Genomic DNA, 57671 nt, shown 5'->3' on the forward strand with positions numbered 1-57671 from the left:
GGTGCCGCCGCCGAACGTGACGACCTCCGCCGGGTTCCTCAGGCTCAGGTAGGCCACCGCCGAACGTCCGCCCACGTTCGCGAAACTGAAGGTGACCACGTCGCCGTCGACGTCCGTGACGCTTCCCCCGCTGCGGCCGGACCACAGTTTCTTCACCGGGCCGCCCGCGAGGGGCCTGGCCAGGACCTCCACACCGCCGGGGCCGTACGCCTGCCAGACCACCGTCTTGCCGTCGGTGGCGGGATTGACGTGGTACCGGCCGTCGTTGGGGCTCATCAGTTTGGGCTGGGACCTGCCGTCCGCGCGTCCGGCCCACACGGAGTAGGCCTCGCTGCCGTCCTCGTTGGACTTGGCGGCCGTCCACCAGCCGCCGCCGGCGCCCAGGCCGGTGCCGGTGGTGTTGATCCGGTCGAGGAGCGGCTCGGCGTCCGCGCCGAGCGCCGGTTCCCAGCCGGGCACGATGCCGTGGGCCGTGAAGGCGCGGCGCAGTGTTCTGAGTTCGGTCGCCGTGGCGCCCAGATCCTTGGCGGCGGCGAGGACGGCGGCCCGGCCCTCGGTGAAGCCGTCGAGCGGGGTGAGGTACTCGGTCAGCGCCCGGTAGACGATCCGGTCGGCGAGATCGGCGCCCAGACCTTCCCTCGCGTCCCAGAGGGCGCCGCCGAAGATCGTCGCGTTGTAATGGACGCCGCCGTTGTCGTTGAGGAAGTCCAGGCCGAGGAACGAGCCGGTGGTGGTGCGCCCGTCCCCGAGGTCGCGCACGGCGCAGTCCCGGGGGCTTCTGGTCCGGCACAGGCGTTCGCCGACCAGGCCGGAGTCCGGGTCGTCGGCGGGGAGGCCGTACACGTCCGCCTCGATGGCATTGCCGAAGTAGTCGGCGATCGCCTCGTTCATCGCCCCGGACTGGCCGGCGTAGACCAGGTTCGCCGAGTGCTCGATGACCCCGTGCGTCATCTCGTGCCCGACGACGTCCAGGGCGGCGGACAGCGGCAGGTACTCCTCGTCGCCACCGCCGTAGACCATCTTCTGCCCGTCCCAGAAGGCGTTGACGTACGGCTGCCCGTACTGGGTGACGCCTACCAGCGAGTCGATGCTCATGCCGCGGCCGTCGAGGCTGTTCCTGTCGTGCCGGTCCCGGTAGTAGTCGAAGACCCGCGCGGCTGCCCAGTGCGCGTCGACGCCACCGCTCTCGGTGACCTCGGCACCGAACTCCTTCGCGGGGGAGGAGAATTCCGCCAGTCCCTGCGGCCACTGGCCGCTCACGTCGCCGACCGTCAGGTCCCGTGCGTCGTAGGTCGCGAGGAAGCGGGCGGTGTATTCCTCGTCGGGAATGCGGTCGTCGTCGCGGAGCAGGTAGAGGCCGCGTTCCTCGTCACGGACGACGCCCAGGCCGACCGTCGTTCCGTCGAGCCTGACCCCGCTGCCCTGTTCCCCGCCGGACGGGGCCGACGGCCCGGCCGGGCCCGCCGCCGCGGCGTCCCGGGCGGGGGGCCGCGGCGCGAGCCGGTCCGGGGCACCGAACGTCTTGATACCGCCGTACTGCAGGACCGGATAGCCCGCCCGGGCGTCCACGTACACCTCCTGCAGCACGGGGGTTCCGTCGGCGGGGTCGGTGCCCTGGACGGTGACGTGCCGGGCGAGCACGCCGGTGCCCCTGGGGACGACGACCAGTCCGTGGTCGGTGCCGCGCAGCGGGGACTCCTCCTCCTCGCCCTCGCGCGGCGCCTTGGCGAGACGCCGGCCGTCGAGGTCGTCGAGGACCCGGGAGACGGCCCGTTCGACGGCGAGTTCCCCGTCGATCGCGGCCGTCGTCCCGGTGGTCAGGCCGGTGAAGTACTTGCCCGAGGTGCCGGTGACGACCCGTTCGCCGTTCCGCCGTTCCATCCGGACGACGTACTGGCCGCCCAGCACCGGCACGCCGCGGTGACGCTGCTGGAGCCGGACGGTCTCCCGCCCCCGCGACGTGGTGACGTCCCCGGGCACCAGGTCGCGCGCCGCGTGGGATATCCGGTACCGCTCGCGCTTGCCGTCCAGGTAGGCGCGGGCGGCGTCCGCGGCGCCGCCCGTGGCGGGTGCCGGCTCCCGGATGCCCTGCACCAGGGCCGGGGTGTCCGTGTCCGGTGCGGGGACCACCTGCTGCGGCGCCCGCGGGGGCGCCGTCCCGGTCACGGCGACGGCGGGCACCGCCGCGACGACGAGTGCGGCGACGCCCGTCAGCGCCGCCGCACCGGTCATGCCCCTCAGCCGCGCTCCGCGGCCACCCCTGCGGTCTCTTCGCCCTGCTCTGCTCTCCGCTCCCGCGTTGTGACGCACCGTTTCCAACCCCCCACTCGTCGGTGGCGCCGGGAGCGCGACGCCCCCGGCAGTACGTCATCGAAACGGGGACGGGACGGGACGGCAATGAGGACGGGGCCGCGGACGTCGAGATCCGGCCGACGACCGGAAGGAGCCCGGACGGCGCCGGACCGTACCGGGTGCCTCTCGGGCAGGCCCGCCGCCGGCGCGACCACCCGCCGCCGCCCGGGCCGCGCGGCACCGGCCGATCCGCCACCGAGGCCGGGGCGCCACGCCCGGTCGGGCACGCGATGACCACGCCTGCACGAGGGCCGGTCCGGGTATGCGTGGCTGTGAGGTGTTCCGGGGCAGGGGCGCGTCCATCGGGGCCAAGGTGCCGCACATGGCGCGAGGAAGGACGGCAGATGACGTTCCAGATCATCGACCAGGACGCGAATCTGTCCGTCGTGGCCCTTCCCGACGTGGTCGATCTCTTCACCAGTGCGGGCGTCCGCGCGGCGGGTGAGGCGCTCGTGGACAGCGGCTGCCGCTACCTCGTCCTCGACACCGCACCCGTCACCTGCATCGACTCCACGGGCATCACGGTCCTCGTGGCCTTCTGGCAGCGCCTCGCCGGCACGGGCGGCGCCCTGGTCCTCACCGTGCCCGACAAGCACCTGCGCGGGCGCCTGGACGTTCTCGGCCTGGATTCGGTCTTCACCATCACGACGACGCTCGAAGAAGCCGTCGCCCAGGCTCGTCGGCTACGCGCCCACCGCGGCCGGCACCATCCGCACACCGGAACAGGAATGGAGATCGCCTGACCTGTCGGCCGCCCGGGGATCCGACGGCACCGCTCCCGGCCGGGCACTGGGCCGGCCGGCGCCCGCGCGTCGGTCCGGGCGGTCGCTGTCCGGGCGCGCGGTGATGCCGATGGCGGTGTTCAGTGCCCTGCGGGTCGGCAGGCGGTGGACCCGGCTGTCGACGCCTGAGAGGGCCGCACGGGTGCGTCCAGCGTCAAGTGGGGGCAGTCATCATCGATGATCCGGTCGACCACGGCGCGCGGGGCGGGTACGCAGTGCGGGTCGAAGGCTTCGGGGAGGACGACGGTGACGCGGTCGCCGGTGCGTCGGACGACGGGGAGCACCGCTCTGCCTTCCGCAGCACCGGCCGGGGTGGCGCGCGAATCGCCGAGCCGGATGGTCAGGTTACCGGTGCGGATATGCCGAATGCGGCGTTTATCCAGGGCTTTCCCGGCAAGGTTGCGACGACCGGGGTCGATGAGGGACGGTTGCCGGAGGACATCTATTTCCCTGTGGCAGGAAGGTGGTGAGGTGCGCACGGCGCGTGCCCTCCGATTGTGTCTGCTTCCCGCGGTTCTGCCGCCCGGCCCCCCGACGCCGATCCGACGATCGGTGTGACGTGGGCCGATGCTCCCTGCCCCGTGCTCATCGCCGATCGGCACGGCGGCCTGGTACGGATGAACGAGGCCGCTCGGCTGCTGCTGGGCGACGCCGAGGACGGCGACCGGCTGTACGAACGGGTGCCGTCCTGGCTCTCGGACGCCCACCAGCGGCTGTCCGACGGCGTACCCCGCACCGGCGGGGCCGGTCCACTGACGGGCTCCGTCAACGGCCGGTTCTTCGAGGCGCATCCGACCACGGCGGGGGAGGGCCACGTGGTGTGGTGGCTGATCGACGGCACCGACCGCCGACTGGCCGAGACGGCGTTGAGCGATGCGCAGGCCCGCTCCGAGGTTCTCGCGGAGGTATCCGACGCGTTGCTGTCCACGCTCAATGTGCCGCGCTGCATGGAAGTCGCCTCCTCCCTGGCCGCACGGCACCTCGCCGAGGCCGCGGTGGTCATCGCCCCGCCCCGGGGCAACCAGCATGTGCTGACCCATGCCTGCCGGGGCGGTTCCGTCGACCAGACCACGCGGGCGATCGACGTGTCGGATGTGCCCGGGCTCGGCGAGGCGTTGCAGGGCTTCCCGCCCGCGCCGGCCCGGTGGATAGACCCTGCCGGCCTGCCGGGCTGGGTGGTGCCGGACGGTTTCGCCGGCGCCGTCGGTTCGGTGATCGTCACCCCCCTGCCCGGCCATGGAGTACCCGCGGGCGCGCTGATCCTGCTGCGGTCCGGCACGGAGCGCGCCTTCACGGACGGTGAGGAGGTCTTCGCCCGCTTGTTCGCCGCCCGGGCCGGGGCCGCCCTGTCCGCGGCTCGCCTGTACGCCGAGCAGGCGGCCATCACCACCACGCTGATGAACGATCTGCTCCCGCCGGCGCTGACCACCGTGCACGGCGTGGACTACGCCGGCGGCTACCGGGCCGCGGAAGACCATGAGCGGGTCGGCGGCGACTTCTACGACGTGCACCCCGGCGCCGACCCGTCGCAGGAGACACTGGTCGTGCTCGGCGACGTCGCCGGCAAGGGCCTGGAGGCCGCGGTCCTCACCGGCAAGATCCGCAACACCCTGCACGCCCTGGTCCCCCTGGCCGAAGACCACCAGCGCGTTCTCAACCTGCTCAACGGCGCTCTGCTGTCCTCCCACCACACGCGTTTCGCCACGCTCGTCCTCGCCTCCGTCCGCCGCCGGGGCAGCCGGGCGCGGCTGCGCCTGACCAGTGCGGGGCACCTGCCGCCGCTGATCGTCCGGGCCGACGGCACGGTCGAGGAAGCCGCCACCCGTGGCACCCTGATCGGCGCGCTGCCGATCGTCACCGCCCGGACGATCACCACCGTGCTCGGCCCCGGGGAGACGTGCCTGCTGTACACCGACGGCATCACGGAGGCCCGCGGCGGCCCGCTGGGCGACGATCTCTTCGGCGAGGCCCGCCTCGAACGCGCGCTCGCCGAGTGCGCGGGACTGCCGGCGGAGGCGGTCGTGGAGCGGGTGCGGATGCTGGCCGCCCAGTGGCTGGGCGGCACGGGACACGACGACATGGCCGTCGTCGCCATAAGCGCCCCCAGACACGGCCCCTTGGCCATCGTCGACGACCACGCCGACGGCACGGACACCAGGAGGATGCAGCGGTGAGTCATGCCGGTGCGGCAGCCGATTGCGCCGAGCGGCTGTGGCAGGCCGTGGCCGACGGAGACGAGCGCGCGGCCGCCGAGGTCGTCCACGCCGCCCTGACCGATGGCGTGGGGGAGGAGAGCCTGCTCCTCGACGTGGTCGCACCGGTGCAGGAGAGAGTCGGCGCCGAATGGGCCGCCGACCGCATCACCGTCGCCCAGGAGCACGCCGCCACCGCCATCAACGAGCGGATCGTCGCCTCGCTCGCCCACCGGCGCGACGGGCGCGGCACGCCTCACCGGGGCCGGGTGACCGTCGCCTGCGTCGACGGCGAGTGGCACGCCTTCCCCGCCAGGCTCGTCGCCGAGGTCCTGTCCCTGCACGGCTGGCGGATCGACTACCTCGGCGCTCAGACGCCCACGCCGCATCTGGTCGCCCATCTGCACCGCACCAACCCCGGCGCCGTCCTGCTCTCCGGCTCCCTCCCGACCCATCTGCCGGCCGCTCACGCCGCCATCACCGCCTGCCAGGCCATCGGCATCCCCGTCCTGGCCGGTGGCCGCGCCTTCGGCCGGGACGGCCGCTACGCCCACCTACTGGGCGCCGACCGGTGGGCGCCCGACGCACGGGGCGCGGTGGCCATCCTGGCCGAGGGACCCACGCGGCCGGACCCCTCGGCGATCCGGCAGGCGGTGGACGACCTGCCGCACCTGGCCGATCAGGAATACACCATGGTCGTCCGGTTCCGGCACCAGCTCGTCAGACAGACCCTGCGCGACCTGGAGCATCGATTCCCCCCTGCGCGCGGATACAGCGACGCCCAGCGCGAACGCACCGCGGAGGACCTCGCCCACATCATCGACTTCCTCTCCACCTCCCTTTACCTCGACGACCCCGACCTGTTCACCGCGTTCCTCACCTGGACCGCCGACATCCTCACCGCTCGGCACGTCCCCGCCGGCTCCCTCGTGGCGGGACTGGACCTCCTGGCCGGTCAGCTGCGCGACTTTCCCCGCGCCACCCGACTGATCCGCCAGGGCACCACGGCCCTGCACCGACACTCCGCCCGCCCGGTCCCCGGCCCCGAAGCCCGCGCATGACCCATCCGCCCATCGAATCCGTCGCCGGCCTGAACGAACAGCGGGGACACGGGTGCATTCTGGGAACCCGGTGGTCGTGAGTAAAACTGCACTGCTGGTCATCGACATGATCAACACCTACGACCACAAGGACGCCGACCTGCTGCTTCCCTCGGCCCGGACGGTGGTTCCGGCCGTTGCGGACCTCTTGCGGCGTGCGCGGGACCTCTCGGTACCGGTGATCTATGTGAACGACAACTTCGGCGAGTGGCGATCACATCACGGTGAGTTGCTGGAGGAGGCTCTGAACGGTCCGCACGGCTGCCTGGTGGACCCCTTGAGGCCCGACGGGGACTCCCTCTTCGTCCTCAAGGCCCGCCATTCCGTCTTCTTCGAGACCCCCCTCGAGTACCTGCTGCGGGAACAGGACATCGAGCGACTGGTACTCACCGGGCAGGTGACCGAGCAGTGCGTGCTCTACTCGGCGCTCGACGCCCACATCCGCCACTTCGACGTGGTCGTTCCCAAGGACGCCGTGGCGCACATTCACGAGGACCTCGCTCAGGCCGCGCTGCGGATGATGGAGCGCAACATGGGCGCACGGGTGTGCACGAGCGAGGACCTGTGGAGGCGACCGGCCCCGTGACCGCTCCGGGTGGCCGGGCGGGGGCGCCGGGCCCCGGGTGAGCGCTGAACCCACGTGGCGAAGCCGGGGGATATCCCCGGCGCGGCACCCCGGGGCAACCCCCGGAACAAGTCGGTGGAGCGCCCCAGCGCGGTCCGGGCCACCGTCCACGAAGATCATTCCAGCGGCTCGGGAAGCCGCCGCACACAAGGAGTGATCGGGATGCAGGTGTACACGAAGACGACCGGCCGGCGACGGCTCCTGGCGCTCACGGCGATCCTCGCCGCCACGGCACTGGCCGCGCCGGTGGCCGCCGCGGCGCCGGCCGCACCCGCCGGCCGCTCCGCGGAGGCGGACCGGGAAGCGGCCGTCGTACGTTCCCTCGAACGGACGGCCCACCCGCTGCGCTCCACCGATCCCGACCGCGGGCCCTCGGATCTGCGGGCGCTGGGCTCCATGATCGGGGAGGCGAAGGTGGTGGGGCTCGGCGAAGCCACGCACGGTTCGCACGAGTTCTTCGCCATGAAGGAACGCGTCTTCCGGTACCTCGTCGAGGAGCGCGGCTTCACCACCTTCGCCCTGGAGATGAGCTGGTCGGCGGGGCTCAGGATCGACGAGTACCTCCAGGGCGGTCCCGGCGATCCGCGGAGCATCGCGCGGGAGACGCTGGCCGGATCCCCCTGGGAGCGCGAGGAATTCGTCAGCCTGATCGGCTGGATGCGCGAGCACAACCGCCGTCACCCCGGCCACCGGGTCCACTTCATGGGGGACGACCTCGGCGCGCCGAAGCTCGGCGACCACGTCTTCGAGCGCGTGCTGACGTCCGTCCGCGAGTCCCGGCCGGAGGTACTGCCGAGGCTCACCGAGCTGTACGCCGGGCTGCGCCCCTTCGACGACGTCTTCGCCTACCTGCGCATGCCGGTGGCGGAGCGCGAGGCGAACGCCGCACGCGCCCAGGAGGCACTCGACCTGGTGGCCGGGCGGCAGCAGACCGGCGGCGACTACGCGTGGACGGTGCAGCACGCCCGGAACATCGCGCAGACCTTCGCCTTCGCCACCGTCGACCTCGCCGACCCGGCCTCGGTCACCGCCGCCGAGAGCCTGCGCGACCAGGCCATGGCCGACAATGTGCTGTGGTGGCGACGCCACACCGGCCACAAGATGCTGCTGTCGGCTCACAACGGGCACATCGGATACGCGTCCACCCACCCGGACATGTACCCCCGGACGCAGGGCGCGGCGCTCCGCGACCGCCTGGGCCGCGATTACGCCGCGATCGGCTTCAGCTTCGCCGGCGGCTCCTTCCTCACCAAGGACGCCTCCCTCGACGGCGACTGGAAGGCGGTCACCGTGCCGGCGGCACGCCCGGGCATGAACGAGCACGTCCTGGACCGGGTGGGGTACCGGGACTTCTACCTCGACCTGCGGACCGCGCCCGCCCCGGCCCGCGCCTGGCTCGACCGGCCCCGCCCGGTCTACGACGCCGGCTCGACCTTCACGCCCGACCCTCTGCCGGCCCTCGCTCTCGGGCGGGCCTACGACGTCCTCGTCCATCTCCACCGGGTCCGCGCGGCCGACGAACTCTGAACCGCGCACGCCCGGCCGGCCTCACGTGCGGTGCCGCCGCGGTCGAGGCCGCGCAGAACGTCTCCGCCGGCCTGTGCCTGCTCGGCGTCACCGGCGTGTAGGCACAGGCCGGACCTACCACGGGAGACGCCGAGGAAGCGGCGATGGAGCGGGCCCTGTCCGCGCACGCCCGGACACCCACATCCCCGCCTCCTCCGAGGAGATCGGCACGCCCTCGCGGTTCCGCGTCCTGCCCTGGGAGGAGGCCAGCGGACTGATCACCGACGCGGATCCCCGCGACACGGACATCGAGCGGCTCGAAGTGCTCGGCGTAGACGTCCCGGCAGCCGGCTGACGGCCCGACTGGGGCGCAGTCCGGCGTGAACACGGTGGAGTGTCACCGGCCGCGCCGCACCGGAGCCCGCCCGGTACGCGCCCGGCGGCCCGCCGCCCACTCCGCCGGTGGCTCCGTTGCCGGGTCGGGCCTCGCCCCACGGGGGAGCGACGCCCTCGGACCCCTCGCCGGACGCTGACCCGCCGTCTGCGCTAAACGCCCACGTCAGAGGGCTTGTGGGGTGACACCACCCCCGGCGGTCCTGGGGAAATCCCCCGTCCCGATGCGGTGCCTGGCTGGCTGTCCCGCGCAGGCGGGCTCGCCGAGACTCGACGGTATGACGATTTCCCCGCAGATCGCGGATCCGACCACCACACCCGCCGGTCCTTCCCTTCTCCCCGGAGCCGGAAGCGACTTCGCCCGGCTGTCCCGGCGCATCACCGAGGCGGGACTGATGCGGCGCCGCCCCGGCTACTACGCGGCACGGCTCGGGCTCGTCGTCGCACTGACGGCGGCCGGCTGGGGCGCCTTCCTCGCGCTCGGGGACACCTGGTGGCAGCTGACGGTAGCCGCCTTCCTCGCCCTGATGTACGGCCAGACCGCCCTCGTCGCGCACGACTTGGCGCACCGTCAGGTGTTCCGGCGCGGCCGGCCGAGCCAGACGTGGGGCCGGCTCTTCGGCAACCTGGGGATCGGCATGAGCTACGGCTGGTGGATGAACAAGCACACCCGCCACCACGCCAACCCCAACCACGAGGAACTGGACCCGGACGTCGCCCCGGACATCCTGGTGTGGTCCACCGCCCAGGCCCGCGACAGCCGGGGCCCGGCCCGTCTCATCGGCGGCCACCAGGCATGGCTGTTCTTCCCGCTGCTGACGCTGGAGGGCTTCAACCTGCACGTCGCGAGCGTGCGGGCGCTGCGCTCACCGTCCATGAAGCACCGCGGGCTGGAGGCCGGACTGCTCCTCCTGCACCTCGCGGCCTATGTCTCGGCGCTGTTCCTGGTGCTGCCGCCCGGCAAGGCGGTCGCGTTCCTCGCCGTGCACCAGTGCCTCTTCGGCGTCTACCTGGGCTGCACCTTCGCCCCGAACCACAAGGGCATGCCCACGTTCAGCGGCGACGAGCGGCCCGACTTCCTGCGCCGCCAGGTCCTCACCTCCCGCAACGTCCGCGGTGGCCGGCTCGTCGATGTGCTGCTCGGCGGGCTCAACTACCAGATCGAGCACCACCTCTTCCCGAGCATGCCCACCCCGCATCTGCGCCGGGCCCAGGTCGTCGTGCGCGCGTACTGCGCCGAGATCGGTGTGCCGTACCACGAGACCGGCCTGATCCGCTCCTATCGCGAGGCCCTGGCACACCTGCACCGCGTGGGAGAACCGATCAGGCGGCAGCGCCGGACGGCCGTCTGACCGCGGCACGTCCGGGGCGGGGCCTGTTCGCTGACGCGCAACACCTGTGGCACTGCCGGCACACTCCGCCCCGGCGCCGTTCCCTACCGTTCGGTTCACCTGCCTCGACGGAAAGGGACGGCGATGAAGCGCAAGGCGATGGCATGGGTGCTGCCCGCGTTACTGGTGGCACTGAGCGTGGTGGGTTCCGGGGCGCCGTCCTCGGCCCGGACCGAGCGGGCAGCCGCGGTCTCGACCACGGCGGTCGGTCCGCAGTACGACACCACGCACGTCTATGTCACCCCGGGCGACGTGGACAGGTTCGTCGCGAGCTGGGTCGCGACCTTCGGCGGCACCCACACCGCGAAGGTCGTCACGACCGTCACCCCCACGCCCAGCAGTACCGAGTCCGAGCTGGTCCTCTCGCCCGTCGGCACCCTGTCCGTCTTCGACTTCAAGACGCCCGTGCCGTACCCGTTCGGCACCGAGCGGACGGGCTGGCTCGTGCGCGACCTCGACCTGGGCGTCCGGCAGGCCCGCGAGAGCGGGGCGCACGTCGTCGTGGCGCCCTTCGACGATCCCATCGGGCGGGACGCGGTCGTGCAGTTCCCCGGCGGCGTCAACGCCCAGCTGTACTGGCACACCCAAGCCCCGTCGTACGCGCGGTTGGAGACCGTGCCGGACCATCGCGTCTACCTGACGCCCGACTCGCTGGACGGGTTCCTCGGCTCCTACCTCCGGTTCACCGGGGGCCGGATCGTCTCCGACCGGCGGTCGGCGGACGCCGGTGACATCGGGCTGCCCGGGCGGACGTACCGGCGCATCGCCCTGCGCTCCCCGTTCGGCAACACCGTCGTCAGCGTCACCGACGGCCACCTTCCCTACCCGTTCGGCCGGGAGACCACCGGCTACGCGGTGCACGACCTCGCGGCCACGCTGCGCAAGGCCGAGGCGGCGGGAGCGAAGGTGCTGTGGGGGCCGTACTCCGCCGAGGGCCGCTCCACCGCGACGGTGCGGTTCCCGGGCGGATACGTCGCCGAACTGCACGCGACCCGCTGACACCGGCCCGCCGCCACGCGACAGCGGCGCCGGCCGATCAGCGGCCGGCGTCCGGGTGGTGGACGCCGAGATCGCCGTAGGCCGACAGTAGGCGGGGCAGGTCACCGGGTGTGTGCCGCAGGGTGGTGTCCAGGAAGACGAGCGTGGTCGCGGCGACGACACGGGGGCTTCCGGTGCGGCCCAGGGAGCCGGTTATCGACGGCACGGGCGGCAGGTACAGGGGGCCGTCCATGAAGGTGAGGTGTGCGGCACCGGGGATGGTGAGCCGGTAGCTCGTCGCGGTGCCGGACTCGAGTGCCTTGCCGAGCCGGGGCAGGTAACGCGGGTCGGTCTCGGGGGTGAGGGCCGCGGTGAGCGCCAGCGTCGGCCGGCGGAGGGAGGGGGAGAGGGGGCCGTGGGGGTAGCCGTCCAGATCGATGACGGCGTCGAACCGGCGGTCCTGCCGGGCTGCCTGGAGAGCGGCGGCACCCCCCATGGAGTGGCCGGTGACCGCGACCCGACCGGTGTCCAGGCGCCCGGTCAGCGGCCCGGCGCTCTCCCCCCGGCCCAGACGCTCCAGCCGGGTGAGGACGAACCGGAGGTCGGCGGCCCGGACAGCCGTCCAGCCGACCGCCAGCTTGTCGTCCAGGTCCCGGTCCCCGGTGGAGGAGGTCCTGGAGCGGACCGTCCGGCCGTCGGCGAGGACGACGGCGGCGGAGTCGTACGGGTGGTCGAGGGCGGCGACCACATAGCCGTGGCTGGCCAGTTCCTCCGCCCACGCGGTGTTCTGGGTGCGCACCCCGCCCGACCCGGGAGAGAACAGCACGACCGGGAACCGTCCGCCCCCATCGGCGACCGGGGCGTTGAAGACCGCATGAGTGCGGGCACGCGGCACGCCGTCGACCAGGAAGCCGGGCAGACCGACCGTGCGGGCGAGGGCACCGGCGACGGTGCGCGCCTCGTGTTCCGTGCGGCCGAGGTACTGGGCCCGCCGCGCACCCGCGGGGCTCTTCCGCGCGGGATACCAGAGCTGGACCACGACCGTGCGCCGGTCGTGCGGATCGGCGGTGAAGCTGTCGGGGCGGTGCGGGTCGGTCCACTGCACCACGCGGGTGCCGACCGCGAAGCGGCCCGACGGTTCGGGGAACACGGGCACGGGAAAGGCCCAGGCGGCCACCGCACCCGTGGCGATCAGTCCGGCGCAGGCCACCGACCCGGGCAGCGCCAGCCACCACCGGGCCCGCCGCGCCGGCCGGCCGGTACGGCGCCGCAGGAGAGGAGAGAGCGCGAACGGCAACGCGACGGCGCCGCCCGCCAACACCGGGAGCATCTGCCAGCGGATCCCCACCGTGCCCAGCCCGATCGCGGACAGCACGAGCAACCCCCCCGCCGCGATCGTGACGCGCGGGCGGGCGCCGGGGGGAAGCCAGCGTGCCATCACCAGCGCGACGGCGCCCAGCGAGGCGAGGATTTCCAGAGGGGACACGTACAGCCCCGCGATGATCTCGGTCACCCGGCCATCCTCGGGGCGGGGTACGCGACACCGCATCGGCCCTAGGTCGCCTCCACATCCGACCGGAGTCGCAATCCGGGGCATGCCCTCTGTACGACCGGAGTCGCATCCGGGCGGTTCGCCGGTGCGACCGGAGTCGCAACCGGGCGCGTCGGGTGAACGGCCGCTCAGCGCGCGGACGGTGGCGGCGGGGACTCCTCGCGGGGCGCGGGGGCGGCCCCGGGCGAGGGCGGCACGCCTCGGCGGCGTCCTTGCGAGCGGTTCTCCCGGCCCCTTGTCAGTAAGTGCGCCCGTGTCTACCTTGGTGCAGCGAGTCCTTGGCCAGGGGGCCCACCGGCCCACGTCGGTCATTGCCTGCTCCCGAGCGCACGACACATCATGGAGGCGCCACATGCCCACAGCCGTGCAAGCCGACGGAATACGCGACGCGGGCCCACTGGAGATCGACGACGAGGCGATCGTGTTCGAGGACGACGACCGCGACCACCTCGAGCCCACGGCGTGTCTCTCCGACCCCTGGGTGACCGCCACCACCCGCTTCTCCTGTGACCTGAACTCGTAGCGGTGGCCGTTTCCGTCGCCGGCCGCGGCGGTTGGTCCGACGACACCTGGTCGTACCTGAACGATCCGCGCATGCCGGCGACGGAACACGGCTGGAAGCTGCACGTCTCGGCGCGTCCCGGCGACCTCGAAGCCGTGATCCGGCTCGTCCTGCCGGTGCTGTCCCGGCATGTCTGCCACGTGAAGTTCGCCCGGGACCCGGATACGCTGCGCCGCCTCAACTCCGGGGAGGTGGGCGCCGGAGCCGTCGGCAAGGCGATCACCGTCTACCCCGCGGCCGGCACCGTGGTCGAGGTCGCCCGGGAACTCGCCGCCGTACTGCGTGACCGGGAGGGCCCGCGGGTGGTCAGCGACCGGCGGGCCGATCCGAGGGCACCGGTCTACTACCGTTACGGCCCCTTCACGGGCGACTACCGGACCGGCCGGAGCGGGCGGCTCGAATCCGTCATGACCGGACCGGACGGCCAGATCTTCGACGGCCTGGCCGTCGGCCGCTACCGATGCCCGCCCTGGGCCGAGGACCCCTTCGCGGTCCGCTCCGGACAGGGTGACGAGCCGTCCGCGCCCGGCTTCGGCGGCGGACGCTACACGATCACCGCGGGCATCGCGCGCACACCCCGGGGCAACGTCTACCGCGCGGTCGACCGCACATGCGGGCGGCCGGTGGTGGTCAAACAGGCGAGGGCCTTCGTGGGCGAGGACGAGTCCGGTACGGACGCCCGCCACCGGCTGCGCAACGAACGTACGGTCCTCACCGCCCTCGACGGCGTCACGGGCGTGCCCCGCGCACTGGACTACTTCGCTCACCAGACGGACGAGTACCTGGTGATGACCGGCTGCGGCGACCGGAATCTGCGCGGGGACGTCCTGCGGAACGGCCCCTACCGGGACGACGGCACCCGGCCGGCGCACGCCCTGTCCGTCCTCGCCGCCCGGCTCTTGCGCGTCCTGGACGCGATCCACGGCCGGCACGTCGTCGTCCGCGACCTCAAACCCGACAACGTCGTGCTCGACGACTCCGGCCCCGGCCACTGCCACGTCATCGACTTCGGGATCAGCGAATGGAACGGCACCGGCCCGGGAGGGGCGACCCCCGGATACGGCGAGCCGGTGCTGCGCGCGACCGGGCCGGCCGCTCCCGCCGACGACTACTACGCCCTCGGGGCGACCCTCTTCTTCGCCGCCACCGGCATGGACCCGGTGATCGTCGACGCCGACCGCGGGACCAACCGGGACCGGACCCTGGCCTGCCTGGCGCGGGCGCTGCCCGGACGCGCCCACCGGAGGATCCGGTCGTCGGTCACGGGCCTCCTGAGCTTCGACCCGGCCGTACGGACCGCCGCCGCCCACCGCCTGCGCACCGGCACGGCCGGAACCGCGCACCGGATCGCACGCCCACGGATCGACAACGACCTGCTGGACGAGATCATCGAGCACACGACCGCGTTCTGCGTCGGTGAGGCGCACGCGATCGCGGACCCGGTACGGGCCGCGCGGCTGAACGTCCCCACCTCGATCGACGTCTACGGCGGCAGTTCGGGACTCGGACTGGAACTCCTCCACCATGCGCACCGCCCCCCGGTGCGTTCGGCCGTCACCGCGTTGGCGCGGTGGACGGCGGAACAGTCCAGGAACCTGCCCCCCGGCTTCTACACGGGGCGCACCGGCGTCGAACTCTTCCTCACGGAGGCGGGGCTGACGACGGACGCGGACTCGGACGCGTGGTCCGGCGACTGTGGCCTGCCGGACCGCGCACCGGACGGCGGACCGCCGGAGGCGGAGCTGATCGCGGGCGCCGCCGGAATCGGCCTCGGCCGGTTGCTGCTCGCCCGGCACGCCCTTCGGGCCGGTCACCGGCACGCGGCGGACCGGCACCTCGCCGTCGCCGCCGGCTGTGACCGGATGCTGGCGTCGGGCACCGCCCGGCTGACCCCGGCCGGTTCGGACAGGGCCGGCGATGCCGCACTCCGCGAGGGCATCGCGCACGGCGAGGCGGGTCTCGCCTGCTTCTTGCTCGAATACGGCGGCGTGACCGGGGACCCGGACGCGATCAGCCGCTCCGAGAAGGCCGCCGCGCGCCTGGCGGCCGTGACACCGGACATCATCGCGGCGGCCGCCGAGCCGGGGGCGACACGCCGCTACGGCTCGTGGTGCCGGGGCCTCGCCGGTATCGGGACCGTACTCGTCCGGGCCGCCGAACGTCTCGACGAACCCGGGTACCTCGACCTCGCCCAGCGGGCCGCCCGCGCCTGCGCGACACTGGCACCGCGGATGCCGCTGGTCACGCAGTGCTGCGGACTGGCCGGAGTGGGCGAGCTGATGGTGGACGTCGCGGAGGCGAGCGGGGCCGGGGAGTTCCGGGACGCGGCCGAGACCGTCGCCCTGCTCATCCTGGACCGCAGCGGCGGCACCTGGTCCCGGCCCGTGTTCCCGGACACGACTCTCGCCCGGTCGAGTGCCGCCTGGGCGGGCGGCTCCGCGGGCGTGCTGGCCTTCTTCAGACGACTGCGCGACCGGGGCGGTCCGCGGCTCGGCCTCGCCGCCTGACCGCTGCCACCGCCCGCACGGCCGACGGCCGCTCGCCCACCGGCCCACGGGCGTCGTGCTCACGGCACCGGGACGAGGCGCGGTCCGGCCGCGCGGGCCGCCTCGCTGCCGTAGGCCCGGTCGATGCGGGCGACCAGCTCGGACGGGATCAGCTTGTACTCCTGGGTGCCGACCGACTCGAGCACGGTGGTGGCCAGGGCGCAGCCGAGCCGGGCGGCCTGCTCCCGCGGCCACCGCCACGCCGTGCCGGCGAGGAATCCGCAGCGGAAGGCGTCTCCCGCCCCCGTGGGATCGGCGATGTGCTGCGTGGCCACGGCCGGTATCCGCACGGCCGGGGCTCCCGCCCCGGCCAGGGACACGCCGTCCAGGGTGGTGAACCAGGTGCCGACCCGGCCGAGCAACTCCTGCTCGGTCCAGCCGGTACGTTCCTGGAGCAGGGCGGCCTCGTACTCGTTGGTGAACAGCCAACGCGCACCGTGACGAGCCGGCGCGCCTGTTCTGCGTCGAGGCGCGCCAGCTGCTGCGAGGGGTCGGCGGCGACCGGGATGCCGAGCCGGTGCGCCGTGGCGGTGTGCCGGAGCATGGCTTCGGGATCGTCGGCGCCGACCAGGACCGGGTCGGGCAGACCGGCGCGTTCGGCGACGGCGGCGAGGTCGATCGGGCGGCGGTGGTCACCTCGCCGGCGATGTGTACCTGGCCGGCCGTGATCAGCGTCTCGACGGCGACGCGCGAGGCGGGGTCCGCGCGCAGCAGCGCGTCGAGGATGGTGTCGCTGATCTGGTCGGCGATCTTGTCGGGGTGTCCTTCGGTCACGGACTCCGAGGTGAACAGGGTGCGGGACATGGCACTCCAGGACTGGGTGGGTGGGCGCGCGGCGGGCGTGCCGTGACGGAGCGGGGCGTCCTTCGGGCGGAGCGGGTGCGGCGTGCCGGGCGGGGCGTGTCCGGCGGCGGGTGCGCCCCGCCCGTGGGGTGCCGGGCCGGCGGCCTCGTCAGCGCGCCGTCGTGCGGAAGACCCAGTAGTCGGCGGGCTCTTCGGCGATGTAGTGGGCGTTCGCCAGCCGGAAGTCCAGGCGGGCCCGTTCCCGGATCCCGGGGGACAGGGCGAACTCCGCGAAGCCCGTCTCCTCGGCGTAACTGGCGCGGGTGGTGACCACGATCAGCCCGCCGGGCCGGGCGGCCGCCGTGGCACGACTGGCGACGGCCGGTCAGCGCCTGAGCCCGTGGGACGACGCGCCCGCCGGCCTGGCGCGCTGCGCCGGACGCCGCCCCGTCCTCGGACTCGGCAACGCCGCCCGGACGGCGTTGCCGCGTCTCAACGCCCACGCCGGACTGCGCTGGCACCAGGTCCTGTCCGCCGAGGACGCCCGCGCCTACAAGCCCGCGCCGGACGTGTACCGGCTCGCGCCCGACGCGGCGGGCTGCCCGCCCGAACAGGTGCTGATGGTCGCCGCCCACGCCTGGGACCTGCGCGGGGCCCAGGCGGTGGGCATGCGGACCGCCTATGTGCGCCGTCCGGTGGGGGATCCGCCCGCCGACGGCGACACCTTCGACCTGCGGGTGGAGAGCCTGGCGGAACTGGCCGACGCGCTCCCGGTGCCCCGGTCCTGACCGACCGTGACCCGGAGGCTGCCCCGGGTGCATCATGAGGGGCGTTCCCGGTTCCGGCGCATCCGCTCGCGGGGTGGCATGATGACCGGCGACAGGGCGACGGCGGAACGAGGAAGCCGGTGCGAATCCGGCGCGGTCCCGCCACTGTGATCGGTGAGTGACTCCCGTACGGCCACTGCCCCACGACGGGTGGGAAGGCCGGGACGAACCGCGACCCGAGAGCCAGGAGACTCACGTCGTCGCCTCCTCGAAGGACCCCGGGGCGGATCTCCCCGGAGAGAGGGGTGTGGGGCGTGCCCGGGACAACGGACGGTGAGGTGTCCGGCGCGGAGGTGACCGCGCGACCGGCCGGTGGCGCGCCGTGCCGGGTCGTCGTGTGCCGGGACTGCTGCTGCGGCAGTCCGAAGGTGACCGGAATCGACCACGCCGCGCGCCTGCGTGCCGAGGCGCCCGTACGCGTCTCCGCCTGTCTCGACGTGTGCGACCAGGCCAACGTGGTCGTCGTGCAGCCCTCCGCCGCCGGTCGGGCGGCCGGAGCCCGGCCGGTGTGGCTGGGGCTGGTCAACGACCCGGCCGCGACGGAGGACATCGCCGCCTGGATACGGGCGGGCGGCCCCGGCATCGCCCCCCGGCCGGAGATCCTCGACCTGTACGCCTTCACCCCACGGCGCCGCCGCACGGCTCCCTGAGCGGTGGGACCACCACGGCCGGGGAGGCGGCGGGGGGAGGGCCGACGGTGCGGGCGCGGCGGAGCCGTGTGCGAACCTCGCCGAAGCGGCGCCGCAGGGTCAGTCGGACTCTGTCCTGGGGCCGCGGAGCAGCTCCTCGGTGGTGACGTCCCAGTCCACTGCGGCGAACTCGCCGCCGGCGGGAACGAGTGCGTAGGTGTGCTCCAGCCACTCCGCGAGCGGCGGTACGGGCAGTTCGAACAGCGCGGCCATGTCACCGGAGGCCAGTTGGAGCCATGCGGTGTCCCGTTCCCCCGGATGCGACGGCCACATCCGGACGTCACCGACGCCGCTCATCGAGTACAGCCCCTGGTGCAGCAGATCCCGCCCGATCCGCCACACGGCACGTGAGCCGCCCCCCTCGATGAGGAACTCCACGCACACGATCAGGGGCAGTTCGGGGTCGTACCGGAATGCGGCCCTGACCGTCTGCCGGGCCGAGAGGTCCAGCACGCGCTCGATGTCCAAGGTCAGCTCAGGACGACGGCGCGGTGCCGTTCGGCCGGCGTCCACACCTGGCTGGTAGCCGCTCATGACGGAGGGATCCTTCCCTGTGGCGGAAGCTGACACGACCTACTCTTGCTCTTCGGTGCTCGCCGTACATAAGTAACTTGACCGTCGGACACCACCTGCCGCGACGGTGCTCGCCCTGGTCGGGGTTCCGCCGGTGTATCAGGAGGCCCCGAGGCCGTTGAGCAGGGTGTCGACGACAACGTCCGCCGCCTGCCCGGGACTCAGCTCGGGCAGTTGCCGGGACACCAGGTGCATGAGCTGGGGCAGCAGCGCGCTCGCCCACCCCCGCGGCGGGCCGGGGCGCAACAGGCCCTCCTCGACGGCGCGTTCGAGGAAGGCGTCGACCTCGCGGACGGACGCGTCACGGCGTGCGCGGACGGCCTCGTCGGCGAGCATGCGGGCCAGGTCGACAGGCCAGGTCCGGTTGACGGTGATGATGTTCTCGACGTAGCGGTGCAGGGCGACGGCGACGGGTGCCTCGCGCAGCCGGGCGTCCTCGATGGCCTCTTCGATGGCTGACAGCCGGCATGCGTAGATGGCGGCGAGGAGTTCCTCCCGGCCGGCGAAGCGCCGGTAGACGGTGCGCCGGTCCACGCCCGCCTCGGCCGCGATGCTCGCGATGCTCGCGCCGGGGTCGGCGGCGAGCATGCGCGCTCCGGTGGTCAGGACGGCTTCCAGGTTGCGTGCTGCGTCGGCTCTCACCGCACCGAGTCTAGCGGACCGACTGTGCAAGCTAAGAGACGTTCCGTCTCTTCGAAGAGTAGGAAATACGGTCAACTGCCACATCTGAGAGGCATATACGCCTCGTGGCGGCTCTGGCCGGGTGATCGTCCCGGCCGCATGGTTCCGGCCGCGCACGGCCCTCTCACGGGGCGCTCTCGGAGAGCCGCCTGAGCCGCGCGACCCACAAGGTGGTCAGGTGCCGAGCCCACAGGGGACACGAGGCGTTCAGGGCCCGGGCGGCGGGACCGCGGGCGACGTTCGCGGTCACCACATGGGTGCCGCCCGCGACAGCGGTGAACAGCCATGCCTGGTACGACTGCACACCGGTGCCGACGCCCGACCAGCCGAGCCGGCGGGGCGGGATGTGCTCTCCCATGAAGATCTCGAACCGCTGCCCGAAGAACAGTACTTCGAAGGCCCTCGTGACCGGCGCGGCCCGCGCCTCGGTGATGCCCGGCACCCACCGCGGCCACCGCGCCACATCGGTGAGCAGAGCGAACACCGTGCCGGGCGTGGCCTGTACGACGGTCTGCGCCTGGCAGAAACTGTGGGCCTGGTCGGGCGAGAAGCCCGACGGCCAGTGCATGTCCGGATGGCTGTCCGAGGCACCGCGCATCCGGCTCCCCTCTCGGTGGCACCGGCGCCTTCACGTACGGCCGCCGGGGGAGCAGGCCCCGCCACGGCCGTTCCCGCGTCCACTGTGCGCGGGGCTCCGCGGCCCCGCATACGTCAAATGACTGAGCGGACGGTGCCGGTGGCCGGCCTGTGCCGACCCGCTCAGCCGTCCCGGTCGAGGCCGAGCCCGGACAGTGCTTCCCTCAGCGCGGTACGCGAAGCGATGCCCAGCTTCGGATAGATCTGGTAGAGGTGCGTGCCGATGGTGCGATGGGACAGGAAGAGCCGCTCGGCGATCTGCTTGTTGGTCAGCCCCGTCGCCGCGAGCCGGGCGATCTGCAGTTCCTGAGCGGTCAGTGTCACACTCCCGGGCCCGGCGGCGGTCGGCGCGGACAGGCCGCTCGCGCGCAGCTCGGCCGTCGTACGCGCCGTCCAGGGTGCGGCGCCCAGCCGCTGGAAGACCTCCAGCGCGAGGGTCAGCTGCTCCCTGGCCTGTGTCGTGGCACGCAGGCGTCTGAGGCGTTCACCGTGGAAGAGGCGCACACGCGCGGTGTCGAAGGGCCAGCGTTCCGCTACGGGCAGGGACAGGGCCCGGTCGAACAGGGCGACGGATTCCTCGCCGGGCGTGGTCAGTGCCTCGCAGGCCAGGACCAGCAGCTTCAGCCGGGGCGACAGCTCGGCCATCGCCGACGCGCGCATCGCCGCCGAGTGGGCCGCGGCCTCCTCCTCCCGGCCGGTTCGCATGGCCGCCTCGACCAGGTCCATCGTGCCCCACATGGCGATCGGCACGTAGGGGGCCACGGTTCCGGGCGGGCTGAGCGTGCGGGCGTGCCGGTAGGCGGTCTCGAAGTCGCCGGCGCCGAGGGCGGCCAGCGCTCTCGCGTGGCAGGCGAAGAACCGTGCGCCGTGGGCCCCGCGGGGCGTTGCCCACCGGACGATCTCCTCGGTCAGCGCGGCAGCGGTTTCCGCGTCGCCCCGCGCCGCGGCCACGGCCGCCCGCACGTACTGGAAGTACCAGGCGAAGAAGCGGTAGTCGTGGTTGGCGCACAGGAGGAGCCCCTCGGCGGCCAGCTCCGCCGCGTCGTCCCAGCGGCCCAGGTGGTAGTAGTCCAGGCCCAGGTGCATCAGCGCCCCCAGGTGCCGGCGGACGGGCGCGGCCCCGGCGCGGCCCTGCTCGATCAGCCGACGCGTCGCGCCCCGGAACTCCCCGAGCAGATCGGGGAACACCGAGGCGGTGCCGACGCGTACCACGCGGGTGGGGTCCTCTCCCACGGTGGAGATCAGCTTCGTCAGGCGGGGCAGCGCCGACGGACCGGTGCGCGCCGGGTCGGCGAAGGTCCGGGCGACGACCCACAGCAGCTCGGGAGGTTCGGGGGTCAGCCGGTCCAGGAACGCGAACAGCGGCTGCCACAGCTCGGGGGCGCCGCCGTACCAGCACAGCAGCACCAAGAGGTGCAGGGCCTCGACGAGGGCGGCGTCGGAAGCGTCGTAGCCGTGCTCCCCGGCTTCGATCGCCCCGACCAGCAGCCGGTACGCGGTCTGGATGTCACCGTCCCTGTTGATCAGCAGGAACGCGGACGCCGCCGCGGCGTGCAGTGAGTGCCGCCCGGTGCCGGGATGGACGAGCCGGGCCCCGGCGAGGAGCCGCGAGGCGTCCTCCAGCTCACCGCCGGAGTCCACGCCGACGTAGGCCGCCTCGGCCAGCCGACGGCTTTCGTCGGCCGCGGCCGGGCTGAGCCCGGCGGCCCGGGTCAGCGCCGTCACCGCGCCGAGCGCGTCCCCGCGCCGCAGCCGACGACGCGCGGCCTCCTCCAGAAGGGCCGCGACGGTCTCGTCCGGACCCACGGCAGCCTCACCCAGGTGCCAGGCGCGGCGCTCCAACTCGTCGCCGAGCACGCCGGCGAGCGCCTGGTGGGCCCTTCTGCGTTCCGCGGCGGTCGCCGGCTCCACCACCGCGGAGCCGATCAGCGGGTGCCGGAAGGCCAGCCGCCGGTTGTCCGCCGAGATCGTCACCAGCCGGGCGCGTTCGGCGGGGGCGAGGTCGTCGATGGTGGCCCGGCCGGCCGCCGCCGCCGTGATCGATGCCAGGTCTCCGGTGCCGTCGAGGGCGGCGATCAGAAGGAGCTCCCGGCTGCGGTCGGGCAGCTCGGCCACGCGCGAGGCGAACAACCCCTGCAGACGCTCCGTCAGGGGCAGCACGGTGGGTACCGCCGCCAGGGTCGCGCGCTGCTCGCTGGAGAGCGCCACCGGCAACTCCACCAGCGCCAGCGGGTTGCCGCGCGCCTCGGCACTGATGCGGCGTCGCACCGCGGGCGAGACGTCGGGGTGGGCCAAGGCCAGCAACTCCGCCGACGACGCGTCGTCCAGCGGCTTGAGCCGGTACTCGGTCAGGCCGCTCGACTCGAAGAAGCTCTCGGAGCCCTCACGGAAGGCCGCCAGGAAGCCGATACGGCTGCCGACCAGCCGCCGGGCCACGAAACCGAGCACGGCGTTGGTCGCCCGGTCCAGCCACGGCAGGTCGTCGACGACGAGCAGGACAGGCCGTTCGACGGATATCCGGCGCAGCAGCAGCAGTACCGCGGTGGAGGTCAGCAGGCGGTCGGGAGCCGGCCCGCCGCCGATGCCCACCGCCACCCGCAGGGCGTCGCGGTGCGGGTTGTCCAAGGCGTCGAAGTCGTCGAAAAGGGGGACGAGGAGCTGGTTGAGACCCGCGTAGCCGATATCCGCCTCGAACTGCACGCCGGCCGCGCGCAGGACGCGGACGCCGTTGTCCACGGCGCCCTTCGCCACCGCGTCGAGCAGCGCGCTCTTGCCCACTCCGGCCTCGCCCGACAGCAGCAGAGCCGCTCCGTGGACCTCGTGGTTGCCGAAGAAGGACTCGATGAACGAGAGCTCCGCGTCGCGTCCGACCAGACGTGCCGAGGCCGGGTGGACGGTCGAGACCAGGTCTTTCATCGGGCTGCCTCCAACGGCCGACGTCCGGATGCCCGGTGTTCCCTGTTGATGCGGTGGTGCCTGACCCCGGTTCCGTGCGACCCATGCGATCACCGCAGTCTAAAGGACGTGCCCGGGCGGCAGTTGTCGAGAACGTCCGCCCGGACGCGCGGTCCGGACAGCGCGCCCGGCCGCGACACCGGGGCAGGGGTGAACCCGGCTGACGGCCTGCCGCACAGCGGAGGGTACGGGGCCGAGTGGCGCGAGGGCCGAGGGCCTCCCCCCGGTCTTCCGGAGCGTAGGGGCCGTGGTGTCCCCGCGCCCGCGCCCGCGTCCGCGCACTTGCGCGCCTGACGGAACGAAAGGGGGAAGGTTCTTTCCCAGGCAGAAACCTGCCTCTTCCGCCGTCGCGCGACTCGGCGGAGTGTGGTGGTGTGCCCGGCGGGACACGGCCTTCCAGGACCGGCCGTCCGGTGTGGCACGCCACCTCGTTCGACCCGTCTTGGCAGGAGCGCCCCCATGGCCCGGACCACCGTGACCTTCGACAGCGCCGGTATCGAGATCGCCGCCCACCTCCACACTCCCGACGCCCCGGCACCGGTTCCGGGTCCGGCACTGGTGGTCGGTCACCCGGGGACGGGGGTGAAGGAGCAGACGGCCGGCACCTACGCGCGGCGGATGGCCGAACGCGGCTTCGTCACCCTCGCCTTCGACGCCGCCCACCAGGGCGCTTCCGGTGGTCTGCCGCGTGGTCTGGAGGATCCCGCGCAGCGCGTGGAGGATTTCAAGGCCGCCGTCTCCTACCTGACCACCCGGGAGGAGGCCGACCCCGGACGGATCGGTCTGCTCGGCATCTGCGCCTCCGGCGGTTACTCACTGGCCGCCACCGGCGGCGACCCGCGGGTCAGGGCCGTGGCCACCGTGTGCACGGCCGACCCCTCCCGCCAGTTCCGCCTCGGCGCCGACGGCACCCAGGACCCCGCCGTGTTCCGGACGCTGCTGGACGCCGCCGCCCGGGCCCGCACCGCCGCCGCTCGCGGCCAGGACCCCGGCGTGATGACCATGTTCCCGCGGACGGCCGAGCAGGCGGCAGCGCTCGGTGGCGAACACGGCGCCGAGGGCTACGCGTACTACTGCACCCCGCGCGGGGAACATGAGCGTTCCGCGAAGTTCCTCGCCTGGCAGAGCATCGACAAGCTCGCCTCGTACGACGCGTTCTTCGCCGTCCCCCTCATCGGCCCCCGCCCGATGCTCCAGATAATCGGCGAACGCGCCGTCACCGCCTGGATGGCCGTCGAGGCGCACCAGCGCGCCACCGGCCCCAGGGAACTGCACCGCGTCAAGGGCGCCAGCCACGTCGACCTCTACGACAAGAAGGAATACGTCGACCCCGCCGTCGACAAACTCACCGACTTCTTCACCACCCACCTGCGGTGATCCGGCGGGATCGAGCGGCGGCCGGGAACACATGTGTCTGCAACGGTCGCCTTCCGGTCTTGCATACGTGTCGAAACATATGATTGCCTCGAACGAGGCGAGGTCGTTGAGCCGGTACGGCTCCGACCGCCCCACGAGGAGGACACACGATGATCAACCGACGTCTGCTGCTCCGCACGAGCGGCGCCGCCGCGGCCGGAACGCTCGGTGCCGCGCCCCTGTCGTCCGCCGCCGCGGCGGAGTCCGCCGGGCGTGCTCCCGTCCACCGCCCGGTGGATCCCGATCCCACCACGGGCGTCACGCGCACCCTGCTCCAGGAGAACCCCTCGCCCGCCGCGGGCTGGGAAGCCGTGCAGACGCTGGTGCGGATCCCGCGGCACAGGGAATCGGGCCGGCACAGCCATCCCGGCATCGAGGTCGGCTACATCGTCCGCGGCGACGTACTGATGGAGTTCGACGACAGGCCGCCCCTCCGGCTGCGCACGGGGGATCCGTTCTTCATCCCGAACGGTGTCATCCACAACGCACGCAATGTCGGCACGGTGACGACGATGATGCTCTCCACATACGTCGTCGACGAGACGAAGCCCCTCGTGACCACCTACTGAACACTCGCTCACGTCGCTCCGGCTCGGTCCTGCGCGTCGTCCGTTTCCCTCGACCGCGGGTCCCGTGCTCTTCCCCCGGCACGGGGCCCGCTTCCCGGCCACGCCGCGCACCGCCGGTCACACGTAGGTGTCAGCCCGCGTCGCCCGTCGTGTCCGGCGTCGCCTTCGCAAGGGTGTACATGACGGAGCGCTGCTGCTTGTGCCGTCGGATGCGCCCCTTGGCGACCAGCGCCTCGAGGGTGTTCCGCACCACCTGCGGTGTGGGGTCGCGGTCCGGGAACTTCTCCAGGAGTTCGTCCCGCAGCTCCCTCGCCAGGCGCGGTTCGTCGTGCCGGGCGAGCAGATCCGCCAGCAGGTCGCCGAGCAGAGGCCGACGCGACTTCCCCTTCGCGCCGCCCTTCGCGGCGGAACCGGCCGGTGCCGCACGCCGGGAGACGGATCCGGAAGCCGCCTTCGTCTTCCCCGCGACGGGTTCCTCCTGCAACTGCTCGGGCAGACGCGACGGATCCGCGAAGCCTTCGTACCGCTCGGCGAGGCTCAGGATGTCCGCCAGGAGGGCCTCCTCCTGCTTCAGCACCCTGAGCTCCTCCTCCAGCTCCTGCTGTCGCCGACGGTTCTCCGCCAAGTCCGACGCGGCTTGTTCCATGTACCGCGACCGGAGCGTTGCGGCTGATTGGCTGGTCACAACCGTTCACTCCCTCGATATGAATGATGTCGCGCATGCTACCCACGCCGAGGGCCCCCGTGCAGACAAGTGTCGACGCCTGACCGTTCGCCGAGCATGTTCACGCTACGGCGGGTGCCTCCCGCCGACGCATGTGAGAACGCGGTTTCCCGCCGCGACATCCGGCATGTGACCATGACCCACACGGGGCTCCCTGCGTGACGGTGGGGGGTGTGCGGCCACCGAAGTGACATCGTGCCGCGGGGCGAGCCCCTCACCCACGTGCACGGCGGCCCGGTAGCCGGCACCGACAAGGCCGGTGACGGCTACCGGGAGGAACGCGGTCAGGTGATCGACGGCCGGCTCCGCCCGGTGGCTCGTACAGCGGGGGCTGGTTCCCGTCCGGGATCATGGAGGTCCACGCGACACGGCGGATGTCCCCGGACCGGGTGCCCGGGCGGTCGTCGGTCAGGTCCCCGTCCGGTTCGCGCCGGGCTCCGCGGGCGTCCGGGAGGTGAGGACGCGCAGGGCGTCGTGGGAGGGGGTGCCCGGTTCGGCGGTCAGCACCATCAGGCGTTGTCCGGAGCCTTCGGGGTCGGCCCACGTGTCGCAGTCGAGGGTGAGATCGCCGACCACGGGGTGGTGGTAGCGCTTGGTTCCGGAGCTCGCGTTGGTGACGTGGTGTTCGGCCCACCAGGTGCGGAAGTCCGCATCCCGGGAGGACAGTTCCCCCACGAGGCGGGTGAGTGCGGGGTCGTCGTCCGGGCCGGCCGCGGCCTCCATGCGCAGGGCGGCGACGGCGTCACGGGCGTCGTGTCTCCACTCCCGGTGCATCTCCCGGATCCGGGGGGCGGTGAACAGCAGACGGACGTAGTTGCGCCGGTCGGCCGGGACGGCACCGAAGTCGATGTAGAGCGCGACGGCGGCCGGGTTCCAGGCGAGGATGTCCAGGCGCTTGCCGAGGACGAGGGCGGGGGTGTGCACGAGCTGGTCGAGCAGGCGGCGCATGGCGGGACGCGGGCGCTGGGCGGCCCGGCGGCGCGGTCGGTCGTCGCCGCGGCCGGCCAGCTCGTAGAGGTAGTGCTGCTGGTCGTCGTCGAGACGCAGGGCGCCTGACAGGGTGGCGAGCGCGGCGGCCGAGGCCCGCACGCGGCCCTGTTCGAGACGGGTGTAGTAGTCGACGCTGATCGAGGCGAGCCGGGCGACCTCCTCGCGGCGCAGCCCCGTGACCCGGCGCGCGGAGCCCGACCCGGGCAGGCCGCATTCCCGTGGCGTCAGCTGCGCCCGGCGGGCCCTGAGGAAGTCTCCCAGTGTGCGCGGGCCGAAGTGGGCGGCCATGTCGTCCCTTCGTCGGTCGGATACGCGGATACCGCGGGGTTCTCGCCTCGTCGGCGATGCCGCCCCGGCTTTCCCGGCGGGGGCCGCGGCGCGGCACGCGGTCCCTCCCGCCCCTTGCCCCGTGTCGGTGGATCGCGTTCCGGGCTTCGTCGGTCCCAGGGAGGCGGCCACCCCGGTGGTGTGGTCGCGGGCGCGGTCGGCCGTATGGCGCGGGTTCGGCGACTGGGACGTCGAGTCCTGGGGGTGGTGCGCGCGCCGCGCCCGCGGCTCAGAGGTGGTCGGCGTCGACGACGGCCTGGGCGAAGACCGTGGGTGCCTCCTGCGGCAGGTTGTGGCCGATGTCCGCGATGGTGCGGTGCTCGTACCTGCCGGTGAAGTGGTCACGGTAGCCGGTGCCGTCGCCGGCCGGGGTGAAGGGATCGAGGGCCGGGTCGAGGGTGATGGTGGGGACGTGGATGGGCGGCTGGTCGGCGAGCAGCCTCTCGTAACGGTCGTAGCGGGGAGCGCCCTTGACGAGGCCGATGCGCCACCGGTAGTTGTACAGGACGATGGCCGCGTAGTCCGGGTTGAGGAAGGCCTGGGCGGTGCGCTCGAAGGTGGCGTCGTCGAAGTTCCAGTTGGGGGAGACGAGGGTCCACACGTAGCGGCACAGGGCGAGGCGCTCCTCGGGCTTCTCCATGGCCTGCTTGCCGCGGTCGGTGGCGAAGTACCACTGGTACCACCAGTTGTGCTCGACGGCCGGGGCCGCGGGCGTGAGCTGTGCCTTCAGGTTGGTGATCACGTAGCCGGTGGTGGAGACCAGGGCTTTGACGCGTTCGGGCCAGAGTGCGGCGATGATGTCGGCGGTGCGCGAGCCCCAGTCGAAGCCCGCCAGAAGGGCCTTGCGGATCTTCAGAGCGTCCATCAGGGCGATGATGTCGAGGGCGATCGCGGACTGCTCGGCGGTGCGGGGGGTGTGGCGGGACAGGAAACGTGTGCTCCCGTGGCCGCGCAGGTAGGGAACGATGACCCGGTAGCCCAGGTCGGCGAGGAGCGGGGCGACGTCGGCGTAGCTGTGGATGTCGTAGGGCCAGCCGTGCAACAGGATGACCACCGGGCCGTGGGCGGGGCCCGCCTCGGCGTACCCGGTGTCGAGTACGCCCGCCTTGATCTGCCTGACCGTCCGGAAACCGGTGTGGGTGCCGGGGGAGAGCGCGGGCACGGTGGGCGGGGCCGCGTCGCTCGGCAGGTGTGAGGCGGTCGCGGCGGACGCCTGGGTCCGGAGGACGGGCAGGGAGATGGCGGCGGCGCCGGTGCCCACGCCGACGGCCTTGCCGAACGTGCGTCTGTCGATCATCTGGAATCCTCCGTCGTGCGTCTCCGGTGGTCCCGCCCGTACCTGGGAACCGTTCACTCACATCGGTGGCACGGGATCACCGAGGTTTTCGGTGCGATGACCTTCACATACGGTGCGTCACCTGTCAAACGGGTGACGCTAGTTCGCTCGCCGGAAGGCGGGCGGGGAAGGAGCGCCCTCCGTCCCGGCCGGCCCGCCGGCGGATGTGCAGTCTCGTCCGCGGCGAACGGCGGACGCATCGGTCACCCGTCTCGTTTCGCGGTCCGGGAACGTCGCGGGCTTGAGTAATTCGACTGAGGTCCGGATGCGTTGGCGTGCGCCGGCCCAGGTCTCGAGTGAACACCTGGAACGATTAAGTGCTACATTAATGTGACACTTAAGAGTCGTCGAAGGACCCGGCATCGAAAGAGGGACAGCGCGTGATCACGTACGACCGGCTCTTCATCGGTGGTTCCTGGCTGGCGCCGAGCGCCCCTGAGCTGCTGGACATCGCCTCACCGCACGACCAGTCCCTGATCGGCCGCGCGGCCCAGGCACGGCCGGCGGACATCGACCGCGCCGTGGCCGCGGCCCGTGCGTCGTTCGAGGAGGGAGCATGGCGCCTGACCCCGCCGGCGGAGCGGATCGCGGCCCTGCGCCGCTTCAACGCCCTGCGGGAAGAGCACGCGGAGGAGATCGCCCGCCTGATCTCGCTGGAGAACGGTTCGGCGAGATGGTTCACCCGGGCCGGACAGCCCGGCCTGACCCGGCAGGCCAACGCCTACCTGAGGGCGGCGGAGGAGTTCGCCTGGGAGGAGACTCCGCTGCCCTCCGACCCGGCATCCCCGGTGCGCAGCGTGGTGCGCCGGGAGGCGGTCGGCGTCGTGGCCGCGGTGATCCCGTGGAACTCGCCGTTCTCCTCGGCCACCTCCAAGATCATCCCCGCTCTGGTGGCCGGCAACTCCGTGGTGCTCAAGGTGTCCCCGGAGAACTCGCTGAGCATGGGCTTCCTGGCCGGACTGCTGGAGCGGACAGGCCTGCCCCGTGGGGTGATCAGCGTCCTGCCCGCCGACCGGGAGACCAGCGAGCACCTCGTGTCGCACGAGGAGGTCGACAAGATCGCCTTCACCGGTTCGACGCGGGCCGGCCGCCGCATCGCCTCCCTCGCGGGCGAACAGCTCAAGCGGGTCAGCCTGGAGCTGGGCGGCAAGTCCGCCGCCGTCATCCTGCCGGACGCCGACCTCCCAAAGGCGGTCGCCGGCCTCAAGTTCGCCTCCTTGCTCAACAACGGCGAGTCCTGCATCGCCCAGACGCGCATCCTGGCCCCGCGCAGCCGGTACGAGGAGGTGGTGGCCGCGCTGAAGGAACTGGTGGAGTCACTGAAAGTGGGCGACCCGGGCGACCCCGACACCTTCATCGGCCCGATGATCCGCCCCGACCAGCAGGAGCGGGTACGCACCTACATCCAGCTCGGTATCGACGAGGGCGCCCGCCTGGTCACCGGCGGTCCGCAGATCCCCGAGGGCCTGGAGCAGGGCAACTACGTCACGCCCACCGTGTTCGCCGACGTCGACACCTCCATGCGCGTCGCACAGGAGGAGATCTTCGGCCCCGTCCTGGTCGTCATCGCCTACGACGACGAGAACGACGCCGTGCGGATCGCCAACGACTCCGAGTACGGCCTCTCGGGCGGCGTCTGGTCCGCCGACGAGGCCCGTGCCCTGGCCGTCGCCCGCCGCATCCGCACCGGCACCGTCACGGTCAACGGCGCTCCCGTCGGCTTCGACGGCCCGTTCGGCGGATTCAAGGCCAGTGGTATCGGCCGCGAGTACGGCGCGGTCGGCCTCGGCACCTACACGGAGTACAAGACCATCACCGTGTGACCCCGTCCTACGGTGGAGAGCGCGGCGGACATGCCTACAGCGGCGGAGCGTCCGGCTGTCCGCCGCCGTGCACCGGCGTGCCCCGCGCGTTGCTGCTCCCCGGCCTCTTCGATCGGGTCGGGTTCGTCGGGGAGATGTCGCGGACCGGGGTGAGGAGCGCGGCCAGTTCCGGCGGGCGGCGCGGGCGAGAGACGTCTCGTACCGGAAGGGCGACCCGGTACGCACCGAGTTCCCCGGGGTGAAGAGCCTGTCCGCGGTCCCGCGCCGTTCGCCGGGATGAACCTGCCGTACGCGGCTCGCGTCCTACGGTGCTGCGCGACCGCCCGGCCCGCGATTCCGGGCATATGTACGCCGGTTCGCCGGGGGAGCGCATGGGCATGCGCCGAGGCGGCGGCGAAGTCCCGGATGCGAGGTGGCTTGCGCAGGCCGGGGCTCGCCGCCTTCGCGGGGCCGGCAGGCAGCCCGGGCCGCGGCGCAGCGTCCGCCGTGCCGTCGACGCGGTTGTCCGGAATCGCCCGTGGGGTAGTCCGAACCTCCGTGGCCGGCGGACCGGCGCCCGGCCGGTCCAGGGACGCCGGGCGCCGGCAGAGGGGCCGTCAGGCCTTGATCACCCGGTAGCTCAGCATCGCCCAGGGGAGGTTGGTCTGCGCCAGGGAACCGGTGGCCCACGGCGTGTTGCTCCCGCAGCCGGCGTCGGCGTACAGCTCGACCGCGGCGGAACCGGAGACGACCTGGACGGACAGGGCCCGCTGCGGCAGTGTGTGACACGTGTCGCGGTCGTTCAGATCGACCACCGTCACCGTGCCCGTTCCATTGGCGCCCGAGTAGAGGTACGCCCCTTCCTTCAGCGGCGGCCAGCCGGAGGCGTTCGCCGCCCCCAGAGTGAGGCCGGTCAGCGCCGCGGTCATGACCGCGACGCCTATTGCTCTGCGGAGTCTCGCTGTGTGAGTGGCCATATGACCTGCCCTCCTTGTGTGGGACGACGCCGGGGGAGCTGTGCCGGCGGCAAGATCTTGCCTGTTCAAGTATGTTCCCGGCGAGGGCAAATCAGGCCACTCGTGTGTGTGTCCCGCGTGTGTGCCTTAAGACACGTTTGACTACGCGAGCAGGGGCGCGAACAAGGCACTGACCACTCACGAATCGCCCGAGGCGGTGCGCCGGCTGTCGGTAACGTGACCGCTGTGATGGTGGGCACCGGAGAAACCCCTCGACGGTGGAAGAGCTGCTCGCCGAGCAGGACGTGCGTCCGCCGGCAGGCCACCGGCCCCCTCGCCGCTGTCAGCGAGTGCTTGCGGCGTACCGGTCGGATGACATCTCGAACACCCGCACCCGGCGACCGTAGGCGGGAGTGACGGTCTCACGGGCCAGACGCATGCCCAGCTTGATCATGACCCGTTCGGAGGCGTCGTTGCCGACTTGAGTGATGCTGACGATCCGCTCGAGCCCCCGCTCCTGGAACCCGAACCGTACAGCCGCCGCAGCGGCCTCGGTGGCCAGGCCCTGCCCCCAGTGGGAACGTCCCAGCCGCCAGCCGACCTCGACGGCCGGCAGTACCTCCGGCAAGAAGTCGGGCACCGAAAAGCCGGTGAATCCGGCCAGTTCGCCCGTGGACCGGATTTCCACGGCGAACAGGCCGAAGCCCTGTGACTCCCACTGGCTCTCCCAGGCCCGGATCTTGCCGCGAGTCCGCTGTTCGTCCAGGACGCTGCCGTCACGGATCCACCGCATGACCTCGGGGTCGGCATTGACGGCGGCCATGGGCACAACGTCCTCCTCGCGCCAGCGACGCAGGATCAAACGGGGAGTCTCAAGCGTGATCATCCCACCATTCTGGATCACGCATGGGCTCGTCGTCCCCCCACCAGGCACCCTGGTAGGGGACGGCTCCGATGGCCGCGAACCAGGCGGCCACGGGCTTATGGATCGCCGACCGGGGCGCCGCTCCGTGGCCGCCGGTCAGAGGACGAATCGGTTGACGAGCACCAGGAGCAGGAGCAGACCGGTCATGATCCCGGCGATCTGCCAGACGCGTCTCGGCGAAGGGCGCACCACGACCTTCGGCCGATCGAGCGTGGGGAAGACGTAGTAGATCCGGTGCGGGTGCTCGTCCAACGCCACCTTCGCGAAGCGCACGTACCTCAGTTCCGTCCGGCGCGCGATCTCCTGACGGCGCGGGCGGAGGATCGGCGTCAGGGCCGGCCCGAAATCTTCCTTGACCCGGGCGCGCAACGGGCCCTTGTCGGTCAGTGCCGTCGGCGTCCAGGCGGCGTACCGGTCCGCCAGTTTCCGCGCCCAGTAGAGGTCTCCAGGCTCCGGCAGCCGGACCTCGTCGGTATGGGGGGCTTGGGTGATGGTGCCTTCCGTCCATTCGAGGGTCCTGCCTGTCCCGGCGCAGCGCTCGTGTGTCACCTTGCCGTCCCCGGCACAGTCGGGACACAGCCTGGACCCGGTGCCGGCGCAAGCGGTGCACGGAACGCGGCCGCGGCCGCGACAAGCCGCGCACGCGACATCAGGCTCACCGCACTCGTCACACCGGATGCGGTCATCCGTGTCTCCTGCGGCCCTGCGCGCCGGCGTTCCCGCCTGTGTCCCGGCGGGTCTCAGGGCGGAGCGGCCGGTCCCGTCGCACAACAGGCAGCAGGTGCTGTCCCGGCAGCGTGCGCAGGGCCGGCGCGGCTCGCAGCGGATGCTGCCCTCGCCTTCGCAGCGCTGGCAACGGACCCCTCCGTTGCCGCATGCGCACGAGCGGTCGTCGACCGAACCCCGCCGCACCAACGTCCAAGTACGCTGCTCGGCAGGGCCCCGGGGCCGCGGCACCCGGTAGTCGCCGATCGTGTCGTACACCGGCCGGTCGGAGAGGTCGAGGGGCCCGGCGTGGAAGCGCTTCGTTTCCGAGCGGGACTCGAGGCTTCGTACGACCTGCCCTTTCAGCAGAGAGTGCCACGTGATCGCGACGGCATCCGACAGCGGCTCCGTCAGGGATTCGCCGCGTTCGCCGATGCAGCCCCGCACGGCCTCAAGGACTTCCTCGTCGCCCAGCACCCGTCTCCCCAGCGTGTTACGTGCGCGGCCGGCGCGCGATCCCCGGCTGATGTGTCTCTCACAGACGGACAGGACAGTACCCAACCGTCGCGCGCGGCACCGGCCCTTCACAGAAGGTCACCCGCCAGAGCTCCACCCTCCCGTGTGGACGCCAACCGGATCGCCGGCAGCCCGCACGGGGAAGGCCGCCGAAAGGGCGCGCCGACCGCGGGACGCGCGATGATGTCGGTTGAGCATCAGCCCACCTCGTACATCGCCGCACCGTCCAGATACCGCAGCGTGTTCAGGTCCCTGCGCAGCACCGCCTCCACCGGGTGCCGCAGGCTCAGCACGACCGGGTACTCCAGGTCCCACGTGGTGGGGACGATCGTCTCGCCCGGCCCGACCAGTACGGTCACCTCACGCACGCTCTCCAGCCCGCGTGCCTCGTCGAGAGCGCGGTACCCGGTCAGCCGGCCGGAGACAGGCGAGACGAGCGCCGCCCAGGCTGCCGCGATCTCGCGCCGGTACGGCGTGCCGGCCCGTGCGTGGAACCGTTCCGGCCTGACGTAGGCGTCGACGCTCCACTCCAACTGCCCCTCGCCGATGGCGTCCGCGACGTGGTACGGCAGTCCGGAGACCCTGGCGCCGGCCTCCACCAGGCGAGGCCCGTCCGGCGTCAGTTTGATCTCCAGGTGTGCCGCACCGTAGCGGATGCCGAGCGCGTCCAGCACCCGGAAGGCATGGCGTTCGAGCTCGGCGACGTGCTGGTCGTCGTAGCGGAGCAGGACCTGCGCGACCACCAGGTCCCGGACGCCGTTGGCGGTGACGCGGTCGGTGCTCCACACGTCCGTGACGGTGTGCACGCCGTCGCAGCTCACCGTGTTGACGATGTACTCGGCGCCGACCAGGTACTCCTGGGCGACGACCCCGGTGACGGCCCCGCCCATGGGGGACGGCGTGCCCCTCAGGGCGCAGAGGGCGGCGACCGAGTCCGAGGGCGCGTCACAGAAGCGCACCCCGTGCCCCAGCGCGCCGCGCAGCGGCTTGACCACGACCGGCCGTCCCAGATCCGCGTGCCAGGCCCGCAGCTCCGCCTCGTCGTCGGTACGGATGTGCCGCATCGCGGGAACGCCCCGCGCCCTGAGCCGCTCGATCTGCAGGTACTTGTCACGACGGGCCGCGCTGAGCGCCGTACCGTTGGACGGCAGGCCCAGCCTCTCGGCGAGGGCGTCGGCGAGTTCCACCCCGGACTCCCTGCCGGGCAGCACGGCACGCGGCCGCAGCGCCGCCAGTCTCTCCGTCAACACGTCGAGGTCTCCCTCGTGGACGAGCGTGTGACGGAACCTCGTCGTGTCCACGGGAGCCACGCCCGGCAGCAGGTCCGGGGTGCTGCGCACCTGGATCACCTCGCCGCCCACCGCGGCGAAGGCGTCCACGTAGCGGTACGACGTTCCGAAGGCGTCCACGACGGCGACCTGGAAAGCCGGCATGTCCTGTCCCTCCATGTCCGTCAGCCCGTGACCGGGCCGAGGAAGCCGGCGAGCCGCCGCCGCGCCGTCAGCAGCCGGTAGGCCGCGTTCGTCAGCACGTTGCGCGCGCTGAATCCGGACGTCCCCGGCTCGTCGGTGTCGAGGATGTCCTCCTCGCCGTCCTGGGCGAGGATGCGCGCCCTGGTCGGTGTGCCCCGGAGGGCGAAGGCTTCGGGAAGGGCCCGCCGGGTGATCCCCAGGTGCACCATGCGGAAGTCCGTGAACCTGTCCAGCAGACGGAGCAGCGCTGTGGCGGCGCGGTGGTCGAGCACCAGGCGGCCGTCGAGCACCGCCTGGACGAGATTGTCCCCCGCGCGCGACCTCTCGCGCCACGTGGTGACGAGCGGCCTGGACCAGCGCGGGAAGTAGGCCATGCACTGGTCGAGATACACCTCGTACCGCGGTGTCGGTGCCAGCAGCACCAGCTCCAGCAGTTGCACGCTCGGCATGAACGCGCCGCTCGCTCCCCGGGCGCCGTCCGGACTCCCCGCGTGATAGCGGCGGAACGACCGGAACGCCTCCGCGGTGAGCCGATGGTACTGGGCCATGTGGAGTCGGAAATCGTCGAGGTCCTCCACCGCTTCCTCCAGCGCGGCGGCGGCGTCCGTGCGCCCCGGTTCCAGGACCAGTGGGGCCAACCGCTCGAACGCGGAGCGGACGGCCGGTTCCGAGAGGTAGTGGCCGAGGTAGAAGTCGCGTTCCGAGCGGCCGAGTTCCCCCTCGGAGAAGACCCGGATGTGCCCACTGCGCTCCCACTCGGCGCAGTTGACGTCGATGAGCAGTTCGTAGCTCATGTGCGGGTCGAGAAACGGGAACCGGGCACGGTGCGCGGCGATGGTGTCCAGCAGGAGCAGGGGGAACGACGCCGGCCCGGCCGGGAAGTACCCGTTGAGGAGGAAGAGGAGGTCCAGCCGCGCCACAGACGCCGAGAGCGGATCGCCGGCGGACCAGCCGTCCGGTCCGAGGGCGGCCAGGATCCGGGACTGCTTCGCCGCCAGTTCCCCGTACGTACTGCGGCCCTGCGCGACGGCGGTCAGGTCGGCGGGCAGTTCGCGCAGCACGTAGGAACTCAGCGGCGACCGTAACGTCCCTTCCGGGCCGCGGGGCCGGGTCTCCAGACGGCGGAACAGTTCTTCCTTCTTCACTTTCGCCTCCGTGTGCGACGAAGTCGAGACACGCCTGCCGCGGCCCGCTTGCCTGCTCACACCGCAAGCTAACACGTATCTATCAGTCGCGTGTGCGGGTGTGAGGTATCGAGAGGTGAGAAACATGTTTCTCGTGTACACGTGCTGCGGTGGCGCGGTGCGGTGCGGGCGCGGCGCGTGGGCTCTGGGGGCGTGCGAAACGAGTGCCCCCGGCACGGGTGGCCCGGGGGCGGCGGTGACATACTCAAGCACCGTCGCCGCGGGCGGCCGGGCTGCCACGTGCCCCGGCCGATTCCGGTGGCGGGGCGCGAGGGGAACGCGGGAGGACGAGGAGGCGATGGTGCTCGGCAGAGGCACGCGTACGCTGGCGGGCGCCCTGATCGTGGCCTGCACGGTGCTCATCGGACCGAGTGCGCCGACCGGCGCTCTCTTCGCCAGGCCGCTGCCCGCCGGAGCCGTCGAGGACGTCGTACCGGACCGGGTCATGACATGGAACATCTGCAACCCGTGTGACGCGGGCAACCTCGACCGGGCAAGGGAGATCGCCACGTACGCGCCCCAGGTCGTCGCCCTGCAGGAAGCCTGCGTGCGCGACGTCGAGAAGATACGGGCCCATCTGAAGAGGTTCTACGGGCTCGTCTACCACGCCGAGTACGGGACGGTGCTCCGGGACTGGGGCCGCTGCGGGGGAGTGCCGTGGAATCCCGGGGCCTACGGCCAGGCGATCCTCTCGGCGGCGCCGATGACGGACCCCGTCAGCGTGGAGTACCCCGACGGCGGATCCGAGGACCGTGGGTACATGGCGGTCACGGCCACGGTGGGCGGCCGGTCCGTCCGCGTCTTCAACACGCACCTCGCGCAACGGCGTCAGGAGGCGGTCCGGGCGGAACAGACCCGCGCGCTCGCCGCGGCCGTCGCCCGGTACGACCGCGCGATCGTCCTCGGCGACTTCAACGCCGTGCCGGACGCCCCCGAACTCGCCCCTGTGTGGGAACTGGCCGCGGACGCGGACCCCCGCTGCCGGCCCTTGTCCACCAGCGGGTGCGCCCCGACCACCGACTGGCAGAGCAAGTTCGACTACGTGTTCCTGCGGGGCATCGTCCCGCTCGGACAGCGCGCGCACCCGACCCCGTACTCGGACCACCACCCGGTGCACGCCGACCTGGACATCGACCAGGACGGCACCTGGGACCGGCCGGTGACCGAGCGGCCCGCGGCCCTTCGTCCCGTCGGCGAACGGAGCGCCTGCCCGGCGCCGTTCAGATGAAGCGTACGTCCGGGTGGAGCGGGGAGGGACCGTCCAGCAGCGGCTGGTGGCGGCCGCGCAGATGCTGATCGAAGAAGGCGGTGAGGTAGGCCCGGCGGCTCGCGGTGAACCGCGCCGGGTCGACGGTGCCGGTCATCCGGGCCGGCAGTCCCGGCGGCAGCGTGAGCCGCTCGGCGAGGCCGGGGAGGAGGGTCTGGTAGTCGGTGAACGAGTTGTGCTCGGCGGCCTCCGTCCACAGATCGCGCTTCCAGCCCGTGGAGTTCCGCCACATCGCCCGCCAGGACGGGGAGTGTTCGTGGGTGTGCGGCAGCCTGCCGGACGGGACCGCGAGCCACGCCCCCATCTGCAGGAACGGCCGGTCCAGCCCGGTCCGGGCGACCGGCAGCAGCAGCTCGGGGCTGGTCCAGTCGTAGCCGAGCGGCCCGTCGAGGTTGGCCCCGGCACGGATACGGCGGTCCACGCGCATGGCCTCGGCGGTCGTCATCCCGCCGAGCGAATGCCCGAACATGCCGGTGCGCGTCAGGTCCAGCGACCGTCCGAGACCGCGCGGCAGCGGCCGCTTCCCGGCGTCCGGGTTACCGCCGTGCGCGAGCACGGCGAGTCGGTCGAGGACGAACCGGATGTCGGCGACCCGGACCTCCAGTGCCGCCCTGTTCCGTTCGGCGCTCGCCTCGATGGCGCCGAGGCCGGGCGCCGGCTCGACGACGCGGCCGCCCGGGAACTCGACCGCGTGTGCCTCGTGGACGGGGTCGACGGTGATCACCGCGTAGCCGTGGCTCGCCAGCTCCTCCACGGCGGTGGTGTCGAGGGTGCGCTCGTTGTACATGCCCGGCGAGTACAGCACCACGGGCACCCGCCCGGACCTGGGCACCGCGGGCACTCCGGCCCGGGCGTGGGTACCGAACCCGGCCCAGTCGACGGCCCCCTCGCCGATCTGGAGGATCTTCGCCGCGCCCGCCCCGAACACGGCGGCCGCGCCCGTCCGCATGTAGGGCACCCGGGGGCCGTCCTCCGCCGTGGCGTGGCCGGCCGGGTACCAGACGCTCACCATGAGTTCCCGGAACTCCCGGGCCGCGTCGCCCGCCCACCAGGGACCACGGCGCGTCCGGTCCACCAGGCACAGTTCGGTGACGCCGATCGGGAACGGTCCGGTGGGGCGGGGGAGTTCGAGGCGCACGGGTCCGTCGGGGGCCGCCGGCGCGGCGGACGCGCGAGCGGCCGGACCCAGAGCCGAGACGGCACCCCCCGCGGCCAAGGCACCCGCGCGGCCCAGCAGCCGCCGGCGCGTCAGGGACGCGGTCGAGGAACCGGAAGGGACGCGGGAATCGAAGGCATTGGTGCATCGCATGCCCCGATCCTGGCCGCACACCAGGACCGGAACCATGGGGCCAGCCGGATAGTGTCCGGCGCTCATCCGGCCTACAGCTTTGAGCCGGGCCCCTCGGCGTCCGGACGTGCCCGGTGACCGCGACTCCCGGACGGAGACCCGGCCGGGCATGGACGGCCTGCTCCGGCCGCTTACGGCCAGGGGCCCGGGGACCCGCCGTGATGTGCCTTGTCCGGTCACGGGTGCGCCCGGCGTCGACGGGGACGGTGTCCGGTCAGGGGGCCTTCAGCAAGGCACGCAACGCCGCCTTGTCCGGCTTGCCGCTCGGTGCCACGGGCACCTCGGTGATGCCGACGACCGAGACCGGGGCGCCGGCCTCCCCGAGTTCCCGGGCCACCAGCTCGCGCAGCGCGTCCGCGTCCGGTACGGCTCCGGGCTGCGGGACCACGAAGGCGTGGATCGCCTCGCCGGTCCGGTCGTCCGGGACTCCGACGACGTAGGCCTGGTCGATGTCGGGGTGGGAGGCCAGGACCCGCTCGATGGGGCCCGCGTAGTGGATGACGGCATCGACGATGACGATGTCGCGCGTGCGTCCCGACAGCCGCAGATATCCCCGCGCGTCGAGCCGGCCGAGATCCCGGGTGCGGACCCAGCCGTCCCGCAGCACCTCCGCGGTCTCGCGAGGATCCTCCCAGTAACCGCGGAACGCGTCCGCGAGCCGGACCCACACCTCTCCCGTCCGGCCCGTGGGGAGGTCCCGGCCGCCGGGATCCCGCACGGTCATCTCGACGGTGTCGAGCGGACGCCCGACGCTGTCGGCGAGGCCGGGATCGGCTGCCAGTTCCTCGGGTTCGAGGACGGTCAGCATGCCCGTCTCCGTCTGGCCGTAGGCGTGGTGGACCACCGGTCCGAGCAGGTCGGCCGCCTCGGTCAGCCGGTGCGGTGCGAGGGGGGAGCCCGCCACCACGAGGGCGCGCAGGCCGCTCGTGTCCACGGCCCTGTCCCGGACGGCGTCGAGGATGCCGTACAGGCGCGGCACCGTCGTCATGCAGGCGGTGACGCGGTGGTCGGCGAAGACCTCGGGGAACCGCAGGGGCGCATCCGGGATGACGGCGGTGCCTCCGCCCAGCAGCGACAGACACACGTGCTCGAACATGACGGCGCTGCTGAGCGTGCCGAAGAGCAGGAAGCGCGCGTACCGTGCCGCGAGGCGCCGGGTCCGGTCGGTCCAGCGATCGGGCCGCAGGGCCCAGCCCTCCGAGAGGGCGCCGTAGGTCACCATCGTGCCCTTGGGCCGGCCGGTGCTGCCGCTGGTGAGGTGGATGACGCCGATGCCGTCGCGGTCGCCCCGGGCGGTGAGGTCGTCGGAGCCGGGCGTGACGGGTGCCGGGGGCCGTGCCACGGCGCCCGCCTCCAGCAGGGTGCCGGTCTCCAGCAGGGTGATGCCGCCCGCTGCGGCGGCCGGCGCCGGCCGGCTCGCGGCGTCGTCCGTCACCACGGCGCGGATGTCGCGGGCGAGGATGTCGCGCAGGTGCTCGCGGGTCAGCCCGGGGCGCAGCGCCACCACCTGGCAGCCGACGACGTGGGCGGCGACGCGGACGGCGAAGGCCTCGGGTGTGACACCGGTGTCGAGGACCACGCGGGATCCGGCGGTCAGGCCCGCACCGCGCAGACCTCTCACGAACCCGGCGATCAGCGCGAGCACCTGCCCCCTGGTGACCGCGCGTCCCCCGTACTCGAAGGCGGGCAGGTCGGGGGCGTCGCGGAACGCGTCGACGAGTGCTTGCGGAAAGACGCCCCCGGGCTTTTCGTCCACTTCGTCTCCACTCTGGGCCGGTAACCGACGTAAAGACAGGGTGAATGACTGGAAAACGACTATGGCGGACGCGCTCGGTGCTCCGGCCCGCCCCATCACGCCTTCACGTTAACCGAAGTGGGAAATCCGCCACCCCGAGAGAAGCGTGTGACCTACATCACATACTGCTGGGGTGGCTCCCTGCTTTAACGGTCAAGTACCGTCTTCCACGCCCCACGGAAGGCAGGAGAAGGCCATGTCTGTTTTAGGGCAAGTCGACTATCTCGTCATCGGCGGCGGCCCCGCGGGCCTGCAAGTCGGATACTTCCTCCAGAAGAGCGGCAGAGATTACCTCGTCGTGGAAGAGAGCGACGCTCCGGGCGCTTTCTTCACTCGCTTTCCCAGGCACCGGACCCTTATTTCCTCCAATAAGGTGCACACCGGTTGGAGCGACCCCGAGACGCGGCTGCGCGTCGACTGGAACTCCTTGCTCTCGGACGAGGGACCGCTGTTCACCGCGTACTCCCCGCGCTATTTCCCCCCGGCCGACGACATGGTCCGCTACCTGGCGGACTTCGCACGGGCGCACGAGCTGCGCATCCGCCTCGGCACCCGGGTCACCCGCGTATCCCGGCCCGACGGTGGCCTCTTCGTGGCGACCGACGAGCATGGCAACGTTGACCGGGCCCGCCGCGTCATCGTCGCCACCGGTGTCTCACGGCCGTACGTGCCGCCCATCGAGGGCGCCGGGGAGGCCGAGCATTACGACCAGGTGTCCGTCGATCCCGACGAATTCACCGGCAAGCGGGTGCTGATCATCGGGCGGGGCAATTCCGCCTTCGAGACCGCCGACAATCTCATCGAGACCGCCGCCGTCATCCATGTCGCCGGACCCGGCTCGCTCAAGCTCGCCTGGCGGACGCATTTCGTCGGTCATCTCCGGGCCGTCAACAACAACTTCCTGGACACCTACCAGCTCAAGTCCGAGAACGCCGTACTCGACGGCGACATTCTCCGCATAACGCGGAAGCCCGATGGCACCTATGTCGTGAGCGTGAAATTCTCGCGCGTCGCGGAAGTCGTGAAGGACATCCCGTACGACCGGGTCATCCTGGCCACCGGGTTCCGCTTCGACGCCTCGATCTTCGACGACGACTGCCGTCCCGACCTCGTCGTCAAGGACCGTTTCCCGCGGCTCACCAACGCGTGGGAATCCGTGAACGTGCCCGATCTGTATTTCGCCGGCACCATCACCCAGTCCCTGGACTTCAAGAAGTCGACCAGTGGCTTCATCCACGGTTTCCGGTACGGAGCGAAGGCACTTCACCGCATCCTCGAACGCCGCTACCACGACCAGGAGTGGCCGCACACCACCCTGCCCGCCGCCCCGGGTCCCGTGACCGACGCCGTCATCGAGCGGGTCAACCGCACCTCGGCCCTGTGGCAGCTGTTCGGATTCCTCGGCGACGCGGTGCTGGTCGGCACCGGCGGCGACGTGCGCCACTGCGAGGAGATCCCGGTGGCACACCTCCACGAAGCGGCGGCCCGGGGCCGGTTCGGCGATCTGGCCTCCTACTTCACCGTCACGCTGGAGTACGGAGCCGACCACGACCAGGTCGATCCCTTCGACATCACCGTCGGCAGGACGCCCCAGCAGGACACCAGCGGCCTCGACGCGCGCTACCTGCACCCCGTGGTACGGCAGTTCCTGCCCGACGGCAGCGGCAAGCCGGTCGCCGAGCACCACATCACGGAGAACCTGGAGAACGAGTGGGACGACCCCGACGTCCACGTCGGCCCGCTGCGCTCCTTCCTCGCGTCCCGGCTGTCCGCCGGGGACGACCTCCCGGCCGGCGGGGAAACCGCCGCGCCCCGGGCATGACCGGCTCGCCCGCCGGCCCGTCGCGCGATCCGGCGGAGTCGGCACGCGGGAAACTCAGCCCCGAGCACTACGACTACTTCGCCGGCGGCGCGGGCGAGGAGAGGGCGCTCAGGGAGAACGAGGACGCCTTCGGCCGGCTGGCCCTGCTTCCCCGGGTGCTGCGCGGCGGCGCCGACCGCGACACCCGGGTGAACGTGCTGGGCCGGCCATGGCCGGCGCCGCTCTTCGTCTCGCCCACCGCCTTCCACCGCCTCGCCCACCCCGACGGTGAACTGGCCACCGCCCGCGCCGCCGCCGCGACCGGCACCCCGCTGATCACCGGCATGGCCGCCACCACCGCCGTCGCGGACGTCGTCGCCGCGGCCCGCGAGGCGGACCCGGGGGCCGTGGTCTGGTTCCAGCTGTATCCGCAACCGGAGCACGAGGTCACCGCCGAACTGGTGCTCCGGGCCGAACGGGCGGGATGCTCCGCCCTCGTCGTCACCGTCGACTCACCCGTCTTCGGCACGCGCACCCGGGACCTGCGCAACGGTTTCCACGACCTGCCGCCCCATCTCGCGGCCGAGAACATGCGGGACCTGCCCGGTGCGGCACCCGGCACCACCCGCGACATCGCCATGTGGCCGGCCGGCTGGGACGACCTCGCGCGGCTGCGCGACCTGACCGGTCTGCCCCTCGTCCTCAAAGGCGTGCTGCACCCCGAGGACGCGCGTCTCGCCGTCGAACGAGGCGTGGACGCACTGGTCGTGTCCAATCACGGGGGACGGCAGCTCGACGCCGCTCCGGCAGCGGTCGAGGCGCTCCCGGCCGTGGCCGGCGCCGTCGCCGGGCGGGTGCCCGTCCTCATGGACGGGGGAGTGCGCAGGGGCACCGACATCGCCCTGGCCCTCGCCCTCGGAGCCCGGGCCGTCGGTGTGGGCCGGCCCGTGCTGTGGGCCCTGGCCACGGGCGGCGAGGACGGCGTACGGGCGGCGCTGACGGCCCTGCGCGAGGACTTCGACCAGGCGCTCGCCCTCTGCGGCGGGCACCGGCCGCAGGACCTCACGGCCGACCAGGTGGCCCCGCGCGGCCTTCCGTACCGGCCCATGAGAGGAGAACGCGCATGGTGAGCAGGAAAGCGGCGGCGGCGGCGCTGGCGGCGGGCGGCGCGCTGCTGCTGTCCTCCCCGGCCTGGCTGCCCGGCAAGGTCGTCGCCCTCCGCACGAAGGTCTTCGCCCGCGTCAACGGCGACGAGGGCATGCTCCTCCCCGACGCCACGTTCGGCCCCGACCGTTTCCAGGAGGTCTACGGCCATCCGGCCGCCGCGGGCCGCAGCAGGGGCGCGGCACTGTCCGACCTGTTCTGGTACTGGCTCGCGCCCGGCGCCGACGTCCACCAGGAGCACCTGGAGGCCGGGCCCCGCTACGACGAGGTCGCCCGCCGGACGCTCGCCGTCCTCTCCGGCCCGTCGGCAAGGCTGTACGAAGCCGCCGCGCGGCACACCCGGCAGGCCCTGGACGAGGCGGCCGACGGCCGCGTGCGCGTGGTACGGCTGCGCGATCTGATGATGCCGGTGTGGGCCGAGTACTTCTACGGCCTGGTCTTCGAGGAACCCTGCCCGGCCGAGGCCCGGCGGCTGATCGTCGCCCACGCCGAGGACGTCGTCAACGCCCTCAAATGCACCCGCCCGCGTCACATGCGCCGCAGGAACCGGCTCACCCGCTACCTTCTGCGCCGCCTGGCGGCCGGGGATGTGCCGCACGCACTGCCCGCCGGCCTGACTAGGCGTCAGCAGGCGTACTACCTCCAGGGCACCTTCTTCAACACCGCCGTCGTGCAGATGTCGGAGGCCACGGCCCACCTCCTGCTGGCCCTGGCCCGCCATCCGGACGTGCAGGAACGGGTGGCGGCCACCCCCGAGGACGACCGCTATCTGACCCACGTCATGAACGAGACCTTCCGTCTCTACCCGCTGTTCGGGGTGGCCCACCGGATCACCACCGCGGACATCGCCCTCGACGGCCTGCCCACGATCCCGGCGGGTTCCGTCCTGACCTTCAGCTACCCCGACTACCACGCCACCGGCTACGCCGACCCCGAACGCTTCGACCCCGGACGCTGGGCGGCGCTCCCCGCGAAGAACGCCCACCACATCCCCTTCGGTGTCGCCGGCAACCGGCCCTGCCCGGCCTGGCGCCTCGCACCCGTCGTCCTGCGTGCGGCGACCCGCGAGGTGCTGGCCCGGTACGCGCTCGACTCTCCCGTCAGCCACACCCGCTCCATCCCGCACCGCGCCCCCTGCCTGCTTCTGCCCCGGGACCGGCCGGTCCCGGACCCCCTGCGACACGTCCTGCGCACGGCACTGACCGTCCGCGACCGCGCCGAGGACGTCGGACGCAGCCTGCTGCAACTGCTCTTCGGCACCTGGATGGTGCTCGACGCCCGCCGCACCAGGCCCGCCGCGACGTACTTCGCCCGGTACGACACCGAGGGCCGTCCGCTGGAGGGCTCCCACGCCTCGCCCGGCCACGCGGCGGGAGGCGGACAGGGCGCGGCCGCCTGCCCCTTCACCGGCCGCGGCGCCTGACAGCGGCAACACCCCCCATACGTCTCCTCCCCAAGGAGCCACCGTTGTCGACCACCGAGATGGGCCCGGCGTTCTTCCTCGCCGTGGCCGTCATCCTCATCGCGTGCCGCCTCGTCAGCCGGCTGCTGCGGCCACTCGGCCAGCCACCCGTCGTCGGCGAGATGGTCGCCGGCGTGGCCCTCGGCCCCTCCGTGCTCGGCCTCCTCGCGCCCGGCCTGGAGAAGACCGTGTTCCCGGACGAGATCCGTCCCGTCCTGTACGTGGCGGGGCAGGTCGGCCTCGTCGTGTTCATGTTCCTGTCCGGATACGAGTTCCGTACCGACCGGCTGCGCTCGGTGGGCCGTACCGCGGTGCCCGTCTCGGCGGCCGGCATCGTCGTACCGCTCCTGCTGGGGACCGGACTGGCCTGGGCGGCACACGACACGGTGCACCTCTACCCGGACGGGATCGCGCCCTCGGTGGGCGCGCTGTTCGTCGGTGTCACCGTGGCGATCACCGCCTTCCCGATGATGGCCCGGATCATCACCGAACGGGGCCTGACGAAGACCCGCTTCGGTGCGGTCTCCCTCGCCGCGGGCGCGCTGGACGACGCCGTGGCCTGGGTCCTGCTGGCCGGGGTGCTCAGCATGGCGGGCGGCGGCGCGGACACCTTCCTGCGCGCGGTCATCGGTACGGCCGGGCTCGCCGTGTTCCTCGGGATCTTCCTCCGTGTGCGGCCCACCGCTCTGCGACGGGCCCGGCGGCTGACCGACGAACAGATGCTGCTGGTCACCGTCCTGCTGCTGTTCCTCGCCGCCTGGTACACCGACCGCATCGGCCTGTACGCCGTGTTCGGCGCCTTCAGCCTCGGTGTCGCCTTCCCCCGTGACCCGGTGGTGACCCGCGCGGTGGAGGCCCTCGCACCGGTGAGCCGGATCGTGTTCCTGCCCCTGTTCTTCGCCTACTCCGGCCTCAACACGGACTTCACCCTGCTGTCCGACGGCGGGCTGCTGCTGTTCACGGTGGCCTGTGTGGCGGTGGCGGTCATCAGCAAGTTCGGTGCCTGCTGGGCCGCGGCGCGTCTGCTGGGCGAGACGCAGGCCGTAGCCGTTCGCGTCGGCACGCTGATGAACGCACGCGGTCTGATGCAGCTCATCGCCATCAACGTGGGCCTGTCCGCGGGCATCGCCTCCCCCGCGCTCTTCGGCGTCCTCGTGATCGTCGCCCTGGTCACCACGGTGATGACGGCGCCGCTGCTGGCGCTGCTGGACCACCGCGACCGGAGCCGGCAGCCCGAGGAGGCACCCTTGGCCGCGGTGACACCGACTCCGAGAGAACCGTGACCTCGTCCGAGGACGCGGGCCGTCCGGGACCGCACTCCGGTGCGGGGCCCGGCGCCTCGGCCGGGCGAAGGCACGGCAGGCTCACGGTTCACCCGGAGGGGCATATCGTGCCAATTTGCGCACGGCCGATGGGGCGCGAACGATGGGAACCGGGCCTTCGCCCCGGGGGGCCGGGGGAACGCGTAGCAGCGGCCGGGTCGTGGCCGCAGGTCAGGGCACGCACCTACTCGTGACATGGAGCCGACATGACCGAGCTTCCTCCGCCGATCACCCCATACCTCGAACCTGCCGCGAAGGAGCTGTGCGAGGCGACCGACCCGCACCCCCGGATCTATGAGGTCCCCCCGGAGAAGGGGCGGGACATCCTGCTCGGTCTGCAGAGTGACCCCAGCGTGCCGCGCCCGGAGGTCGACGAGGAGTGGGTCGAGGTGGACGCGGGCGAGTGGGGGACCGTACGCACCCGTATCATCCGGGCCGAGGGAGCGCAGGGGGCGCTGCCGGTGGTCTTCTGCATCCACGGGGCCGGCTGGGTCTTCGGCGACGAGAAGACGCACGACCGCCTCTTCCGCGAACTCGTCGTCGGCGCGGGCGCCGCGGGCGTCTTCCCCGTGTACGACCGTGCGCCGGAGGCGAAGTACCCGACCCAGGTCGAGCAGAACTACGCCGTGGGCCAGTGGGTCCTGCGACACGGTGCCGAGCACGGTCTGGACACCTCACGCATCGCCGTCACCGGCGAGTCCGTCGGCGGCTGCATGTCGGCGGTGTTCGCGCTGATGAACAAGGAGCGCGGCGGGATCGGCCTCAAGGCCCAGTGCCTGCTCTACCCCGTCACCAACGCCGACTTCGACACCCCGTCCTACCTGCAGTTCGCCGAGGGCTATTACCTCACCCGCGACGGCATGAAGTGGTTCTGGGACGCCTACACCACCGACCCCGCCCAACGCGCGGAGCCGCACGCCTCCCCGTTGCGGGCCAGCCTCGACCAGCTCAAGGGCCTGCCCCCGGCCCTGGTCATCACCGACGAGGCCGACGTCCTGCGCGACGAGGGCGAGCAGTACGCCAACAAGCTCCGCGAGGCGGGCGTGGACGTCACCGCCGTCCGGGTGGCCGCCATGGTCCACGACTTCCTGCTCCTGGACAGCCTGCGTGACACCCGCGCCGCCAATGTCGCCCGCAAGCTCGCCGTCGACTTCCTCCGGGCGGCACTGCACGACGGCTGAGGCCCAGCGGCCCGCCCTCACGCGAGCAGGAACCGCGCGGAGCCGTGCGGAACGCGTGTGCACGCGCCTTACGATCCTGTCGCAGAGGCTACGACGCACAGGGGGCGGCACCGTGGATTCCGAACCGGCGGACTTCTGCCTGGAGGTGACCCGTTTCCACGCGGTGACGCAGCCCGTCACGGGCAAGGTGACGGAGACGAGCTGGCGCTGGGTCCTGGAGGCCGACGGCCTCGTGATCCACGAGGCCGACGTCCGGCTCGACGGCTCCGCCTGGCAGTTCGACGCCTTTCGGGATCCTCAGGCGTACCTGCGCTGGAGGGCGGACCCGAGCCGGCGGCTGGAGCACGAGAGCGAACTCCTCGACGAGCTGGGCCGGTGGATCACCCGGTGCGGGCTCCAGGGGATCGGCGACATCCTGGCCGCCGACGGCCCTTGTGTGGTGCGCGTGAAGGTCCCTCACGAGGCCCGCTTCGTCGCGCAACTGCCCTGGGAGGCGGCGGTCGTCGACGGCAAGGCACTGCCGCTGCACCGCGTCACCCTCGTCCGGGACCTCGCGGCGGCGCCCCTCACGCCGGCTCGGAGGAGGAAGCATCCGATCCGGCACGCCCTGCGGGTGCTGGCCCTGTTCAGCCTGCCCGACGACACCTCCGCGCTGAACCTCAGACGGGAACGCCTGCAACTCGCCCGCCTGCTCGACACCGTGGCCAAGACGAGCGGCACCGCCATCGAACTGGCCGTCCTCCAGTACGGAGTGACCCGTGAGCGACTGGGAGTGTTCGCCGAGCACGGACGGGGCTGGGACGTTCTCGTGCTGTCCGGCCACGGCGGGGACGGCGCCTTCGTCCTGGAGAAACCCGACGGCAGCCGTGACCCGATCGGTGGCGACGCCCTGGTGGAGCTGCTGGCGCCGCTGCGCCGGCGGGTCAAGTTCGTGCTCGCGGCGGCGTGTTCGTCGGCGGACAGCCTGACCGACGAACGGCTGGACGCACTCGGGATCGGCCCCGCGCACCGGTCGGCCGACCCGCTCCGGCCCGCCCGGCCACAGACCGCGCGGCCACCTGCCGCCGGCCCGCACGTGGGCGTCCTCGCCGAGATCCTCGCCGAGCGCCTCGACTGCGCGGTCCTCGGCATGCGCCACACCGTCACCGACGACTTCGTGACCCGGCTGAACGGCGCGGTCTTCAAGCTGATGGTGGAACAGGCGAATCCCCTCGGACGTGCGGTGGCGCTCGCCCTGCCCCGAGTGGTCGACACACCGGCCACCGAGGCCAGCCCGCCCCTGTCCGCCAGCTCCCCCGCGCTGTTCGGCGGCACGGCCGTGGAACTCCTGCTCGAACCGCCGAAGGGCCCCGCCCTGATCTTCGACCGGAGCACGCTCAAGCTGGCGGGCTTTCCCGACCAGCCCGCACGGTTCGTCGGACGAGGTGCCCTGATGTCCGCGGCGAACCGCTGCCTGGCACCGGGCAGCGGTGTATCCGGCATCTTCCTCCAGGGCATGGCTGGCGTGGGCAAGACCGCGTGCGCCCTCGAACTCTGCTACGGCCAGGAGGACAACTTCCAGACACTCGTCTGGTACCGGGCCCCCGAGGGGAGCAACGGAACCGCGCCCGACATCACCACCTCCCTGGCCGACTTCGCCCGTGCCCTGCACCACCGGATCACCGATCTGCGTTTCGTGGAACTCCTCGACCGGCCGGACGAGCTGTCGGCGTTCCTGCCGGAACTCACCCAGTTCTGCAAGGAACAGCGGGTCCTGGTCGTCCTCGACAACGTCGAGTCCCTGCTCACCCCGTCGGGTCGGTGGCGCGATGCGAGATGGGGACCGGTGGTCGACGCCCTGACCCGGCACCGCGGGCTGTCCCGGCTGATCATGACCGGGCGGCACGCGCCCGGGCCCCTCGGCCAGACCGTGTCCGTGTACCGGGTCGAGGCCCTGTCGCTGCGCGAGAGCGTCCTGCTCGCTCGCGAGATGCCACAGCTCAGGGCACTGCTGGACGGTGACCTGGACGGACTGCCCCCCAGCCGGTGCCAGACCCTCGCGGTGGGCGTCCTCACCTCGGCGCAGGGTCACCCCACCCTCGTCGAGCTGGCCGAGGGCGAACTGTCCGACCCGGAGGGGCTCGCCCAGCGCCTCGCCGAAGTGGACCGCTCCTGGGAAGAACTGGGCATCGCCCCGCGGAGCTACCTCGACATAGGCGTCGCCACCCGCGCGGACGCCACCGCCTATACGACCATCCTGACCGTGTGGGCCACGGGCGTGGTCGCCGCACTGCCCGGGACCGCCCGGTGCTTCTTCCAGGTCCTGTGCTGTCTGGAGCCGGCGGACCGCAGACCCGCGCTGCTGGAGGAGATCGGACCGCTGCTCCGCACGCCGCCGGCCGGAGGTCCCGAAGACGGGCTCAGGTGGTGGGAGGACTGGTCCGAACCGGCCGAGAGCGGTCTCGTCACCGTCGACCGGGACGCCGGCGGAGAGGTCACCGCCCTGGTCGTGCACCCCGAAGTCGCCGAGGCCGGCCGGCGGAGCGCCGGGCACCTGCGCGAGACCGTGGACCGGCACCTCGCCGAGTACTGGACCGAGCGCGCGCGGGAGGGCCTGGCGACCGAGCACCGGGCCGGATCCGGCCGGGTCCTGGAAGCGGCCCGGGCCGCCCTGCCGTACCTGCTGCGCCGGGACCACTGGAGCCGGGCCGCCCTGCTGCTCGAACGCGTCCTGTTCCGCGACCCGTCGCCCAGGACGGCCGCCGCGTTGCTCCCCGCGCTGCGGGACATCGCCCGCCGCGCCGAGGGCAGCGACGACGAACCGGCCGCCAACCGGGCCCTCGTCCGAGTACTGGAACGCGACGACCCGGAGGAAGCCCGGGTTCACCTGGAACGGCTGCTGGAAAACGCCCTCGCCCGCGAGGACCACCTCGCGGCGACCGGGCTCACGGGCGACCTCGCCTGGCTCCGCTTCCGCCACGGGGACCGGGAAGGCGCCCTCGCCCTCCTCGACCGCAAACCCGGCTACACCCGGCAGGCCGGTCTGGGCCCCTGGTCGGTGCTCGGCGACGAAGCGAAACGACTCCAGGTCCTCCAGCGCGGGGACCCGCCCGAGACGGTCCTCGGCGAGGTGCGGCGGCTCCTGGACCGCATGGACTCCCTGCCGGCCCGCGGCGGCCTGCCGGAGAACGTGGACCCCTGGAACGTACGGGAGGCGGTGCTGGGAATCGGGTGCGCCGCGGCCGACGCCATGGGCGCCTGGGAGCTGGAACTGACCCTGATCGACGAGGTGCTCGCCGGCCGGCGGGCCCGGCACGCCCCCGACGCGGACACCGCGACGACCCTCTTCAACCGGTACGGGCCACTGCAACGCCTGGGCAGGGTGGACGAGGCGCGCGACGTCCTCGTCACCTGCCGCGCCCTGTTCGCCCGCGAGCAGGACTGGGCACAGGTGGCGCTGACCACCGGTGCGCTGGCCGACGTGGAGGCCGCGCGCGGACACCACGACACCGCCGTGGCGCTCATGGCCGAGGCGCTGCGCGGCCTGTACGGCGCGGGCGACACCCACGTCCACACCCTGCAGGTGGCCCACCACAACCTGGCGGTCTTCCTCGCCTCGTCGGCGGCGGGGACAGCCGAGGACCACCGGCGGGCCCTCACCCACGGTCTGACGTCGGTGCTGCTGGGCGCGCTCGTCGACGGGGTGGACCCCGAGACCGCCACGGCACTGGTCCACCGGCTCGTACCGGTGCCCGCGTCACCGCCCGCCACGGTCGGGGAACTGTGCCGGGTCGTGGACGCCGAGCCCGGCATGCGGTTGGCCGACGCCCTCACCCGTGCGGCCCGGCCCGAGGCGGTGCGGGCGGCGTGGGACGCGGTCGTCGCGGCCTGGACCGGCGCGTGCGACGACTGAGCGACGGCCCGTCCGGTACCGGGAGCGGCTCAGCGGGACCGGGCCGGCGCCCGTACCCGCGCGAGCAGGGTGTCCAGGACGGACGGCTCGCCCGTGCCGGTGATCGCGCTCAGGACACGACGCAGGTCCACCCCCGGAACCCGGTCCACGGAGTCGGCCACCTCGTCCACGCTGTCGAGGGCGAACCAGCCGTCGTCCCGTCCAGGAGGGTCGCCCCCTCCGGGGCCGTCACCCCCTTCCGGGCTACCGGGATCCGCACCGTCGTCGCCGGGCGGCCCTCCGGCGGCCTCGATCAGCTCCGCGGCCAGCAGGTGGGCGGCCGCGGCCCGCGGATCGTCCTCGTGCGCCCGCAGCAGCATCTCCATGTCGCGGTGCGCCACGACGATGTCCGCCGCCAGGTCCGCGCGGTAGGCGTAGCGCAGTGCGTCCCGGGCTAGCCCGAGGGCGGTCGAGCCGTGACCGCGCCGGTGCTCCACCCGCGCGAACGCGGTGAACGTCCATGCCAGCCCCGGGGCGAACAACTGCCGCTCGTACTCCTTCCGGCACTCCCGGAACACCTCGGCGGCCTGGTCCAACTCGCCCAGGATCAGCAGGAGTTCCCCGGTGTTGTACAGGGTGTGGGTGCGTTCGAGGACCGGGGCGTCGCGCCGTGACTCGCAGGCCGCGATGCGGTGGTTGAAGTCGAGCGCCTCCCGGAGCCGGCCGAGGCCGCGGGCGGCCAGCCGGCCCACGTCGAGCAGCATCTCCTCCACCGTCCACGGCTCCAGCCCTTCGGAGGCGTCCGGCTGCCGGGACAGCGGGCCGGAGCGGGCCAGCAGGACCCGGCTTCGCTCCAGCGCCTCGTCGAAGCGTTCCATGAGGGCCAGGATCTGGGCGTGCGCCGCCTCGATGCCGAGCCGCGTCCAGGGACCGCGGTCCGTCCGCGCGATGTGCTCCACGGCACGCTCCGCCCACAGCAGCGCCTCGGCGAGCCTGCCCACGTTGCGGTGCCGGGCCCGCAGATCACTGGCGAGGTTGGCAGCGCGCTCGTGGTCCCCGCGGCGTACGGCGTCGTCGAACAGCTCGGTCAGCCGGAGTTCGCCGGCCGCGGGGTCCACCCGGAGCAGCACCCGAGCGCGCGTGCGGGCGACGCGCGCGTCCCGGTCGGCGTCCCCGGCGTACGCGACCGCCTCCTCCACGAACGGCAGCAGGGCCAGTGCGGTGGGTCGTGTCAGGTCACGGGCCAGCACCTGGCTGACGACGTCGATCAGGCGCTCCCAGTCGCCCAGCCGCAGCAGGTACGGACACGCGGAGCGGGCCGCGCGCAGCACGTCCGTGCCGGTGCGGCCGGTGTCCTCGTGGGCGAGTGCCTCCTCCAGCACGGCGCACCAGTGATCCGCGCAGATGCCCTCGACCCGGCGGACGAGGAAGGGGTCCGCGGTCGTCCGGCCGGTGCCGGCCACGCTGGGATGCAGGTCCCAGCGCGGCTGTCCGTCCCCGCCGGTACGCGACGCCGCCAGTCCGCTGCGCACCAGCCCGGACACCGGGGCCGCGTCCGGCCCGGCGGACCCGCTCCGGTCCAGCGCGTCCCACACCCTGGTCACGGTCTCCCGGCTCCGGTCGGCTTCCTCCATCACGCTCAGTACCTGGAACAACGTCCTCTCGGCCGGGCCGAGTTCGCCGGCGATGCCGCGCGTCCAGGAGTCCAGGAGCAGGGCGTACTCCTCGGCCGCCGTCGTCTCCGCCGTGTCCGGGGTGTCCGGGGTGCCGGCACCGTCCGCCGAGTGCGCCGCCCGGCGGGTGCGTCGCGCGGTGTCCAGCAGGGGGCCGAGCCGATCGAGATCGGTGGCCTGCGCGTCGGCGAGGACGAGCAGTTCGGGGTGGCCGTCGGTCGCGGTGAGGATCTCGGAGACGACCTGGCGCCCCCGCTCGGCCGGGACGTCGGGCGCCGTGCCCTCGAGCAGCGGCCCCAGCCGCGGGAGTTCGCGCGCCAGCAGAACGGCCTCGCGCCGGGTGAGCGCGTGCACCGGGGCGACCGAGACCGGCGCGGGCGCGGACGCCGGACGGACACGGCTGGTCAGTACGGTCCGCGACAGCCCCGTGTGCGAGGTGAGCGCCGTGAACACGGCGTCCCAGCGCTCGTCCCGCCAGGTCCCGCCGCTCGTCAGGAGGGCTTCCGCGTTGTCGATGACCAGCAGCACCCGTTGCCGTTCGAAGAACTCCGTGAGCAGGGGCAGCAGCCGCCGCAACTCCTCGCGGTCGGTGAGGGCCGGAGTCATGGACAGGCCCCTCAGCTTCTGCTCCAAGGCGACCGCCAGATCGGTCAGCGCACTGTCGACCACATGGGCGCTGGGCGCGGCCGGGGTGCCACCGGCCGGTTCGGCGCCTGCGACACGCAACCACACCAGTGCCTGGAAGTTGTCTTCCTGGGTGTACGCCAGTTCGACGGCGGCGGTGGTCTTCCCGGCCCCCGCCATGCCGTGCAGGACGATCCCGGACACCCCGCTGCGCGGTGCCAGCGCGGCGTTGGCCCGGCTCATCAACGCCACCCGGCCCACGAAGCGCCGCGGTGCCTCCGGGAAGCCCGCCAGCTTCAGCCTCTCGGCGTCGTAGACGAGGGGGCCGCCGCGGGGCGCGCTGAGGCGCAGGCCCGTCGCGCTGCTCCCGAAGAGGGCCGGCGTCACCTCGGACAGGGCGGGGAAGGAGGCGGTCGGCCGGTCGGGCACGCAGGCGGCCAGCGCCCTGGCCAACGCGGTCGCCAGCGGCTGGTCACGGACGAGGAGCGCCTCGTACAGCTTCCCGCCGAACGCGATGGCGAAGTCGTCGACGACCGGGAAGCGCATGCCGACCACCGCGCAGTCCAGCCGTCCGGCGAGCGAGGACGCGAGGTCGGACAGCGGGGCGGCCGGGTCGGCGGGGGCGCCGCGGCGGCGCAGCGCGGGCCCGAGAGCGGACGCGTCGAAGGGCTCGCGCGCCCGGTCGTCGGCGGACGAGCAGGACGACGCGGTGATCAGCTTGACCTGGCGGCGCAGCGGGGAGAGCAGGTCCACCAGTACGTGGTGGGGCACCTCGTCGGGGCTGCCGTCCTCGTGCTCCAGCGTCAGCACGGCACGGCCGCCGTGCGCGGAGACATGGACGACGTCCCACCCCGGCCCCTCCTCCGCGATCTCGCGCAGCCGCTCGCGGGTGACGCCGTACTGAAGCACCCGCAGCTCGACCGCGCGACCGTGCACGGTACTCACCGCCCGCACGATCCGGGCCAGTTCGTGGCGCTCGCGCCGCAGGTCGAGCGCGGTCGTGGCGTCGGGGACGCTGAACAGCGCGAGGATCCGCAGGGTCGCCCCGACCGGGCGCTTCGGCGGCCTGCGCGCGACCCCTCCCGGCCCGGGCACGTCGTGGACGAAGACCACCCCGTTGCGCCGCAACGGGACACCGTCGATCACGGCCGCCTCCAACGGGCGCGCGGCCAGGGTCCGGGCCTCCGGCGGCAGGACCACGCGCACCGTGCACCCCGACGCGTCCTCGGCGAACCGGGACAGCCGGACACCCACCTCCCCGAGCACGCGGACACCGATCCACTCGCCCACCTCGCGCACCACGGCGGCCTCGCGTTCCGTCCGCCGTTCCGGGTCGACGCGCCAGGCGAGGTAGCCGTAGAGATCCTCGAAGGCGTCGTACTGCCATTCCTCGCGCCGCAGCCGGACCTCGGCGTCCGCTTCGAACGTGCCTCCGGGGCCGGTCAGCAGCCAGCGCCAGGACGGTCCGTCCGCGTCGTCGCGGAAGCCGTCCACCGTCAGCGTCAGATCCTCAGCCGACTCGTCGGTCGTCACGGCTCGCCTCCGCCCCTTGCCGGATCGTCCGGGCAAGCGTGCCACAACTGCCAACGGAGCGGACTTACTTGGCATAGTGGAGGCGAGCGGCCGCCGTGTCGCGGAACCTCGCCCGAGAGGACAGCGTGAACCCGTACGCATCACTGCGCGCCGTGAGCCGGATACTCGGCGAGGGGGCCGACGACCGCAGGGTCCTGGACACCCTCGTGGCAGGGGGTGCCGTCGCCGCCGCGGCGGAGCCCGGGGGACGGGCGCCCGGTCCCGGCGCCCTGCTCGGCCGGCTCCGCGCGGGGCGGACCGGCGGGCACGCCGTGCTCGTCCCGTGGACGGATCCGACCGCCCTCTTCGAGCGTGACCCGGCGTCGGCGGACCGGCTCGCCGACGAGTGGGCCGAGGCCTGCGCCGGCACCGAGGGGGTGCGGCTGTCGGTGTCGGCGGCACCGGGCGCGTGCCACGACCTCGCCGCCCTGCTGCGGACCGGACGCCATGTGGCGGCCGTCAGCTCCGCCGCCCCGCCCACCCCGGCCGCCTGCCCGGGCTGGACCTGGCCGCTGCCCGTCGCCCTGCTCCCGGACGGCACCCCGAAGGAACGCACGGATCTCGCGCGTCGTCTGGCCGCGCGCAGTGCGCTGTGGCGGGAGTGCGTCGTCGAGACCGCGCCGGAGGGCCGGTGGGCCCGTGCGGGCCTCGTGCTGTGCCGGGCGGACGCCCTCTCCCACCCGCCCGTCCGCTCCGTGCCGGGGCCGACGGGAGCCGTGGCGATCGCCCTGCTGGAGCCGGGCCGGACGTCCGCCGCCACCGACACCCTGCTCGCCCGTATCGCGGCCCGTCACGGCACCACGAGCGCGGCCCTCGCGGACCCAGGGGGCGACGTCGTCGAGTGGCTGGTGGCCGTGCTCTCCGCCATGGCGCACGACGCGCCCCTGGATCTCGCGCTGGACTGGGCGGCCGCCGTGGTGGGCGCCCCCCGCGCGGCGCTGCGGGCCGACCCGGAGCTGCTGGACACGACCCGGCTGAGCGCGGCGGTCGCCCGGACCGGCATCGGTCCGCCGGGCGGCCCCGGCACCGGCTGGACGCGCTCCCTCCCCGACCCGCGGACCCGCCCGGAGACAGCCGACGCCGAAGCCGGCCTGCGGCGATGGTCCCGCCTGCTGCGCGAGGTCGGGCACGACCGGTACCGGCAGCCGCACCGCGTGGTGCGCACCGCGCTCGTGGAGGCGGCGGGGGCGCCGACCCGGCCGACGGTGCTGCGCCCCGGCACGGACTACCGGCTCACGGTATGGGTCGGACGGCCCGGCAGGGAGACGGCGGCCCAGGAGCCACTGCCCACGGCCTCGTTCGTACCGGACCGCACCCATCGGCTCCGGATCACGGTCGTACCCCTGCACGGCTCGCCGCCGCCCGCGGCGGGCCAGTTCCAGGACGTGGACCTGCCGCCCGCCGGACGCTCCGGAGAGGCCGTGTTCACGGTGGCATCCGGCGCGGCCGGCAGCCCCTTCCAGGTGCGTGTCACCGTCTTCCACCGCCATCGCTTCCTCCAGAGCGGCGTCCTCAGCGGCACGGTGGGTTCGGGGAACGCGCCCGTCTTCGAGATCGACGCCGTGGTCCGCGCCGACACCGACGACCTCGCCGCCCGGACACCGCACGACGCCGCCCTCACCCTCGGCACCGACGCCGGAGGGGAACCCCTCCTCACCGCCGTGACACCGGATGCCGTCGAGATCAGGGCCCCGGCCGACCTCGCCACCACGGTCAGCGCGCTGACGGCGGCCCTGCGCGACCCGGCCGACCACCCCGACAAGTACGGCGGTTACCACAGCGCGGCCTACGAGGAACTGCTGATCAGCCTCGCCCAGAGCGGTCAGGCCCTCTTCCGCGGCCTGTTCGGCGAGCGGATCGGACTGGTGCCCCGGCGGAGCGCCGAGGCACTGCGACGTGCCGACAGCGTCTCGGTCCTCGCCGCCCGGCCGGGCGACCTCCTCCCGCTGGAACTCGTCTACGACAAGCCGCTGCGGGTGGGCGGACCGCTCGGCGTTCCCGGTCGCCTCTGCGCCGACGCCCCGGCCCTCTCCGGTCCCCGGGACTGCGCGGCGCGCTGCCCCGGACACGGCGACGACAGCGTCGTGTGCCCCTTCGGGTTCTGGGGGGCGAGCAAGGTGATCGAACGGTACGTGCACGCCGACGAGTCCGCCGGGCTCGCCAAGGACTTCGCCCTCGCCGTCGGCCCGGCCGCCCGGCGCGGCACGATCGAAGTCGGCACGTCCCTGCTCACAGCCGCCTGCGACCGGGCCGACCGCAACACGGAGCGCGCCTGGTCCACCGCGGTCCGCCTGCTCGGCGCCGAGTCCGCCCCCGTGGCGACCTGGCGCGAACTGGCCCACCGCGCACAACGCCTGCGGGACGGCGGGGAACCACCGGGTGTGCTCCTTCTCGTCGTCCACAGCGAGAGGGTGCCGGCCGGTCCCGCGCGCGGGACGGTCTGCCTCGTGCTGGGCGAGGACGACCGGCTGTCCCTGCACGAGACCCTGGACCCGCTGCTCACCGGTCCCGCCGAACCGAACCCCCTGGTCCTGCTCCTCGGGTGC

The 57671-nt window shown here is 72.9% G+C and carries 40 protein-coding genes, 4 pseudogenes and 1 riboswitch (2 of these 45 only partly in view); of the genes and pseudogenes, 24 read left to right on the forward strand and 20 right to left on the reverse strand.

Annotated elements, in window-relative coordinates:
* Positions 1–2232, reverse strand: partial view of a M4 family metallopeptidase gene (locus ACZ4W9_RS08380; RefSeq protein WP_467934082.1) — the 5' portion only. The gene continues 588 nt to the left of window position 1, outside the view; the window shows 2232 of its 2820 coding nt (coding positions 1–2232); its start codon is at positions 2230–2232; the stop codon falls past the left edge of the window.
* A 464-nt stretch (positions 2233–2696) separates the two neighbouring features.
* Between ACZ4W9_RS08380 and ACZ4W9_RS08385 the strand changes: the two genes are divergently transcribed.
* The 9 genes and pseudogenes from ACZ4W9_RS08385 to ACZ4W9_RS08425 all read left to right on the forward strand — a co-directional run bounded on the left by ACZ4W9_RS08385 (position 2697) and on the right by ACZ4W9_RS08425 (position 11340).
* Complete coding sequence (locus tag ACZ4W9_RS08385; RefSeq protein ID WP_467934083.1) at positions 2697–3095, forward strand: STAS domain-containing protein; 399 nt, start codon at positions 2697–2699, stop codon at positions 3093–3095.
* Between the two features lie 197 nt (positions 3096–3292).
* The gene (locus ACZ4W9_RS08390) at positions 3293–3604 is read left to right on the forward strand and encodes a hypothetical protein (protein ID WP_467934085.1); all 312 of its coding nucleotides are present in this window, start codon (positions 3293–3295) and stop codon (positions 3602–3604) included.
* 111 nt (positions 3605–3715) lie between these two features.
* Positions 3716–5308, forward strand: a complete 1593-nt coding sequence (locus ACZ4W9_RS08395; RefSeq protein WP_467934086.1) for a PP2C family protein-serine/threonine phosphatase — start codon at positions 3716–3718, stop codon at positions 5306–5308.
* Positions 5305–6387, forward strand: coding sequence for a cobalamin B12-binding domain-containing protein (locus tag ACZ4W9_RS08400; RefSeq protein ID WP_467934088.1), 1083 nt, complete (start codon positions 5305–5307; stop codon positions 6385–6387). Before ACZ4W9_RS08395 ends, ACZ4W9_RS08400 begins: the two co-directional genes overlap by 4 nt.
* Positions 6388–6463: 76 nt before the next feature.
* Positions 6464–7012 carry a cysteine hydrolase family protein gene (locus ACZ4W9_RS08405; protein ID WP_467934089.1) on the forward strand — a complete coding sequence of 183 codons (549 nt, stop codon included), beginning with the start codon at positions 6464–6466 and terminating at the stop codon, positions 7010–7012.
* Between the two features lie 201 nt (positions 7013–7213).
* Entirely contained in the window at positions 7214–8578 is a 1365-nt protein-coding gene (locus tag ACZ4W9_RS08410) for an erythromycin esterase family protein (RefSeq protein ID WP_467934090.1), read from the forward strand.
* A gap of 14 nt (positions 8579–8592) precedes the next feature.
* Positions 8593–8912, forward strand: a pseudogene (locus ACZ4W9_RS08415) (sugar phosphate isomerase family); the annotation flags it as partial.
* 316 nt (positions 8913–9228) lie between these two features.
* Positions 9229–10302 carry a fatty acid desaturase family protein gene (locus ACZ4W9_RS08420; RefSeq protein WP_467934092.1) on the forward strand — a complete coding sequence of 358 codons (1074 nt, stop codon included), beginning with the start codon at positions 9229–9231 and terminating at the stop codon, positions 10300–10302.
* A 123-nt stretch (positions 10303–10425) separates the two neighbouring features.
* A complete protein-coding gene (locus tag ACZ4W9_RS08425; protein WP_467934093.1) occupies positions 10426–11340 on the forward strand; it encodes a glyoxalase in 915 nt (304 codons plus the stop codon).
* 37 nt (positions 11341–11377) lie between these two features.
* On the opposite strand, the gene ACZ4W9_RS08430 is transcribed toward ACZ4W9_RS08425, so the two are convergent.
* Positions 11378–12832, reverse strand: coding sequence for an alpha/beta hydrolase family protein (locus ACZ4W9_RS08430; RefSeq protein ID WP_467934094.1), 1455 nt, complete (start codon positions 12830–12832; stop codon positions 11378–11380).
* Between the two features lie 391 nt (positions 12833–13223).
* Here ACZ4W9_RS08430 and ACZ4W9_RS08435 point away from each other — a divergent pair, with 391 nt between their 5' ends.
* Positions 13224–13394 (forward strand): SflA family class IV lanthipeptide, encoded by a 171-nt coding sequence (locus ACZ4W9_RS08435; protein ID WP_467934095.1) that lies wholly within the window; start codon positions 13224–13226, stop codon positions 13392–13394.
* A gap of 2 nt (positions 13395–13396) precedes the next feature.
* Complete coding sequence (gene lanL, locus ACZ4W9_RS08440) at positions 13397–15940, forward strand: class IV lanthionine synthetase LanL (RefSeq protein ID WP_467934096.1); 2544 nt, start codon at positions 13397–13399, stop codon at positions 15938–15940.
* A gap of 59 nt (positions 15941–15999) precedes the next feature.
* Here lanL and ACZ4W9_RS08445 read toward each other — a convergent pair.
* The 3 genes and pseudogenes from ACZ4W9_RS08445 to ACZ4W9_RS08455 all read right to left on the reverse strand — a co-directional run.
* Positions 16000–16604 (reverse strand): annotated as a pseudogene (locus ACZ4W9_RS08445) (PfkB family carbohydrate kinase); the annotation flags it as partial.
* A 53-nt stretch (positions 16605–16657) separates the two neighbouring features.
* A pseudogene (locus ACZ4W9_RS08450) lies at positions 16658–16783 on the reverse strand (S-adenosylmethionine synthetase N-terminal domain-containing protein); the annotation flags it as partial.
* Positions 16784–16931: 148 nt separating this feature from the next.
* A complete protein-coding gene (locus ACZ4W9_RS08455) occupies positions 16932–17096 on the reverse strand; it encodes a hypothetical protein (protein WP_467934098.1) in 165 nt (54 codons plus the stop codon).
* A 22-nt stretch (positions 17097–17118) separates the two neighbouring features.
* On the opposite strand from ACZ4W9_RS08455, the pseudogene ACZ4W9_RS08460 reads away from it, so the two are divergent.
* Both ACZ4W9_RS08460 and ACZ4W9_RS08465 read left to right on the forward strand, forming a co-directional pair.
* Positions 17119–17550, forward strand: a pseudogene (locus ACZ4W9_RS08460) (haloacid dehalogenase type II); the annotation flags it as partial.
* Between the two features lie 64 nt (positions 17551–17614).
* Positions 17615–17803: riboswitch (cobalamin riboswitch) on the forward strand.
* Positions 17804–17882: 79 nt separating this feature from the next.
* Complete coding sequence (locus tag ACZ4W9_RS08465) at positions 17883–18239, forward strand: (2Fe-2S) ferredoxin domain-containing protein (RefSeq protein ID WP_467934199.1); 357 nt, start codon at positions 17883–17885, stop codon at positions 18237–18239.
* Positions 18240–18338: 99 nt separating this feature from the next.
* Here the strand turns inward: ACZ4W9_RS08465 and ACZ4W9_RS08470 are convergent, their stop codons facing one another.
* The 4 genes from ACZ4W9_RS08470 to ACZ4W9_RS08485 form a co-directional block, all read right to left on the reverse strand.
* Positions 18339–18812: an SsgA family sporulation/cell division regulator gene (locus ACZ4W9_RS08470; protein WP_467934099.1), complete on the reverse strand. Its 474-nt coding sequence runs from the start codon at positions 18810–18812 to the stop codon at positions 18339–18341.
* A 138-nt stretch (positions 18813–18950) separates the two neighbouring features.
* Positions 18951–19439: a TetR/AcrR family transcriptional regulator gene (locus ACZ4W9_RS08475; RefSeq protein WP_467934201.1), complete on the reverse strand. Its 489-nt coding sequence runs from the start codon at positions 19437–19439 to the stop codon at positions 18951–18953.
* Between the two features lie 217 nt (positions 19440–19656).
* Entirely contained in the window at positions 19657–20130 is a 474-nt protein-coding gene (locus ACZ4W9_RS08480; protein WP_467934100.1) for an SRPBCC family protein, read from the reverse strand.
* Positions 20131–20291: 161 nt separating this feature from the next.
* Positions 20292–23084 (reverse strand): helix-turn-helix transcriptional regulator, encoded by a 2793-nt coding sequence (locus ACZ4W9_RS08485; protein ID WP_467934101.1) that lies wholly within the window; start codon positions 23082–23084, stop codon positions 20292–20294.
* Positions 23085–23582: 498 nt separating this feature from the next.
* Here ACZ4W9_RS08485 and ACZ4W9_RS08490 point away from each other — a divergent pair, with 498 nt between their 5' ends.
* A complete protein-coding gene (locus tag ACZ4W9_RS08490; RefSeq protein WP_467934103.1) occupies positions 23583–24500 on the forward strand; it encodes an alpha/beta hydrolase in 918 nt (305 codons plus the stop codon).
* Positions 24501–24649: 149 nt separating this feature from the next.
* Positions 24650–25108, forward strand: coding sequence for a cupin domain-containing protein (locus ACZ4W9_RS08495; protein ID WP_467934104.1), 459 nt, complete (start codon positions 24650–24652; stop codon positions 25106–25108).
* Positions 25109–25238: 130 nt separating this feature from the next.
* Here the strand turns inward: ACZ4W9_RS08495 and ACZ4W9_RS08500 are convergent, their stop codons facing one another.
* The 3 genes from ACZ4W9_RS08500 to ACZ4W9_RS08510 all read right to left on the reverse strand — a co-directional run bounded on the left by ACZ4W9_RS08500 (position 25239) and on the right by ACZ4W9_RS08510 (position 28446).
* Complete coding sequence (locus tag ACZ4W9_RS08500) at positions 25239–25754, reverse strand: hypothetical protein (RefSeq protein ID WP_467934106.1); 516 nt, start codon at positions 25752–25754, stop codon at positions 25239–25241.
* Between the two features lie 486 nt (positions 25755–26240).
* Entirely contained in the window at positions 26241–27110 is an 870-nt protein-coding gene (locus ACZ4W9_RS08505) for an MmyB family transcriptional regulator (protein ID WP_467934107.1), read from the reverse strand.
* Between the two features lie 268 nt (positions 27111–27378).
* On the reverse strand, positions 27379–28446 hold the full coding sequence (locus ACZ4W9_RS08510) for an alpha/beta fold hydrolase (protein WP_467934108.1): 1068 nt from the start codon (positions 28444–28446) through the stop codon (positions 27379–27381).
* Positions 28447–28865: 419 nt separating this feature from the next.
* Here ACZ4W9_RS08510 and ACZ4W9_RS08515 point away from each other — a divergent pair, with 419 nt between their 5' ends.
* Positions 28866–30308, forward strand: coding sequence for an aldehyde dehydrogenase (locus ACZ4W9_RS08515; RefSeq protein WP_467934109.1), 1443 nt, complete (start codon positions 28866–28868; stop codon positions 30306–30308).
* A gap of 596 nt (positions 30309–30904) precedes the next feature.
* Here ACZ4W9_RS08515 and ACZ4W9_RS08520 read toward each other — a convergent pair.
* The 5 genes from ACZ4W9_RS08520 to ACZ4W9_RS08540 form a co-directional block, all read right to left on the reverse strand.
* Positions 30905–31216 (reverse strand): hypothetical protein, encoded by a 312-nt coding sequence (locus ACZ4W9_RS08520; RefSeq protein ID WP_467934111.1) that lies wholly within the window; start codon positions 31214–31216, stop codon positions 30905–30907.
* Between the two features lie 370 nt (positions 31217–31586).
* Positions 31587–32129, reverse strand: coding sequence for a GNAT family N-acetyltransferase (locus ACZ4W9_RS08525; protein WP_467934112.1), 543 nt, complete (start codon positions 32127–32129; stop codon positions 31587–31589).
* A 135-nt stretch (positions 32130–32264) separates the two neighbouring features.
* A complete protein-coding gene (locus ACZ4W9_RS08530; RefSeq protein WP_467934113.1) occupies positions 32265–32717 on the reverse strand; it encodes a hypothetical protein in 453 nt (150 codons plus the stop codon).
* 869 nt (positions 32718–33586) lie between these two features.
* Complete coding sequence (locus tag ACZ4W9_RS08535; protein ID WP_467934115.1) at positions 33587–34822, reverse strand: ATP-grasp domain-containing protein; 1236 nt, start codon at positions 34820–34822, stop codon at positions 33587–33589.
* Between the two features lie 20 nt (positions 34823–34842).
* Positions 34843–36006: a hypothetical protein gene (locus ACZ4W9_RS08540; protein WP_467934116.1), complete on the reverse strand. Its 1164-nt coding sequence runs from the start codon at positions 36004–36006 to the stop codon at positions 34843–34845.
* A 337-nt stretch (positions 36007–36343) separates the two neighbouring features.
* Here ACZ4W9_RS08540 and ACZ4W9_RS08545 point away from each other — a divergent pair, with 337 nt between their 5' ends.
* Positions 36344–37273 (forward strand): endonuclease/exonuclease/phosphatase family protein, encoded by a 930-nt coding sequence (locus ACZ4W9_RS08545; protein ID WP_467934118.1) that lies wholly within the window; start codon positions 36344–36346, stop codon positions 37271–37273.
* Here the strand turns inward: ACZ4W9_RS08545 and ACZ4W9_RS08550 are convergent.
* Together ACZ4W9_RS08550 and ACZ4W9_RS08555 are read right to left on the reverse strand one after the other, a co-directional pair.
* The gene (locus ACZ4W9_RS08550) at positions 37266–38450 is read right to left on the reverse strand and encodes an alpha/beta hydrolase family protein (protein ID WP_467934119.1); all 1185 of its coding nucleotides are present in this window, start codon (positions 38448–38450) and stop codon (positions 37266–37268) included. The genes ACZ4W9_RS08545 and ACZ4W9_RS08550 overlap by 8 nt on opposite strands.
* Before the next feature lie 424 nt (positions 38451–38874).
* Entirely contained in the window at positions 38875–40416 is a 1542-nt protein-coding gene (locus ACZ4W9_RS08555) for a class I adenylate-forming enzyme family protein (RefSeq protein WP_467934120.1), read from the reverse strand.
* A 235-nt stretch (positions 40417–40651) separates the two neighbouring features.
* Between ACZ4W9_RS08555 and ACZ4W9_RS08560 the strand changes: the two genes are divergently transcribed.
* From ACZ4W9_RS08560 to ACZ4W9_RS08585, 6 genes are all read left to right on the forward strand, one after another.
* Positions 40652–42277, forward strand: coding sequence for an NAD(P)-binding domain-containing protein (locus ACZ4W9_RS08560; protein ID WP_467934122.1), 1626 nt, complete (start codon positions 40652–40654; stop codon positions 42275–42277).
* The gene (locus ACZ4W9_RS08565) at positions 42274–43386 is read left to right on the forward strand and encodes an alpha-hydroxy acid oxidase (RefSeq protein WP_467934123.1); all 1113 of its coding nucleotides are present in this window, start codon (positions 42274–42276) and stop codon (positions 43384–43386) included. Before ACZ4W9_RS08560 ends, ACZ4W9_RS08565 begins: the two co-directional genes overlap by 4 nt.
* On the forward strand, positions 43380–44843 hold the full coding sequence (locus tag ACZ4W9_RS08570; RefSeq protein WP_467934124.1) for a cytochrome P450: 1464 nt from the start codon (positions 43380–43382) through the stop codon (positions 44841–44843). The genes ACZ4W9_RS08565 and ACZ4W9_RS08570 overlap by 7 nt, the downstream gene beginning before the upstream one ends.
* A 44-nt stretch (positions 44844–44887) precedes the next feature.
* Entirely contained in the window at positions 44888–46165 is a 1278-nt protein-coding gene (locus ACZ4W9_RS08575; RefSeq protein ID WP_467934126.1) for a cation:proton antiporter, read from the forward strand.
* A gap of 245 nt (positions 46166–46410) precedes the next feature.
* Positions 46411–47385 carry an alpha/beta hydrolase gene (locus ACZ4W9_RS08580; RefSeq protein ID WP_467934127.1) on the forward strand — a complete coding sequence of 325 codons (975 nt, stop codon included), beginning with the start codon at positions 46411–46413 and terminating at the stop codon, positions 47383–47385.
* Positions 47386–47497: 112 nt separating this feature from the next.
* Positions 47498–51277, forward strand: coding sequence for a hypothetical protein (locus ACZ4W9_RS08585; RefSeq protein ID WP_467934129.1), 3780 nt, complete (start codon positions 47498–47500; stop codon positions 51275–51277).
* A 29-nt stretch (positions 51278–51306) separates the two neighbouring features.
* Here ACZ4W9_RS08585 and ACZ4W9_RS08590 read toward each other — a convergent pair whose 3' ends face one another.
* Positions 51307–55086 (reverse strand): hypothetical protein, encoded by a 3780-nt coding sequence (locus ACZ4W9_RS08590; RefSeq protein ID WP_467934130.1) that lies wholly within the window; start codon positions 55084–55086, stop codon positions 51307–51309.
* 125 nt (positions 55087–55211) lie between these two features.
* Between ACZ4W9_RS08590 and ACZ4W9_RS08595 the strand changes: the two genes are divergently transcribed.
* Positions 55212–57671 carry the 5' portion of a hypothetical protein gene (locus ACZ4W9_RS08595; protein ID WP_467934131.1) on the forward strand. It continues 324 nt past the right edge of the window, so only the first 2460 of its 2784 coding nucleotides appear in the window; its start codon is at positions 55212–55214; its stop codon lies beyond the right edge, outside the window.

It is taken from the genome of Streptomyces sp. NPDC029296, from assembly GCF_055569255.1.

Coding starts and splice junctions, on each gene's coding strand:
- ACZ4W9_RS08435 (WP_467934095.1), top strand. CDS start 13,224: ATGCCCACAGCCGTGCAAGCCGACGGAATACGCGACGCGGGCCCACTG.
- ACZ4W9_RS08480 (WP_467934100.1), bottom strand. CDS start 20,130: ATGCGCGGTGCCTCGGACAGCCATCCGGACATGCACTGGCCGTCGGGC.
- ACZ4W9_RS08565 (WP_467934123.1), top strand. CDS start 42,274: ATGACCGGCTCGCCCGCCGGCCCGTCGCGCGATCCGGCGGAGTCGGCA.
- ACZ4W9_RS08580 (WP_467934127.1), top strand. CDS start 46,411: ATGACCGAGCTTCCTCCGCCGATCACCCCATACCTCGAACCTGCCGCG.
- ACZ4W9_RS08505 (WP_467934107.1), bottom strand. CDS start 27,110: ATGGCCGCCCACTTCGGCCCGCGCACACTGGGAGACTTCCTCAGGGCC.
- ACZ4W9_RS08570 (WP_467934124.1), top strand. CDS start 43,380: ATGGTGAGCAGGAAAGCGGCGGCGGCGGCGCTGGCGGCGGGCGGCGCG.
- ACZ4W9_RS08495 (WP_467934104.1), top strand. CDS start 24,650: ATGATCAACCGACGTCTGCTGCTCCGCACGAGCGGCGCCGCCGCGGCC.
- ACZ4W9_RS08525 (WP_467934112.1), bottom strand. CDS start 32,129: ATGATCACGCTTGAGACTCCCCGTTTGATCCTGCGTCGCTGGCGCGAG.
- ACZ4W9_RS08520 (WP_467934111.1), bottom strand. CDS start 31,216: ATGACCGCGGCGCTGACCGGCCTCACTCTGGGGGCGGCGAACGCCTCC.
- ACZ4W9_RS08385 (WP_467934083.1), top strand. CDS start 2,697: ATGACGTTCCAGATCATCGACCAGGACGCGAATCTGTCCGTCGTGGCC.
- ACZ4W9_RS08500 (WP_467934106.1), bottom strand. CDS start 25,754: ATGGAACAAGCCGCGTCGGACTTGGCGGAGAACCGTCGGCGACAGCAG.
- ACZ4W9_RS08490 (WP_467934103.1), top strand. CDS start 23,583: ATGGCCCGGACCACCGTGACCTTCGACAGCGCCGGTATCGAGATCGCC.
- ACZ4W9_RS08470 (WP_467934099.1), bottom strand. CDS start 18,812: ATGAGCGGCTACCAGCCAGGTGTGGACGCCGGCCGAACGGCACCGCGC.
- ACZ4W9_RS08560 (WP_467934122.1), top strand. CDS start 40,652: ATGTCTGTTTTAGGGCAAGTCGACTATCTCGTCATCGGCGGCGGCCCC.
- ACZ4W9_RS08510 (WP_467934108.1), bottom strand. CDS start 28,446: ATGATCGACAGACGCACGTTCGGCAAGGCCGTCGGCGTGGGCACCGGC.
- ACZ4W9_RS08485 (WP_467934101.1), bottom strand. CDS start 23,084: ATGAAAGACCTGGTCTCGACCGTCCACCCGGCCTCGGCACGTCTGGTC.
- ACZ4W9_RS08420 (WP_467934092.1), top strand. CDS start 9,229: ATGACGATTTCCCCGCAGATCGCGGATCCGACCACCACACCCGCCGGT.
- ACZ4W9_RS08545 (WP_467934118.1), top strand. CDS start 36,344: ATGGTGCTCGGCAGAGGCACGCGTACGCTGGCGGGCGCCCTGATCGTG.
- ACZ4W9_RS08535 (WP_467934115.1), bottom strand. CDS start 34,822: ATGCCGGCTTTCCAGGTCGCCGTCGTGGACGCCTTCGGAACGTCGTAC.
- ACZ4W9_RS08410 (WP_467934090.1), top strand. CDS start 7,214: ATGCAGGTGTACACGAAGACGACCGGCCGGCGACGGCTCCTGGCGCTC.
- ACZ4W9_RS08475 (WP_467934201.1), bottom strand. CDS start 19,439: ATGCTCGCCGCCGACCCCGGCGCGAGCATCGCGAGCATCGCGGCCGAG.
- ACZ4W9_RS08425 (WP_467934093.1), top strand. CDS start 10,426: ATGAAGCGCAAGGCGATGGCATGGGTGCTGCCCGCGTTACTGGTGGCA.